Below are 57671 nucleotides of genomic sequence, written 5' to 3' on the forward strand. Positions count from 1 at the left end.
ATAGTCTGATGCAAAGATAACAAATTATATCCGTGATAATCGCCAATTAGACGATTTTTTTTTGTATTTTTGCAAGCAATAATCAATAAACGTGTATTTATTATGTTTTTCACCGGCTTGATAATCGCTTTCGGCACTTTTCTTATTATCGGAGTATTCCATCCGATAGTAATCAAGACCGAATATTATTTTGGTACCGGCCCATGGTGGGTATTCCTGGTGTTGGGGATTGGCGCCATAATAGCCTCGCTTTGCATAGCCCAGGTTATCCTCTCCAGTCTTCTGGGAGTGATTGGGGCGAGTTGCCTATGGTCAATAGGCGAACTGTTTGAACAGAAAAAACGTGTAGACAAAGGTTGGTTTCCTAAAAACAAGAATCGCCAATGAAGTCAATATTAATTCTGGTTGGCAAAACCACGAACAAGCATTTTGCGGCAGGCATCAAGGACTATACCGAGCGCATCGGCCACTACATGCCCTTTGAGATAATCACCATACCAGAAATCAAGAACACCAAGAGCCTCTCTGAAGAGCAGCAGAAAGAGCGTGAAGGCGAGCTGATACTAAAACAGCTGCAAGCCTCAGATACGCTGGTGCTCCTGGACGAACATGGAGCAGAGTTGCGAAGCATAGAACTGGCCCAATGGCTCGAAAAGCGACAGCAGACATCACGCCGTTTGGTGTTTGTGATAGGTGGCCCCTACGGTTTCTCTCCCGATGTCTATCAACGAGCCAACGACAAGTTGAGCCTCTCGCGGCTTACCTTCTCGCACCAGATGGTGCGTCTGGTATTTACCGAACAGCTCTATCGTGCTTGCACTATAATAAAAGGTGAGCCATACCACCATGAATAATAGACAACAAGAATAATAACTAATATCAGTAATATAATCATGAAGAAGAAAGTACTGCTTTTATCAGCTATCACAATGATGGCCATGTGTGCATTAGCCCAAGCGCAGCAACGCACAAGGTCGAGTTATGTTAACCCGATGATTGGTACAGCCGGTATGGGCCATACCTTTCCAGGTGCCTGTTCACCATTCGGTATCGTGCAGCTTAGTCCCGAGACCGACACCATTCCACAGAATGTGGATGGCAAGTATCAAACGGAGGTTTATTCCTATTGCGCCGGATACCAATATGACGACCCGACAATCGTAGGTTTCAGCCACACCCATCTGAGCGGCACTGGCCACAGTGACCTGGGCGACATTCTCATCATGCCACAGACTGGCAAATTGCAGCTCAACCCCGGTACTGCAAAGGACCCCGACTCGGGCTACCGTTCACGCTATTCACATGAGACAGAAAAGGCATCGGTAGGCTATTACGAGGTGACTCTTGCCGACAACAATGTACGTGCGCAGTTTACCACCACTCCCCGCGTGGGCGTACATAAATATACATTCCCCGATGTAAGCGAGGCCCGCCTGATAATTGACCTCATGCACGGCATCTACAATTACGACGGCAAGGTGCTGTGGAGCACGCTGCGCGTGGAGAATGACACGCTGCTCACTGGTTATCGCATCACCAATGGATGGTCAAGAGCCAACTATACCTATTTTGCCATCAGTCTGAGCAAGCCTATCAAGACCTATGGCTATCGCGACATGAAGCAACTGAAGTACCGTGGCTTCTGGCGCAAGTTTGACATATACAACAATTTCCCCGAGATTGCCGGCCAGGGCGTTGTCACCTATTTCAACTTTGACAATACCGACCGCAAACCTATCACCGTAAAGGTTGCGCTTTCTGCTGTCAGCACCGAGGGCGCACTCAAGAACCTCAAAGCCGAAGCTGAAGGTTTGACATTCGAACAGGCCCGTGCCAAGAATGAGGCTCTGTGGGAAAAGGAACTTGCATGTATTGATGTAGAAGGAAGCGAAGACCAAAAGGCTATGATATATACATCTTTATATCATACGCTGATTAACCCTTCCATCTACATGGACGTGGATAGAAAATACCGTGGCGTAGATGGCAACATCCATGAAGCCAAGGACTTTGACAATTACACTATCTTCTCGGTTTGGGATACTTATCGTGCAGAACATCCATTCCTCCAGTTGGTAAAGCCAAAGCACAACCTGAACATGGTAAAGTCTATGATAGCCCACCAGCAGCAGAATCGCCTGCACATGCTGCCGGTTTGGAGCCTCATGGGCAATGAAGGCTGGTGCATGACGGGATACCATGCTGTTACGGTTGTAGCCGACGCTCTCGTCAAGGGCGCCGCTCTCAATGCCGACGAAGCTCTCCGCGCTATGGACGAGACCGCAAACTGCTCTTACTTCCCAAGCGTTGACAAATACAAGGAATTGGGATATGCTCCATACGACAAAGACAAGACAGCAGCATCCAACACACTCGAGTACTCATACGATGACTGGACCATCTATGCCGCCGCTCTCAAAATGGGACGCAAAGACATTGCGGACAAATATGCCAAGCGTGCCTTGTTCTATCGCAATACTTTTGACAAGAAGATAGGCTTTGCCTCTCCACGTTATGCCAACGGCGAGTTCAAGAAAGACCTGGATCCATACCAGACTTATGACGAGGGATTCATTGAGGGCAACTCGTGGAACTTCTCCTTCCAAGCTCCTCAGGATGTCAATGGTCTCATGAAATTGTATGGAGGCGACAAGGCTTTCCAAAAACGTATTGACGAATTGTTCCAGATGCACTTGCCAGAGAAGTACTATGTGGACAACGAAGACATTACCGAAGAGGGACTGGTTGGCGGCTATGTACATGGCAATGAGCCCAGCCACCACATTCCCTATCTCTACGCCTGGACTTCAGCTCCATGGAAATCTCAAGAGCGTCTGCGTACCATTATGGATCAGATGTATAAGAACAATATCCGTGGTTTGAGCGGTAATGATGACTGCGGCCAGATGTCGGCATGGTATCTGTTCTCTGCCATGGGTTTCTATCCCGTCTGCCCTGGTAGCGACCAGTATGTCATTGGCGCTCCTTTCCTGCCTTATATGCAGATTAATCTTCCCAATGGAAAGACCGTCACTATCAAGGCTCCTGGAGTAAGCGATCGCAATCGCTATATCCGCAACGTCCGCATAAATGGCCGTCCTTACACCAAACTCTATTTTACACATGACCAGCTGGTCAATGGAGCTACTATCGAGTTTGACATGACCTCCAAGCCCAACAAGAGCAGAGGATTGAAGGCTACGGACAAGCCATATTCTATGACCAAATAATAATAACAAGAGGGGGCACGGTCATCGTGTCCCCTCATTTTTAATATACAAAAGATGAATTTATTACTATCAACCATTATCAGTATCCTTACCTTTGGCGCCGTGGCAGACAATGCTAAAACCAACAACGCGCAGGCAATCAATAAGGCAATAGAAGCTGCGGCCGAAAAGGGAGGCGGAAAGGTCGTGGTTCCTGCAGGTACATTTGTGACTGGCACCATTTACCTCAAAAGCAATGTCATGCTTGTTCTGGAACAGGGGGCAGTATTGAAAGGCTCCCCACGCCTTGAAGACTATCAATCGCTAAAGACAACACTTGATTTGTCTAAATATGAAAGCGGTGAAGGAACGGTAAACTATAACAGCGCTACAGACCCGGAATGGTCGCGCTCGCTTATATTTGCCATAGGTGTACATAATGCAGGAATATGTGGCGAAGGAACCATAGACGGCGACAATGTACGCAATCCAAAAGGTGAAGAACACATGCGTGGTCCTCACACTGTCCTATTGGCGGGCTGTAAGGACATGAGTTTCTGCGATTTCACAGTTAATCATTCGGCCAATTATGCATTCTTGGCCTATCAGATAGAAAGCACCCGCTACGAACGAATCAAAATCAATGGCGGATGGGATGGAATCCATGTGCGCGGAGCCAAGCGTCTCCATATTAGCAACTGTAACATTCATTCCGGCGACGATGCTTTGGCTGGTGGCTATTGGGAAAAAGCACAGATAACCAATTGCACGCTCAACTCATCTTGCAATGGTATACGCATGATAATGCCATCGACCAATGTACATGTATCTCATTGCCGATTTGAAGGTCCAGGTGTCTATCCACACATTACATCGGGCCGCACAGCGACAGAGTCTGCAATCAACATTCAACCCGGAGGATGGGGTAAAGCTCCCGGACGATTGGATGGTATATATATAAAGCATTGTATTATAAATAATGTACTGACTCCTATCTCTGTCACTTTAAGTGAAGACAACACAGCTGGTACAATCGTCATTGATGACGTCAAGGCCACCAATGTCAACCATATGGCATTATCAGTAAAAAGTTGGGGAAGCGCTCTCACTGATTTAGTCTGCATGCGCAATGTGCATATGGAGTTCGTGGGAAAAGATGACCCTACCCTTCCCTCATGGTTTGACGGGAAAGATTTCAGCGAATGGCCAGTATTCCCCTGTTGGGGCATGTATTTTAGAAATATTGGGCAAGTAAAACTAAAGAACGTTACCCTCCAGCTGAAAGGAAAGGATTATCGCACACCCATCATCTATGACAACGTACATAAAAAGCCATCAACATCAGCTTGCAACATCATCACAAAAACCGCCAAGTAAATGATTGGCAATGTATATGGTATTAAAATAAAAAAAGCGGTCAGCTTCACAGCGACCACTTTCACTCTTCAATAGGTATTAGCTATTCTAAGGTAAAAAGATTGTTTTCAGGATAACATTTGCAAAGATACGCCTTTTTTTTTAACTGCCAAATAATTCTTTTAACTTTTTCAAAAAAAAGTTGCGAAAGAACAAAATCTTTCAAAAAAACAGCTCAAAATTGCAAACAACTGTAAATAAAGAGCATACGAAAGACACTAAAAAAATGTTGAAATAATTAATAATATTTATTTGGTATATCGGTCAATTATCCGTAACTTTGCAAATAATGATTGAACTCGAAAGACATATTGAAATCCTACTTTTGAGCAACGACTGTGTGATAGTCCCTGGTTTTGGGGGCTTCATGGCTCATCATGTAGATGCACGTTACGACGAACAGGAAAATCTCTTCTTGCCACCGCAGCGCACTATTGGCTTCAACCCTCAGTTGACGCTGAATGATTCTTTGTTGGCTCAATCATACATCGAAGCATACGACATCAGTTATCCAGAAGCCTTGCGCCGTATAGAGGACGAGGTAAGAGAACTGCGTCAGCATATTGAGTGTAATGGCAGTTACGAGCTATATGATTTAGGTATTATTCGCCTGAACGAGTATGGAAAATATGAATTTGAGCCATGTGAAGCAGGAATTCTTACTCCTGAATTGTATGGGTTAAGTTCATTCATAATGAAGCCGACAGCATCTTCATCTGTCCAAACCATTCCGGCAGCTATTGACAAACCCGATAAAGAGGTAAGCCCATTTGACATTTTGATGGATAGCGACGAAAAAGAAGAGGAACAGGAGCGTACCATCAAATTGAGCACCTTGCGCAATATTGCCGTAGCATGCATAACCATCATCGCATTTTTCTTTATCTCATCACCTATAAATAATTCTGATTTGAATTCTAACGAAGCACGTATCAATACTGATATGCTCCTAAGAATTATGCCACGATGCGAGAATATAGAAAAGGCTCAACTAAAGTTAGACGTCGAGAATAAAGATTCCGTTGAGGCCGTTAAGAACAACATGGCAGAATCATCAGACACAATTAGCCACAGTCCTTATTATACTATTGTATTATGTAGCCGTGTAACAGTTAAAAATGCGAACACATATGTTGAGCAGCTACACAGGCAAGGACTCATGGAGGCTCGAGTGACAACGCAAGGAAACTATACCAAAGTGGTTTTAGGTCGCTTTTTATCTGAAAGAGAAGCCTCTTTAGAGGCAATTCGCATCCAGAAGAATACTGGCATCTCTGATTGTTGGGTAACTAAAATGAAAGACTGATGAAAAGAGTAAGATGCCCAAAATGCGATCAATATATACTATTTGACGAAACCAAATATACAGAAGGTCAATCACTTGTTTTTGTATGTGACAGGTGTGGAAAACAGTTTGGAATACGTATGGGAGTTTCCAAATTACGACGACTTCAACGTGATGAGAATCCCGAAGAAGAGGTAGAGGATACCACCTTCGGTTCGATTGTGGTAATCGAGAATATTTTCCATTATAAGCAGATTATCCCTCTCCATATGGGAGAAAACATAATAGGCAGATACATGAAAGGGTCTGGCATAAACTGTCCTATTGAAACTGTCGACCCGAGCATAGATATGCACCATTGTATTATTACTGTACAACGTGACAAAAATGGAGCATTAAAATATATACTCCGTGATGGACCAAGTTATACGGGCACATTTGTTGACAACGTAATCCTTGGCGACCGCGAACGTCGAGTCATACAGAACGGTACACTTTTCACCATTGGAGCCACAAGTATCATTCTCAAGACTCCTGATGGCGATGATGCGTAAAAAATATAACTAAACCTCCCATATTTCAAAAGAAAATTGTATCTTTGCACTTGCAGAAATTGCTAAAGTGTAACGATATTGAAAATTGCGATAGTTAAATATAACGCCGGCAACATATTCTCTGTAGAAAACGCACTGAAACGATTAGGTGTTAACCCTATACTCACAGATGACGTTGAAGAATTAGCATCTGCCGACAAAGTTCTTTTCCCAGGACAGGGAAAAGCAAGTGTTACGATGTCCTATCTCCGAGCACATCGCCTGGACGAAGTTCTTGTCCATCTTACCCAGCCAGTTTTGGGGATATGTATAGGCCAGCAGCTTATGTGTCGCCGTTCGGCTGAAGGTGACGTAGATTGCTTGGGCATATTTCCTATTGATGTAGAGAGGTTCCACCCTGAAAATAAAGAAGACAAAGTTCCTGCAATGGGTTGGAATCAACTTAATATTGTTAGCGACAACCCTCTGCTCAAAGGTCTCGGCGAACAATCTTATGCATATTTCGTACATAGCTATTACGTGCCAACATGTAAATGGACTACGGCAGAGGCATATCATATACTTCCATTTAGCGCATGCCTTTGCAAAGACAATTTCTATGCCACTCAATTCCACCCGGAAAAGAGTGGGAAAACAGGTGAAATCATTCTTAATAATTTCTTGAACCTATGATAGAACTTATACCTGCCATAGACATTATCAATGGTCAATGCGTAAGACTCACTTGTGGTGATTACGATGCTCAAACCGTATATAGCAAAAATCCAACTGATGTGGCGAAACATATTGAAAGTCTCGGATTTAAGCGTCTTCATGTCGTAGACCTGGATGGAGCGAAGTCACACCACATTGTCAATGAACACGTGCTCAAAGATATCACAAGCCAGACTCGATTAAAAGTAGATTTTGGCGGAGGGATAAAAACGCAGGAGGATATAGAAAAGGCTTTTGCAGCTGGTGCTTCTATGGTAACCATTGGCAGTGTAGCCGTTACCCAGCCTGAGCTTTTTGTTGAGTGGCTCAACCATTACGGAGCACATAGAATAATCCTCGGCGCAGACGTACGTTATGGAAAAATATCTGTCAACGGTTGGAAACAAGACTCAGAGATAGACCTCTTTGCTTTCTTGGAACAATACATCAACCAAGGTGTAACACAAGTGTTGTGTACGGATATCAGCAAAGATGGAACCCTTTCCGGACCTGCCATCGAGCTATATGCAGATATCATGAAACGCCATCCCACCCTGCACCTTATAGCCAGCGGTGGTGTTTCGTCGACTGCAGACATCCATAACCTTGCCAAAGCGGGCATTCCTTCCGTGGTATTCGGAAAAGCTTTTTATGAAGGGCGTATAGACACTCATAGTCTGTTTATTCCAAAGGGTATCACAAAGCGTATCATACCATGCCTTGATGTAAAAGATGGCAAGACTGTCAAAGGTACAAATTTCGTTAACCTGCGCGATGCTGGCGATCCAGTTGAACTGGGCAAGTCTTATAGCCTGGCGGGGGCGGACGAATTGGTATTTTTGGACATAACCGCCAGTGCAGAAGGACGTAACACTTTCACAGAAATGGTAACTCGGGTAGCATCAGAAATCAATATTCCTTTCACTGTAGGAGGAGGCATCAATACCATTGATGATGTTGAACGCTTGCTCTATGCCGGTGCTGATAAGGTGAGTGTTAATTCTGCAGCAATTAAAAATCCCCAACTCATCAATGACATTACTGGAAAGTTCGGTTCTCAAGTATGCGTTTGTGCAATCGACGCAAAATATGAAGAAGGCCAATGGAATTGTTATATCAAAGGAGGTAGAGAACGTACATCTATTACCCTGTATGACTGGGCACGTGAAGTAGAATATAGAGGGGCAGGAGAAATACTTTTCACCAGCATGAACCATGATGGGGTTAAAGATGGTTTTGCCATTAATGCACTTTCACATCTCTCTGAGATACTTTCGATTCCAATAATTGCCAGTGGTGGCGCTGGAAGACCAGAGCATTTTAGTGATGTGTTTAAGAGAGGAAAAGCTGATGCTGCTCTGGCTGCAAGTGTTTTTCATTTTGGAGAAATATGCATACCTGAACTTAAACAATATCTTAATGGTCAACATATAAACGTGAGATTGTAAACAATGACAAATATTGACTTCGACAAGATGGGCGGACTGGTTCCTGCCATAATACAAGATGCAACGACTCGTAAAGTGCTTATGCTTGGCTTTATGAACAACGAAGCATATGAGAAGACCATCAACACCGGGAAGGTAACATTTTGGAGCCGTTCCCGCCAATGCTTGTGGACAAAAGGAGAGACTTCTGGCAACTTCCTTGAGCTGGTAAGCATGCAACTCGATTGCGATTGCGACACACTGTTAGTCAAAGCCAACCCATTGGGACCTACATGCCACAAAGGTACTGACACATGTTGGGGCGAAGACAATATAGCCGACCCAATCTTGTTTCTCTCCGAGTTGCAAGATTTTATTACAAACAGGTTTAAGCAGATGCCTGAAGGGAGCTATACCACAAGCCTTTTCAAGAAAGGCATAAACAAGATGGCGCAAAAGGTCGGCGAAGAGGCATGCGAAACCATAATTGAAGCAACCAACGGGACTAACGAGCATCTTGTTTATGAATCTGCAGACTTGCTATATCACCTTATAGTACTTCTCACCAGCAAAGGGTTAAGTTTGAATGATGTGGCCATAGAACTGAAGAAACGACATGACCCCGAATGGGACCGGCAACGTCGCATAGACAAGGCTAACAAATAAAACATATTAAGATATCATGCTAATAGAATATAATCACGTAAACATCTACCAACAAGATACTGTCATTCTTAAAGATGTCAATTTTGGCATCGACAAAGGTGAATTTGCCTATATCATCGGTAAGGTAGGTTCGGGCAAAAGTTCTTTGCTCAAGTCTCTCTATTGCGAACTCGACCTCTACAGTGAAGATTGCGAAAAAGCAGAAATACTTGGCCGCAACCTGTTAACATTACGCCGCAAGGATGTTCCGGAACTACGACGCCATTTGGGCATTATCTTCCAGGATTTCCAATTGCTTCATGACCGCTCTGTATATCAGAACCTTTTATTCGTTCTGAAAGCAACTGGTTGGAAAGACAAGGCGAAAGTAGAAGCACGTATAGATGAAGTTCTGGAAACTGTTGGTTTATCTGACAAAAAGAACAGCATGCCACACGAACTGTCTGGAGGAGAACAACAGCGCATCGTTGTTGCACGTGCGATGCTCAATCATCCCGACATCATCATCGCAGATGAACCGACGGGCAATCTGGATCCCGAGACAGCAGAATACATAGTACGTTTACTCAAGGATATCACCTTAACCGGAACGGCAGTGATTATGTCAACTCACAATATACAAATGCTCGACAAATTCCCCGGCATAGTATATCGTTGCCACGATGGAAGCGTCAAGGACGTAACAAGCGAATATAATAGTATGGATCTCAGTGAAGATGCCCAGACAACAGATTAAGTAATAGAAGTATAAACATATTTTTCAATTCAATACACAGTATTATGAAAGTAATGAAATTTGGAGGCACATCAGTAGGCTCTCCTGAAAGAATGAAGAATGTTGCACAACTTGTCACAAAGTCAAATGATCAGACATTTGTAGTTCTCTCAGCAATGAGTGGGACCACCAATAGCTTAGTCGAAATCAGCGACTACCTCTATAAGAAAAATCCTGAAGGGGCCAACGAGCATATTAATGCTCTCGAAAATACATATATGCGCCATGTGGAAACCCTTTATTCTACAGAAGAGTATAAAGAGAAAACACGTTCATTCCTTCGTGAAGAGTTTAACTATCTGCGTTCTTTCACCAAAGACCTGTTTACTTCATTTGAAGAGAAGTCCATCGTCGCTCAAGGTGAAATCATCAGCACCAATATGGTTGCCAACTATATGCAGGAGCAAGGATTCAACGTATGCCTGCTTAACGCCTTGGACTTTATGCGTACCGACAAAAATGTGGAGCCAGACCCACATTATATCAAGGAGAAGCTAACGGATATCATGAATGACCATCAAGGTCATCAAGTATATATCACACAGGGTTTTATCTGCCGTAACGCATACGGAGAAATAGATAATCTCCAAAGAGGAGGTAGTGATTACACTGCTTCACTGATAGGTGTATCACTTAACGCAGAAGAGATTCAGATATGGACCGACATTGATGGCATGCATAATAATGATCCACGTATCGTTGAGCACACGGAAGCCATCCCTCAGCTCAACTTTGAAGAAGCCGCAGAGTTGGCTTATTTCGGCGCAAAGATACTCCACCCTACCTGTGTGCAACCAGCCAAATACGCAAGTATTCCTGTTCGTCTGAAGAACACATTGGATCCAGATGCTCCCGGAACCATCATTGACAATGTAATCATGCATGGCAAGATAAAGGCGGTGGCAGCAAAAGATAACATTACAGCCATAAAAATCAAATCATCGAGAATGTTACTTGCTACAGGTTTCCTCCGCAAAGTGTTCGAAATATTTGAAAGCTACCAGACTCCTATTGACATGATTGCCACCAGTGAGGTAGGCGTGTCAATGAGCATTGATAATGCCGCGCATCTTATGGAAATTGTAGATGAGCTTAAGAAATACGGTACCGTAACCGTTGATTCAGACATGTGTATCATATGTGTCGTTGGTGATTTGGACTGGAACAACTTGGGATTCGAGTCGTTAGCAACTCATGCAATGAAGGATATTCCTGTACGCATGATTTCATATGGCGGTAGCAATTACAACATTTCATTCCTCATCAAGGAAGCTGACAAGAAGAGAGCTCTGCAGAACCTTAGCAAAGAACTCTTCAAACAAGCATAAGTAGTTAAAGGACATATTGAAAAAAATCAGGATAAGTGAAAGGAACATTTCCAATAGACAAGTTTCAAAGCATTGAGACACCATTCTATTATTATGATACAGAACTGCTCTGGCGCACCTTGAATGTAATACACAAAGAGGTTGAACGTTATGAGCGGTTTGAAGTACACTATGCGATAAAAGCCAATGCCAATCCCAAGTTGCTCAACATCATTTGTCAGGCAGGATTAGGAGCAGACTGTGTAAGCGGCGGTGAAATAGAGGCAGCAAGTAAAGCGGGCTTTCCTGCAAACAAGATTGTTTATGCGGGAGTCGGCAAGAGCGATTGGGAAATTCGTTTGGGCTTGGAGAAAGGCATATTTTGCTTTAATGTTGAGAGCTTGGCCGAACTTGAAATTATCCAGCAGCTTGCTGCGGAGATGAACACGAAGGCAAATATTTGTCTTCGCATCAACCCCGATGTAGGCGCACATACCCACGCCAACATCACCACAGGACTTGCTGAAAACAAATTTGGTATTGCCTTAGGCGATATGATGGACGTGATTGAGAAGGCGCATCTTATGTCCCATATACATATAATGGGATTACATTTCCATATCGGCTCCCAGATACTTGACATGGGCGATTTTGAAGCCTTGTGTAATCGCATCAACGACATCCAGAAGCAAATGGAGCAGCATAATATACGCATAGACGTAATTAACGTTGGAGGTGGATTGGGCATTGACTATGCCCACCCCAACCGCGTATCTATCCCTGATTTCAAGGCCTATTTTGAATGTTACGCCCGACATCTCAAGCTACGGCCATATCAGCATCTTCATTTTGAATTGGGACGTGCGGTCGTGGGGCAATGTGGAACTCTCATAGCTCGAACCCTTTATGTGAAGCAAGGGACACACAAACAGTTTGCAATAGTAGACGCAGGAATGACCGATTTAATCCGCCCTGCGCTCTATCAGGCTTATCACAAGATAGAAAACATCAGTAGCGAAGCTCCTCTTGCCACCTATGATGTTGTTGGCCCCATCTGCGAATCAAGCGACGTTTTTGCGAAATCCATTGATATCAATAGTGCTCATCGTGGTGACTTCATCGCCATCCGTAGCGCGGGAGCTTATGGGGAAGCTATGGCAAGCCATTATAATTGCCGACAACTACCTAAAGGATATATCTCTGAAGAATTATGATATTCGACACATTTTCTATAGTATGTAGTTTGGTCGCGTTGTTCATTCTGCTTCTCGCATGGCTTTTCAACCCATTCCGCCGAAGAATTTTCAATGCGGAAGCTAATGAAGACGCTACTGACAATCCCCCATTGTCGCTTGTCATCATAACTCAAGGCAATGCCCAAGCATTGGAGGAAAATCTCCCATTATGGTTAACTCAACGGTATAACGCAGATTTGCAAATAATCGTTGTTACCGACGAGGGTGACCATTATGCTGACGATGTATTAAAACGCATTGCTACAACGCATGATATTCACAGAACCTTCGTACCCCAAACGTCACGTTACATGAGCAGAACCAAACTGGCTGTAACTTTAGGTGTAAAAGCAGCACATCATCAAATGGTAATGCTTGTCAATGCAGATTGTAGTCCTGCTTCGGATTTAACCCTGGCACTATTGGTACAGGCCAACAACCCATCTTCCTGCACCATGGTCATGCCTCTATCCCATTACCAAGAGCCATGCAAAGGCTTTTATCAGTTTGAGCATCTACATCGTTCACTTTACTATATGCATTCTGCCGTAAGTGGTGCCGCTTATGGTTCCAATTCTAACAGCCTGCTATTCTGTAAAGACATGTTCATGCAAGGTCAAGGCTTCTTAGGAAGCCTACACCTTATAGGTGGAGAATATGAGATTCTCACGAATCGATATGCCACAAGAGAAGAGACAAGCGTATTTGTTAATCCTAAAGCGCAGCTCATCCAGCAAACGCCATCGCGCCATATTTGGCGTAACCGTGCAGTTGCTGCATGGGAAATTCGCCGTCATCTTAAGCATGGTTTTATTACTCGCTTGACCTATATCACTGATCAGATTGTACTCCATCTTTCCTATATCGCCCTCATAGGTTTGGCAGTTGCAAGCGGAATTACACAGCATTGGATTTCATTAGGAGTTGCAGCCTTTCTGTTTTTGTGTTTACTCTTTACACGCATTATCCAGGCCCGAAAAGTTATTAGGCAATTGGATATCAAGATAAATACTTTTCTTATTCCCATCTATGAACTTCGTATCATCTGGCACAATGCGATGACTGCCCTTTTGCACAAGTTTACTGATAAAATTGAATTTACTTGTCACAAATTATGAAGATTGGTCTTTATATTTCCTCCAGCTGTGCAAAGGATCCTTTGGCCTATGCATTTGCCAACCTGTTGAGTGAAGGTTTGGGCAACAGAGTCCAGACACTGACCCGTCATGACAAGTTGGACCCCACCTTAGACCTTGTTCATATTTTGGGAGGAAATGACCTTTATTCTTGTAGACTCATTTCTACGACAGCCAGCAAACACATTCCATCTCTATATTCCCCTTTGGGCGAAATCCTTCCTTGGACCAACACTCAATCATCTATGCGGTTTGTATTACAAAAAAGCATGATGAAATCATCTCAAGCCATCCATGCTTGGAGCAGAACAGAGCAGAATTACTTGGAACGTATCCTTCAATGCGTTGACTTGGTATTTATTCCCAATGCAGTTGTAACACGAACCATTAGCAAAGAAGACATGTGTGACAAGTTTATTAAACTTTACCAGAAGATAATAGACACACATGTTGAAATGGCTATAGACCGCGGTTTGCGCCAAGACGTCTATTCATTGCTTCAGATTGGCCTTGACTATAATTTACTACAAGACAAACCATTCATTGGAGGTGTCACTTCAAGAATACAGACATTTTCAGAAGAGCAATGGCGCCATATTATGCTTTATTCCTATGACCAAGGTATAATAGATTACATACACAACGCCTTGGAGAGGCTACAGATACGCATACCCCTAATGGACATCAGACAGATAAAAACATTTGACAATAGCATTAGGCAGGCAGATTGCAATGAGGAAACAATCCAAACTGGAAATGCTACTGACATTGTCTATGCCACAATATCTAAAATTATAGAAGACAAGAAAAGGGGCTGCCCTCTCCTATCCCGTTATGCTTCATGTTATAAATTATTACATAACGCAGATTATGATGAGGACAAATTGGTAGAGATGCTTAAACGCAATCACCTCTTTCAAAAGGCCAAAAAACTTATGACCGATATGCAAGAGATAACCGGTCTTAGCGAAGGTTTTATCCCTGCGCTTCTCTACTCTGTACCCAATAACTAATTACTTGTTGTGCTGTGGCACTATGGCCAAATACACCAAATCGTGATCGGTTAGGTTCTCCATATAGTGCGAATGTCCCTCTGGACAATAATGACATTGCCCTACTCTTACCACCTCCGTTGTATCATCATAGTGGAAAGTAGCCTCACCACTTAAAATATAGATTACCTCGCTGTTGCCATTGTGGGTATGCAAACCAGTAGACGAGCCAGGACGAAGAGTAGAATACATTATTTTTACATTATCATCTGAAAAACTTCGAGAATCCAAAGGCCCCTTACCGCCCTTGAAATTCATCGTACGACATTCTTTAATGTCATCAAAGTCAATTACCATACTGCAACTATTAATAAGATTTTGATGCAAAGTTATAAAAATGTATGTAGTCAACACAATGGTTGACCATATTTTTTGGAATTGCACCGAAGAAATAGCATAAATCATTTTCGGTTTTCAGAATAAATAAGTATTTTTGTAATGAAAGTTTACTTATTACCGAAACCAACATCATTTGTATGAGCACCAATACTGCCAAAAGACAGATTCGCGTTTTCTTGTCATCCACCTTTGCAGATATGCAGGACGAACGCAACTACCTTGTAAAAAAAGTATTCCCCATGATAAAGGCCGAATGTCATCGCCGTAACGTCAATTTCTCTGTTATTGATTTGAGATGGGGCGTTACTGAAGAAGATTCAAAAAGCGGCAAAGTAATAGAAATATGTATTGATGAGATAGAGCATACACGCCCATTCTTTATCGGAATGATTGGCGGAAGATATGGATGGATTCCAGGTGCCAACGGATATGGAGACAACAACCGTCTCTTGCAGAAATACCCATGGATAGAGAAGTATCTCAATAGCAATATGTCGATTACCGAAATAGAGATGCAATATGGGGCTCTGAAGAGCAAGACGCCCGTCAATGCAATGTTCTTCATCAGACAAGACAACTATATACCAGAGCAAAAACGAGAAACCGATAAAGTAAAGATCGAGAAGCTCAAAAGACTAAAGACCTGCATTGCAGAAGCCGAAAGTAAAGGACTCTGCAGTGCTACATCATATACTACTCCAAAGGATTTGGGGCGCAGAATATACAATCAGCTAATGGCCAAAATCAATGACCTCTACCCTGACGAGAATCTGGATTTCTATTCGATTGCCGATAAGCTACAGCGAGCTAAGGAAAATGAGTTAAGACAGGTCTATATTAATGGGCGTATTCCTGCTTTGTTTACAACTGCAGCTGATTTCGACACACATCGTCTTGTTATCGGTAAAAACGGAATGGGAAAAAGTGCATTTGTTGCGAATTATTATGCGGATACTACCAACGAGGGTGGAGTTGAAGGAATTTATTTGGCAGAAGATGAATATGGCTTTGGTTATGTAAATGACGAAAGAACACACGAAGAAGGATACACCGAACGATTTGTACCCATTATTCGCACCTATATAGATAACGACATCAACACCGTTGATAAGTGCTATCGCATGTTCTTGAAGAAACTTGGGCAGACTTGTCCAACTTTTGCCGACATTGACTTGTATGATGAGACACCCATTTCGCTTAAAGACATCTTTGAAAATGCACACTATAACGAGCGTATCCTTTGGATGCTTGATGGAGTTGACCGTCTTATTGGAGATGACGACCTCTCTATGGCATGGGTTAACCAACTGCCCAACCAAATCAGTCTTGTGGTCACGGCTACTGACGAAAAAATAAAACAAGCCTGTCGTTCAATGCAGCACTATGAACTATGCGATTTATCTTCTACGGATATCATAGAGATAACCAAACGTTATCTTGCCATCAAAGCCAAACATCTCGTAGACAATCAGTATCTGCACATTGCCCGATGCAACATACTAAGAAATCCCTCATTACTGATAATGTTTCTAAATGAACTTCAAGAATTTGGCATTTACGAAAGAGTTGACGAATACATTGACCATTACCTGTCTGCACGTGATGAAAACGACTTTTATAACCTTATTATTGAAGGAGTTGAAGAAGAGCACGGACGCGATTTGACTGCGCAAATTTTATGTCTTCTTGCCGTTACCCAAACTGGTCTGGCCGAAAATCTGTTGGCCAGCCATTTGTCATTGCCTCCTATAGAATGGGCAAGTCTTTATGGCGCGCTGCGGTTGCTTACCATTGACATCGACGGGCATATTATGCTCGCCAATCAATCTTTGCAGAAAGCTGTCATTCAACGTTACATCGACGATAGAGCTAAGAAAGAATCATTTATGCGCCAAGCCATAAAACTATTGGAGAAAGAAACCAACAACTTGGATAGGCAAAGTCGCCAACTGACAAAACGCCACAATGGCTTCTTGGGATTCATTCTCATCAATCTGTTGTTTGCCAACACTATCGAAGAACATTTCCAGAACTCCATTCGCCGCAATAACACTGAACTGGTAAAGCTCTACGCTGAGACCCAGGAATGGGGGAAATTATATCAACGCATCCGTTCGATAACCGCTTTATCTGATTTGAACATTCCTCCTACCGAACTCTATGGCCTTTATCCTGAATTGTACAAAGCTGGCTATCATGTCATATCCAGCCAGCTTTCGTGTTGGTCATTATACCGTCTGATACTTTTATCGTTTTTTGTTTCCCCAGAGAATTACCGATCTCAATTTATGACATTAATATCAGCTATCACGTTACCCTCAATGCTTCTGCCAGAAGACATACGCACCCGTGAAATCAACCGGATTGTTCGTAATGTCAATTGGGTACTTCTGCTCCCATGGGGAATGAAGAGAGAAATAAAGAATAACCTACGAAATTATGCTGTTGGACAACACTTCAACGACGATATTAATATTGAAGACACATGGAGTCCAGGACGCACAATAGATTATGTACAGACGCCGCTTCTGCTCAATAGTATAGAGACAATATTGGATACGAACCGCGTTGAGCATATACTACAACAGGCCAACATGATGTTAGACCATTATGAAGACGGCGATATGGAAAAAACTCTCTTTCAACTTATAGCAGCCCAATGCTATATACGATTGGAGAATAGAAAGGAAGCAGAAGACATGCTTGACACAGTGGCATATATTGATAAGTATGCCTTTATTATAACCAGAATTGAAATACTATTTGATTTGACCTTTAACGATTTGACAAATGCCCAAGAGATAGAGGATAAGATTATGAGTATGCGTGATGGCACCATCGAACAGTCAACACAAAAAGTAGATAGTGAGCGCTATATGTTCATCCTTCAAGTCAAATTAGGCAAGAGCCCAGATGTCCATCAATGTATGGAGCGGATGTGGAATCTTTTATCATCATGCACCTACGCCAACGAAATCGGCACACTCCAGCAATTGGCAGAACAGTTATTGATATTCAGGGAATATTACCTTGCGGCTACAGCTTACCTTGAACTTAACAATTACATCTCCCCCTCTTCTCCAGAGCTGAATGCATATTTCTATTCGCAGGCTGCAGATTGTTTCGATTCCGACAAAGAATATTACGAGGCATATAAGTCTTATACAAATGCTGCTGACGCATATAAGGCAGTTCATAATAACTCCAAATACCACCATTGCTCCTATCAGGCAGTCAGGCAATTATATCTTGGAGCCCATTATGTAGATTGTATCAATCTCTGTGAACAATCACTGGAAGCCAAGACAGTGAATGCATCTCACTACGCTGAAGACTTTTATAATATTATTGGCCTCTGCTCTTATAACATGATAAACAAGGTGAGTGGTGATAAGTCCAAAGCATATTACGACAAGGCCTTTGAAGCTTTTCTTAAAAGTTACGAATTGGCTGCTCTTGATGATGAGGCTGCAAAAACCATTGCTTTCAATCTGGTCAATTGCCTGATAGAATATCCCGATTATGCTACTGCTTCCCAACTTGACACATTGGAAGCATACAATGAGAAGATAAAAGATAAAGACGCAGAGAGTTACTATACAAACAAGTGCCAACTATTGACATTGAAGGGAAATAATCAGGAAGCCATCTTGACAGGAACCAAGGCAATGCAGGAAGGAGCATTTGATGAAACCAGATTGGCCCAGCTCAAAACCAAGAGTACAGACAAGAGAGTCAAGAAGGAGGGCATTGAGTATCTTTTGGATAGATTTATCCACTTGGTTAACAACAACTATACCAAGCCAGTTGATACAAAACTGTTAGAACACTACACCCGCCACTATTTTCAATTCATCACCAAAGAAGATTTCTATACAGCCTTACCTCTCATCGAAGACAATGATATCTCTTTGGCAGGTCTGCTTTATATGCAGTGTGTTGACCACTATATTCTTAGCGACCCTGAACCTACAGAGACATACGATGAAGTTTGGGTAAAATATCTGTCCTCCGTTCAAGCGTTTGATGAAAGACAGACTACCGACTATATAAAGCTGCATATCAAGATTAGATGCATAATACTAAATGGCAGGTACAATATAGACGAATGTGTTACTCAATACTTGTCTGAGATAAGGCAGATTCTGCCTGATTATCCCATAAGCAAGGCTATATTCCGTTTGTGTAGATACGAAGAATGGACTGAGACCATTGTCCGTGCCGTCATCGAAGCCATTACCCAATCTCCTCATTGTGAGGAAGAACTTGCCAAAGTCATCAGGAAGATTGATGAAGTAAGGCACTCATCGTCAGCGGATATCTTCATACTATTTATTGAAAAGACGGCAAAACTAATTCGCCAATATTCCGACACAACAGTTAAAGACAAGCGAACCGTTGGTCAGGTCATCATGCAACTGATATACAATATGGATATCAATGACATGAAGATGTTGACCCACCTTTACAATCTATGCGGGCTGCCTATAGTGCTACCTATACGCGATGAGGACTATAATGACATAGACGCCGTTATAGGCAAATATAACCAGTTGAAAAAGTCTCATCTTGAATATTATGTGCAACGAGAAGTTGCCGAAAAGCTACGGAAAGAATTGATATATCGTGGGCACTATCAAGAAGCATTGTCGGTTTGTAATGATTATGGAGCCAACGAACATCATGCCGACTTCATTACCAGCTACATCACCGATGCCGAATATGACAAGGCACAATGCCTCTTCCAGCAGGCAAAATACCAAGAGGCATTAAACATCTATCAGTATATACACAAGATAGCAGAAGAAAATGATGGCGAAAATGACCTTAGTGATTGGGATCATACTATTCGAGACGAAGCATTATGCCTCATTTATTGCAATAAAGAGCAAGAGGCTATCAAATTAATAAACAATCCTACTACGTCATATCCCTCTGATGATGGTCTCGCATGTATAAAGATTGTTGAGGCCATCGCCTATGTACACCGCCATCTGATGGCTGATGCGCAATCACTCTTTGAACAGGCTGCCAAAGAAGCAAACATCGAAGACGGTAAGGAGAACAATGAATGTCAAGACGATGCCGTGCTTCAATACTGCGCTCTATATTATATTGAAACAGCCCTTGCGTTGATTGAAAACAACGAGCACAGACTTGCGAAACAAGCCAAAGCTAAGGCTCTTAAATTCATGAGCAATTGCAATAGTGGGATATGCCAGAACAGAATGAGACTCATTGATGGCATCTGATTACAGATTATGCGAAGCCAATTTTAGGCTTCGCATAATTGTTACCGATAGTCAATTCATTATAGGCGGCTTCAATGTCTTCTGAGGTAATGGTTACCAGATAGTCTTGAGTAAACAGGTGAGAAGCCAGGACTCTGTTTGCAGTGTGGCAGATGGCCTTATCGGCAAACTGCTCAACCCATCGCGCATTGGCAAATCCATTGGTTTTATCCCTCAGGGTTTTGCCAATAGCGTCAGCCAAGGTTTCATTGGCACTGAGAGACAGTTTCAATCCTCTTGAAGCAATTCTCATTTGAGCAATCTCCTGCAGTTCCTCTGAACAGTAATCCTCAAAATGCAGATAGTGGGTAAATCGTCCTCTCAGTCCAGGATTGCTATCAAGCATCTTGTCCATTTCGTTCTGATAGCCAGCCATAATAATTATCATATCAGGGTTGGGCTGTGCCAAGACTGTTAGCAGACACTCTATCACTCTATTGCCGAAATCCGCTTTATCGCCTGCTCCGGTATTCAGAGAATAGGCTTCATCTATAAACAAGACATTGCCCTTTGCTTGCGCAAACAGATTTTGCATGTTATTTTCGGTGTCCCCCAAATATCTTCCAACTATGGTTCCGCGTTCTGCTGTTATGACATCACCTTTGGACAGCACGCCAAGAGAGTGGAATAGTTGACCTATTTTCTTGGCCACAGTGGTTTTGCCAGTACCTGGATTACCCGTAAATATCATGTGGTGATTGGAAACACAGGAAATATTGATTCCTTGTTGTTGACAAAGACGGGCATAACGTTCGAGAGAGGCCATATCTGCGACAACCTTCTTGACAGAAGTCAATCCGACCATACTGGACAGAGAATGCATGACGTCATCAACACTCAGGCTGGCTGTCTCGAACATACTCCAGTCAATATCGCGGCTATCTATCATCTGCAGTTGCATAGCCGATTGTGGCTCAACAACGCTATCTGTATTTGCTACACGCTTGACAAAACGCTCCGCCAGTCCCTTTGTGACAAAGCGCGAAAGCATAGATAGCGACAACTTGGGTAGAGTGTTCTGTAATGACCGAAGCAGCAGCCCTATATTCAATTCATTCAATGCATCTGAAGACAAACGCAAGTCCATTTTCCTCAGTTCGCATTGCACTCCCGACAGGAATTCTTTAACGTTCATGGGCTGCAATTCCAAGTGGTTTTGCTCATCGATTTTGGCAATCAACGTAGGATACTTTTCACCAAGCAGGGTAATTTCTGCCTTCGTTCCAACGAAGATAAAGCCAATGTCGCCATTCACTTTCATACGCGACTCTATCATTTTGGCTAAAGACGCTCCTGCTCCCCAGAGCAGACTGCCGATGTGGTGCAGAATATAGAAAGTCTGATTAGATTCAAAATACTTATCAGCGGTTTGAAATAAATTGGAGCCATTGCCCTCTTCAATGACAGAAGACAAATCGACATCGCTTACATTCCATGTCATGTCTACAATCTTAGCAAAGTTCTGCAAAGGATTTGTCAGATACTGAGCATCATCGCTGCTCACTGTAAAGTTAAGGCAAGGGCGCACATCCTTCAGATTCATGATATAACGACGCTCATTGAACATTTTCCATCGAAACAGTTCTATGGCACGCTGCTTGATTGGAGTTATCCCAGGATAATCTCCAAGTTTATCCCATTCCAACTGGTAAAACTCTTTGCGCGAGAGCTGCTCTACGACTATACTTTCCATCATGGCATGGGTAAGCGTAGTGGTCGTAAGATTGCTTACGCTGTCATCGGCAGACAGGTTGTAGGATATTTTGGCCACAGCCCGGTCATTGCATGTCAAGATTGCAAAATAATCGTTTGATAGCATGGCATATCGCGACTCACATCGGATGAGCAGACGGTTACGCTTTATACCAATGCGCTGAGGCTGGAAGTCGTTGACATAACACATAAGTGTATGGTCATAATTAGAGATTGAATACTTGTCGCCTCTATTGAGATGAGAGGCAAACGTAATGTCATAATAAACATGGAAGGAGTCGGATAATACGACTCTAACAGATACAATATCAGTCATAATAACAAATGATTAAATGAATAAAGTGAAATTTATAAAATATGAAACGGCCTTCCGTTTCATGGTGTATCAATAAACCAATGAACGCGTACAACAATCCCTTTCAGTTATCTGGACCTATATGAATTTTACTTCATATTCATGGCCACGAGAAACCGAATAGAATGTTTGCTTGCATTGATTTATCTTTAATCTTTGTTATTGTGTTTTTTGACTTTACCGTCAATATTCGTTGCAAAGGTAATGATTTTTGTTTAACTGCCAAATATTTTCAGTATATTTTTGCACAGAACACAGGATGAGCCCCCTAATAATAAATAATGTGGGTGTGCCCAAACAATGGACATGCCCACATTATGTATGATAATCTATAAACCTACAATTAGGCACCTATGACCTGAAGTAGGCAAAATAGATATAAGCCAGAATGCCTACGATTATTGCCAGAATGGCTGTCTTGATTAGGCAACCTGTTATCTTTTTGATTACTATCACGCCCACGACTACAGCAATGAGAATGAAGATAAAATAGGTGAAATTAATATCCATATCGTTTATTTGAAGAGTTTTCTAAATTGTGTGGGTATCATTGTTTCAAACTCCATCCGCTCGTGTGTCACGGGATGATAGAAGCACAGTACGTAAGCGTGAAGACACAATCGGCCGAGCGGGTCGTCGCCATTACCGTATTTGACATCACCACATACCGGATGTCCCATGTCTGCAGAGTGAACACGTATCTGATTCTTGCGCCCTGTCTCCAATTGGTACTCTACCAAAGAATGTTCAGTAGTACGGTTCAATACATAGAAATGGGTAACAGCATATTTGCCACCATTGTCGGTAGGCGATGAATAGGTCACGTAGTTCTTGTTGTCCTTCAGCCAATTGGCAATAGTACCCTCGTTGTCTTCCATCTCACCAGAAACAACGGCAACATAGCGACGGTCATATACGATATTATGCCAATCATGTTCCAGTATCTGCTCCGTCTGCATATCTTTGGCATAAATCATCAGACCAGATGTTTCACGGTCCAGTCGATGGACGACATGAGCAGTGCAGCGTTGGCGTGTACGACGGAAATAATCATCCAATATTGTTTTGACATTGAGCGAAGAATGACCAGCTGCCATACTCAGTATGCCCACGTTTTTCTCTATCACGACAAGGTACTTGTCTTCATAGACGATACTGAGATAGCGGCTTTTGAACTGGTCGTTCTTTTTTGAACGGCTGATTGAAATCTTATCTCCTTTATGGATGGGGAAGTCAAATTGGGTTACTTGCTTGCCATTGACTTTTATGCCACGCCCCTGCAGAGTCGCCTTGACTTTAGAGCGGCTCTCTTTAAGGTTGGCAAGGAGCCATGAGAGCAACGTATCATCTTCTTGCGCCACATATTGGGCATAATCGTTCTTCTTGTTATAATTGTTTATCATCTGTTTGCTTTTGAACAGTTAATGTCTCAATATTCGGTGCGCTTATGATGGCTGCGCGGTATCTGCATTGTTTTCGGTTTCGACCGTAAACGAGAGCTCATCTTTATCCGTAATCTTGTCTATGACTATCGTCTGACCGGGGGTGAACTCTTCTGAAATCAACGCTTCCGACAGTTTGTCCTCTATATAGGTCTGTATGGCTCGTCTCAATGGGCGTGCGCCAAACTGCACATCATATCCATGGTTGGCGACAAACGACTTGGCTGCATCGGTTATGCTAAGACGATAGCCCATTGACAGGAGGCGTTCAGACAAGTCGGCAAGCTGAATGTCAACGATTTTCTCGAGAGCTTCAATGCTTAACTGGTCGAAGGTGATGACATCATCAAGACGATTGAGGAACTCGGGGGCAAACTGCTTGCTCAAGCTCTTCATGATGATATCGCGCGCATACCTCTTATCATCCTCGTCAAGGTCAGCGCCCAAGATATTACGCTTGGAGAAGCCAATGCCACGACCAAAGTCTTTCAGTTGGCGCGTTCCGGCATTTGAGGTCATAATAATAATGGTATTGCGAAAATCTACGAGACGACCATTGCCATCGGTAAGACGACCCTCGTCGAGCACCTGTAACAACATGTTGAAAACATTGGAATGGGCCTTTTCAATCTCATCGAGCAAAACGACTGAATAGGGATGACGACGCACTTTCTCGGACAACTGGCCGCCCTCATTATAACCTACATATCCGGGAGGAGCTCCAACCAGTCTGGAAGTGGTGAAGCTCTCGGCATATTCGCTCATATCTATGCGTATGAGAGAGTCGGTAGAACCAAACAAGTGCTCAGCTATCTTCTTGGCCAAATGGGTCTTGCCGACACCGGTTGGACCGAGGAACATAAAGACGCCAATAGGCTGGTTGGGCGACTTCAGCCCCACCCTATTGCGCATGATGGCTTTGGAAACCTTTTCCACAGCTTCATCCTGCGCTATTACGGTCTGCTTGAGTGTGGCAGCCAGCGTCTTCAACTGTGCGGTCTCGCCTTCAGAGATGCGCCGAACGGGCACACCGGTCATCGTGGCGACAACCTCTGCGATGTCTGCTTCGCTTACCTTTTCCCTTTGTTCGCTTTCTCCAGACATCCACTTGCTGCGCATATCCGCCAATTCCTTTTCCAAGACCAATTCCCGGTCACGATAGCTTATTGCCAACTCAAAGTTCTGCTTCTTAGCAGCACTCTGCTTCTTGTCCTTAATCTCGGCCAGCTCCTTTTGAGCCTGTCGGATTTCGGCAGGGATGGTGGCATGAGACAAATGCACATGGGAGCCGGCCTCGTCCAAGACATCGATTGCCTTGTCGGGGAAACTACGGTCACTTATATATCTATCGGCAAGACGGACACACGCTTTGAGGGCCTCGTCGGTATATTCGACATGGTGATGCTCCTCGTAGCGAGACTTGATATTCTGCAGGATACACAGGGTGTCTTCTGCAGATGTCGGCTCGACCAGAACCTTTTGGAACCTGCGCTCCAAGGCTCCGTCCTTCTCTATGGAGTTGCGATATTCGTCAAAGGTGGTGGCGCCGATACACTGTATGGTGCCGCGCGCCAAAGCCGGCTTCATGATGTTGGCGGCATCCATGCTACCCGGTGTGCTGCCCGCGCCAATCATCGTGTGTATCTCATCGATGAAGACGATTATGTCTGGATTGTTCTCCAGTTCCTTCAGCAATGCACGGATGCGTTCTTCAAACTGACCTCTGTATTTGGTTCCGGCTACGATTGCAGTCAAGTCAAGATTAATCAGACGCTTGTTGAACAACAGCGGCGAAGTCTTCTGCTCGACTATCATCTGTGCCAAGCCTTCTACGATGGCACTTTTACCTACGCCTGGCTCTCCGATGAGTATGGGATTGTTCTTTTTACGCCGACAGAGAATTTCGGTGACGCGCAGAATTTGCTCATCGCGCCCTACCACGGGGTCAAGTTTGCCCTCGGCTGCAGCGCGGGTCAGGTCTACAGAGAAGTTGTCTATGACGGGAGTGCCTCCCATAGCGTCCTTGCCCTTGGTGGCAGCAGCCGTGTCACGGTCAGAACGATTGTCGTATTCAGGAGTTTCTCCTTCATCGTCATCAGACATGAAAAGTCCGTCTACAGGACCACTATTGGTTTTTTGAGCCAAATAGTTCTGCATATCTTCGTATTTTATATTGTTGTCATTGAGAATTTCCTTAGCAGCGGTGTGAGCCTTGTCATGCAGGATAGCAAGCAGCACATGGTGGACATCCACCATCTGGCTATGCTGCAAACGGGCTTCCAAGACAGCCAACCTCAATATATTACTGGCCTGCTCGGTGAGCGATATCTCGCTGTCTGAGGCTGACTCGTAGCGATACTCGTCAATGATGCGATGCTCAACAGTCTCTTTCAAAGATGTATAGTTTATATTGAGATGTTTCAGAAATTCTGCAGCTTTACCACTATCGTCATGCAAAACGCCCAACAGTATATGCTCCGGACAGATGGCCTGGCTGGAAAGCCTGTCAGCCTCCTTGCGAGCAAATACCAATAAATCAGATACTTTTTGTGAAAACAGATTATTCATATATGCGTTTCGATTCCCTTTTTATTAATTGTTATGCAAAATTACACATTCATTATTGAATATGCAAAAAGCGTACCAAAAAAAAGAGATAATCTTTGTCAGATTATCTCTTTTGTACACCCTTAGGGGTTCGAACCCTAGACCCACTGATTAAGAGTCAGTTGCTCTACCAACTGAGCTAAGGGTGCAAGTGGAAAGTGCAAAATGATTTGTCTTGTGGTACACCCTTAGGGATTCGAACCCTAGACCCACTGATTAAGAGTCAGTTGCTCTACCAACTGAGCTAAGGGTGCTCATGTTTTGACTTTCCTTATTTGCGAGTGCAAAGGTACGACTTATTTTGGTAACCACAAAATTTTTCAGAACATATTTTTGAAAAAATATCAGTATTCGTGAGGCTTGGGCATCATTATACCATTGTGCGTTTGGCATACATGGATGCCATTATCATGCGAACATATTAATAATTAATTTGTTAGACACCACCAAACCTCATCTGCAGGCACAATGCTTACCATAGGCTGCATAAAAGTCACATTCGGCACTGCTAAGAAGACATAGACAATATCCTGGCCATACCCCCCGGCTCCCCTATCCTACGACATCTCTCCCAAATGCATGTTTTTCTTGGTTTCAAAGTTTGAAACTAACAAATCAAGGTGCGAAATGATAAAATCGAACTTTGATTTTATGGTTTCATACCTCGAACATGGAGATTATATCATCACGGCACTTTTCCAACCGTTCCGGCACAAGTCGCTACCGACCGGCAGAGACATACTATGGAACAAGGGCGAAGGAGAAACCAGGCGCAAGCAGTCCTTTTACCGCGACGCGACGGTGGAATTGCTCGGCGTTGCAATCATCAAAACTGATGTGACGAATCACGATGACAACGGTCGGCCTGACAATAACCCAGAAAACGACCTTGCCCGATATAAAATTATCAACTATATATTCAGGCATACTGATGTATGGCCTAAAATATATAGTTGATAGTCACGATGCCGATGAAATCGGCGAAACAGCTGCCAGCCGTATTATAATAAGGTAACCTTGCCATCCTTTACAGCCTCAAAGTACGGAGGCTCTTCGCGGAGGGTAATGTCATCGTAGATGAAGTCGGCATAAATGGTATCTTTACGGTCTGGAAGCACCAAACCCATCTTGCCGTCTTTCTGGGCTATAATAGGCATTGTGCGCAAATCATCTACATAGACGTAAGGAGTACGCAAGAAATCATATTGAGCCTTCAATATCACCTTACCCGTATGGTCAAGAATGCCATATTTGCCATTCTCTTCATATATCTGATGATACTGGATATATTTGCTTTTGATACGGGCGAGATAGAAGTTCACCCTTTGTTTGTCGTTGATAAATTCGAGCATATAGCTGAACGTGTCGCAATAGTTGGCAATGGCTCTTGCCAGCACGACCTTGAGATCGAGGCCGTCAAGCACCTTGCGGTTCAGGTCTATATATCGGGCTATAGCCTGTTCGCGTTGTTCGGTATTGAGGTGGGCCAGCTGCTCTTCAAAGCGATGCATCATGGCAAGCGTGCCAGACATACCTTTGATGTAACGGTGTATCTGGCGTCCCATCTCGACACAGACGAACTTGTCTATCTGCTGCTGCTCAATGGGGTCGCTATATTGCTTTTCAAAATTCTCTTGAGTTATCATATTCTATACACTAAGTTTCATCAAAATTACCAATAATTCTTGTAAGGAGCAAACTATCTCCGCTTTATTTTAAGTTCGGGAATCTTAATCATCTGTCCTTCCTTGACTTCACGCGTGCCATTTATCGCCTCTACATAACACTCCATGCCCGGACCAAGATAATACTTGCTAATCGATGCGAGGGTCTGCCCGGCACGAACTTTTACGGTCGTTTTTACACCTATTATATTATAGGCTCCAGTGCGCACTCGGGCATCATTGTTATACTCGGTCATGGGCTGAGACTCGGCTGCAGGCTTGTCTTCTTTTTTTGCTGCCACATGCTTGGTGCTGTCCTTATGCTGCTGCTCGACCGCTGGCTGCTGCTCGTCAACCTTGACGGGAACCGTATCTTTGGCAGTGGATTGTGGATTGGCTACAACGGCAACCTGAGGCGTCGTGGCCGTATTGGCGAGACGAGCAAAAGAACTGAAGTTGGTAAATATATAATAACCACCGCCAATGACCAAAATCAATACAACCACGACGGCGATGCCTATCAGAAGCATAAGGTGATGGGAACGCTCCAACTGTTCACGCAGGAGGTCGTTAGCTTCAGACAGTTGTTCGTTCTGCTTGCGCAAGACTTCGCTAAGCATTTTGGCACTGTCATCAACCACAGTGACGGGCATGGGCGTAGGCTCGACCGCTTCAACGGCGGGTACCTCTACAGGTTCGGGAACAGTTTCTATATTTTCTGCCTTGGCATCTTCCTTTTCCGGTTGACAAGCAGGGGCTGCCTCCTGGGACTCAGAGGTATCTTCTCCCACTTCCTCTGCCTCTTCCACCGCTTGCGCGGCGCCTTCTATCGCTTCGTCAATCTGCGGCGTTTGCGGTTCTGCGACGGTCTTTGGTTCTTCGACCTCGGGATTTACCTGTGATTGAGTCTCAACAGGCAAAGGTTCAACGCTATGTGCAGCAGTTTCAGGCTCTTCCACATCAGTCTCGCTTTGTGACAGATTAGCGGCTTCGTCTATAGCGGTAAAGTCAACTCCTTCATTGACCATCACGGTTTCAAACTGCGCAAATGGGCGGTTAACCAAATCTCGAAGGGTTGTATCTGGGGTAAAGGAAATCTTGTCACGGCCGGAAATCTCGATAGATTCGCCAGTATTGACATCAACGCTCTTGCGGGCACTGACTGACACCACCTTGAATGTGCCAAGCCCTTTGACCTTTACCATCTTTTCATCACGGAGGCTGTCGCAGAGGACGTCAAAGAAACTCTCGACAAACGCAAGAGCTGCCTCGGAATCAAGTTTGCGCTTCTTGGCAAGAATGGTTGCCAGCTCCTTTATGCCAACTTTACTCATCGCTTCCTCCTCCGTATTTTAATTGTTCCTTAACCGATGCTGCGGGCTTGAATCCCAAAACAAGTTTAGGGGGAACCAGCATGCGCACACCCGACGAAGGGTTGACAACAACGCGCTCCAAACGTTTCTTTACCTCAAACGACCCGAAAGACGGAATGGAAACGACTTCACCTTCGCCAAAACAGTTGGCCATCTCGTCAATAAGCGAATTAACCAACCGCTGTGTATCGGTCTGGGTATATCCGCTGCGTTGTGACAGAGCTGCAATAAATTCCTTGTTGTTCATACTACTTCACCATACAAATCAAACTCGTCGGAGTCTGTAATCCTTACTTGATAGAAACGGCCTACACGCAATGGGCGTAACGCACGAATGAGAACTTCGGGGTCAACTTCGGGCGAACAGAACTCTGTGCGGCCTATATAATAGCCACCCTCCTTGCGGTCAATAATCACTTGCATGACACGTCCAACCTTGGCGGCCTCAATCTCTTCACTTATATCCTGCTGCACGGCCATAAGCTGGGCAAGTCGCTGCTCCTTGACCTCGGGTGCAACATCGTCGGCATAGTGCTGGGCACTATATGTCCCCTCTTCTTCTGAATAAGCAAAGGCGCCCATCCTTTCAAAGCGTGCCAAACGCACAAACTCGACAAGTTCATTGAAATCTTCATCGGTTTCACCTGGAAATCCGACCATGAGCGTGGTACGCAAATGAATACCAGGCACGCGCTGGCGGATGGCCTTTACGAGGTCGATGGTTTCCTGCTTGGAGACATTGCGGTGCATGCGCTCAAGCATGTGGTCGGATATATGCTGTAGGGCGATATCGAGATATTTGCAGACGTTGTCGTGTCGGGCCATCACATCAAGCAGCTCCATTGGGAACTGATTGGGATAGGCATAATGGAGACGAATCCATTTGACGCCATTGATATTGGCAATGTCCTCTATCAAATCTGCAATATGACGCTTGCCATCGATATCTACGCCATAGTAAGTCAATTCCTGCTCAATAATCTGAAACTCGCAGGTGCCACCGGCAACAAGCGAACGTATCTCATCCAAGATTTCCTGCTTAGGACGCGAATGATGCTTGCCGGTAATAAGCGGGATAGCACAATAGGCACAACGACGGTCGCATCCTTCAGCTATTTTGACATAAGCATAATGGTGAGGGGTGGTAAGATGGCGAACCGGAAGCGAATCGGGACCAGCCAGAACGGAACCCTCAGCCGGACCTAAGTCGGCAATCAACTGATTGAAATTGAATTTGCCATAATACTTGTCCACTTCAGGAATTTCGGCCTCAAGGTCATCCAGATATCGCTGCGAAAGGCAGCCCATAACATAGAGGCGTGACAACTTGCCCTGCTGCTTACGCTGGGCATATTCCAATATCATATTGACGCTCTCTTCCTTGGCATCGCCAATAAAGCCGCAAGTATTGATTACGGCAATCTCGCCCGAAGGATGCTTAGGGTCGTGCGTACAATGATAGCCGTTGGACTCCAGCCGACGCATCAGGCTCTCTGAATCCACCAGATTCTTGGAGCATCCCATGGTGATGAAGTCGATATGATTCTTTTTCATGTTACTCCTGACTGTTTTACTTAAACAAAGAATCAACGAAATCCTTACGGTCAAAAAGTTGCAGGTCTTCCATCTTCTCACCAAGTCCGATGAACTTCACAGGCACTTTGAGCTGGTCTGAGATTCCTATAACAACGCCACCTTTGGCTGTGCCGTCAAGTTTGGTAATGGCAAGGCTGGTAATCTGGGTGACCGCACTGAACTGCTTAGCCTGCTCAAAGGCATTCTGACCGGTACTTCCGTCAAGGACAAGCATTACCTCGTCGGGTGCCTGGGGAAGAATCTTTTTCATTACGTCCTTGATTTTCTTGAGTTCGTTCATCAAGCCCACCTTATTGTGAAGGCGGCCTGCCGTATCAATAAGCACCACATCGGCATCGTTGGCCTTGGCACTCTGAAGAGTGTCGAAAGCAACGGAAGCGGGGTCTGCACCCATCTGCTGCTTGATAACAGGAACTCCTACCCGGTCGCCCCATATCTGCAACTGCTCAACAGCAGCGGCACGGAACGTATCGGCAGCACCGAGATAAACTTTCTTGCCAGCATGCTTGAATTGGTAGGCCAACTTGCCTATGGTAGTGGTCTTGCCCACACCATTGACTCCGACAACCAAAATAACATAGGGCTTATGGTCGCCAGGAAGATCCCAATTTGCAAAACTATCCTTATCATTCTCAGCAAGCAGAGTTGCGATTTCGTCACGAAGGATGGCATTCAGTTCGGAGGTAGAGACATACTTGTCGCGTGCTACACGCTGCTGGATGCGGTCAATAATCTTAATGGTCGTATCGACACCCACATCAGAGGTTATCAGCACTTCCTCCAAATCATCGAGAACCTCGTCGTCAACTTTGGATTTTCCGGCAACGGCGCGCGAAATCTTCTCAAAGACACTCTGCTTGGTTTTCTCTAATCCCTGATCCAGTGTTTCCTTCTTCTTCTTGCTAAAAAAATCAAAAATACCCATGAGTAACTTGTTTATTATTATATATTTGCAAAGTTACGGTATTTTTTCCAATTAGGCGAAGCAATGTTTTCATTTCTTTAACAGCTGATAAAAAAATAAACATGGAAGAAATGAATATGAACATAATGAAATAAAAAACCTTGCAATCTGTAACAATTGCAAGGTTATATGATTTTTTTATCAGACTACTCTGGAGACTGGAACTTCGTCCCTGTAGTCTTGACAAACTGGCGGGCAAACTGTTCAGGATAACCCTCTCGCTTTACACGGGCTCCCAATCCTGTCTTGGTACGCAGGAAAGTACGTCCTTCGGTGGGCTTGACAACCATATCATTGTATTTAACAATGAGGAAAGTAGCAAGTTCACGCCATGTAGCAAGCATGTTCTGAGCCTGAGTGTTGCTATAATCGTTGAGATATTTGAGAGCAGCAGCCTTATCCTTATTATATAAGGTGAGGGCTTCGTCTTCAACACTCTTTTGCTGAGCAAAATAACTATTCTCCAAACTGTCACGCACCTCACGCAAAGTGGGGAACATCTGGCTATAACGGGGATAAACCATATTGCTTACCCAGTTGCAAACCCAATAAGCATTGCGGTCTGAGAATGTAACAGCATCAGCTCCAGGCGTATTATAACACTCGGGCTGCACGGTATTGCCACAATATATGGGAGTATAGGCTATCATATTGCCATCATCGTTACCCCACCATATAACGCCTCCAATCTCACGAGGCAACCACGAGCGCATCTGGCTGACATAACTGAAAGCAGACTGCTGGGTACTGGTCGGGCGCTCATTGAAATACTTGACGCCATCAACCGTATATGACAACGGAGTGGGACGATAAGGCATCTGCCAGATACCGCCACCCATATCAAGAGTATCGGTGGCAAGAGGAGTGCCTTCGTAATGGTCTCGCATACATGCCTGCACCTCCTGGACAGAGACCTTGTGGTCGGGAACAATCCACAAAGGCATATCTTCGGCATCTTTATCTTTACCCAATGCCCATGGGAGATAACGGTCGAAGCCCTTGTCAAAATGACGGAAGAAACTCCAAACGCGTGCGTCGCAGAATCGGCGCCCGCCGAAATCGGGAGCTGCATATACCCACTTCCAAGAGAAATCGGCGTCCTTGCCAGTAAACCATCCCTTAGAACGAGCAAAGCTGATTACATCCTTGGAATAAAGGACATTCTTCTTGTCCTTCATATTGAATTTGCCTATGCGGCTCTGGTTGGCATGGGCACAAATGGCATTGTCGGGAATACGCATAGCCACCCAAACCACGCTCTTGGAACCAGGTCCCTTGCCCATCATCTCCATAATCCAGGCCTCGTTGGGGTCACAGATGGTAAATGTCTCGCCACTACTATTGAAGCCGTAAGTCTCTGCCAGCGTGGTCATCACCTCAATGGCTTCGCGGGCCGTACGGCTACGCTGAAGCGCGATGTATATAAGGCTACCATAATCAAGAATACCGGTAGGGTCTATCATCTCTTCACGTCCACCATAGGTGGTTTCGCCAATAGTAACCTGATATTCGTTGATATTGCCAATCACATTATATGTAACAGGTGCCTCGGGGATGGCTCCATGATATTCACCATTATCCCAATCATAAATCTGGCGCATAGTTCCCTTGGGATGAATTCCCGCAGGATAGTGGGCAAGATTGATGAACATGCCATAATCATCGGCATTATAAGTGCAGATGACCGAACCATCGGTAGAAGCCTGTTTTCCCACAATAAAATTGGTACAGGCCATACTGCTTGCACTCACCAATGAGAAGATAAATGCTATGATATAACGATACATAGGCGAAAGATTAACAGGCTTTGAAACTCATATCAAGGCCCTTTACAGAATGAGTAAGAGCACCGACAGAAACATAATCTACACCTTGCTCGGCATAGCTGCGAATGGTATCAAGGGTTATATTGCCACTCGACTCAACCTCATAACGATGATTGATGAGATCTACAGCCTTCTTGGTATCTGCCACAGTAAAGTTGTCAAGCATGATACGATTTACACCGCCACATTCAAGAACCTGATTGAGCTCATCGAAATTACGAACCTCAATCTCAATCTTCAGGTCAAGGTTGCGTTCCTTAAGATAAGCATGACAACGGTTGATAGCGTTGGATATACCACCAGCGAAATCAATATGATTGTCTTTGAGTAATATCATATCAAAAAGACCGATACGATGGTTTACGCCACCGCCAATCTTGACTGCCATCTTTTCAAGCATTCGCATACCAGGAGTGGTTTTACGTGTGTCGAGAACATGTGCACCAGTACCTTCTATACGCTCTACATAACGATGGGTCATTGTGGCAATACCGCTCATACGCTGCATGATATTGAGCATAAGACGCTCGGTCTGCAGCAAAGACCTTACCTTGCCAGTTACAACCATTGCGATATCGCCACGATGAACCTTGGCTCCATCATTAATGAGTACCTCTACAACCATAGTTGGGTCGAAGCGGGCAAAAACTTCCTTGGCAATTTCTACACCGGCAAGGATTCCATCTTCCTTGATGAGGAGATGAGACTTACCCATAGCATCTTCAGGGATGCAACATAGTGTGGTGTGGTCACCATCACCAATATCTTCTGCAAAAGACAAATCAATCAGTCTGTCTATTAATTCGTTAACACTCTGCATGACTTGAATAATTTTATTTGACACTAAATTAATGAGTTATTTCAACTTTGTGGGCTCTACCTTCAACGTCCTATCAATTTGCTGCACTTGCCCAGAAGCGCTTTGTGGGAGGGACAAAGGTTTGCGGGGGATTGGGGGCACATTAACCGGACGTATTTCCGATGTGTCTGCATCATTCGGTAATGTAGCCGGCTGTGGCTTGGAGTGCATTCTTACCAATTGTATGTTATTGATAAACATAAGCTGCAAAGTAGTAGCCGACTCCAGTTGGCTTTGGCTCTTGCTCAAAATAAAGTAGCCACGAATCTCCTTAATGCCTACCCGCCCATAATCAGACAAGTTTACCGTCTGATGACATGGTATAGAAACTTGAGTGAAAGAAGAAACGATGCTGTCATTTGCCAATGTGATAGCAAGAAGCACACAAGCATTGCGCATTCCGTCTTGATAGATGAAATTACAATTAAATGCCAATGCAAAGGCATCGCCAGCATGATATGAGGTATCACACTTTATAACAAAGCTCTTCTGATTGAATGGAGCTTGGGGAATAAGTGTAAGAGAACGCGTTTCGCTCCATACATTGGCAGTATCTCCTGTCGCACCCAATGTGCCAAGACTGCCCAACTCTGATGTCGACACTCCCAAAGAGCCTGCCTCAGCGCGCAGGCGGTCCTCAAGTTTGTCATATATCTTAGAAAGCTCGTCGGTATGACGCATATAATAGGTCAGCGAACGGTCAAACTGCTCCTGTGTAATCCCATGTTTGCGAAGAACCGCATCCTCATAAATACGCTCCCATTCTCCAGGATTCCCCTGCTGAGAAGCCAAACTCTTAGAAAGATGATAGTCGTACATAACATCCTCCATTTCTCCACGTGACAGAATGTCTGAAGGCAAGGATGGCTTACATCCTTGCATAAATATAAGCAGAAATGAAACGGATATAAAGGAGAGTACCTCACCTAACATCCTTTTATTTTTGTTCTGAATTATCAACATCCTTCTTGTTAGATTGGGAAAAAAGAGATAAGGTCTCAAGCTCTTTGCGACAAACTAAGAGCAACATAACCACACCTACGCTAATGCAAGCATCAGCAAAGTTGAATACGGGTGAGAAGAAAATGAATTCAGAGCCACCAACCATTGGAACCCATGAAGGCCACGTCGTTACGATGATTGGGAAATAGAACATGTCTACCACCTTTCCCATCAGGAATGGAGCATAGCCAGTGCCAAAGGGAACAACAGAGGAAACGTCAAATGGGGTTGAAGCATCAAAGACAAGCCCATAGAACATAGAGTCAAATATATTTCCTGCAGCCCCGGCAAATACCATAGACAACAAAATGATATAACAATAGCGGGCACGTACTTTTATCTGGCGATGAATATACCAACCTATAATGCAGATAGCAGCTATACGCAATAGGCTAAGCAGGAACTTGTTGATAAACGTCATGCCATACGCCATACCATTGTTTTCCACGAAATCGATATAAAACCAATCAGTTATATGGATGGCATCACCCAAGCACATATTAGTCTTGACCAGAATCTTGATAATCTGGTCAATAACCAATAGCACCACAATAAGCAGAACCGAGAGACGTCCTCGGGTCACAACATTTCTAATATCCTTCATTTTATTGCTTGCGAGCATTTTTTGACGCCACGCTCAGAGTGGCATGGGGCACCGCGCGTAAACGCTCCTTTGGTATAAGCTCACCTGTCATACGGTCTATACCATAGGTTTTGTTGTCTATACGAATCAATGCCGCCTCCAAACCTTGGATAAACTTCTGATGCCGTGCCGCCATCTCCACCAACTGTTCCTTGGATTGGGTAAGACTACCCTCCTCCAATGCTTTATATGTAGGAGATGTATCATCAACATCATTGGTATCCTGATTCATCAGCCTACGCATTACCTTGCTATAACTCTCACGTGCAACTGCCAGTTTGTCATTAATAATAGCGCGGAACTCCTGGAGTTCTTCATCGCTGTAACGTACCTTAGTTTCCATGCATCGGTGATTTAGGTTAACCATGACGCAGACATCGCTTGACAACTGCGCCATGGTTGGATTATTATTATTAAATTTTAGTTACTTGTATGCGAACGACAAAATTATCGAACTCTACATCTGTCCCAGCATTGTCCTCCACAGAGATACTATCGGCCAAAACTTGAGTTTTCACATAATCCTCGTAGTTGGCAATAGCCTTGGCAATACTGTCATTAGGACTGACCTTTATTGCTATGCGGTCAGTAATTTCAAGACCAGCGTCCTTTCGCATGTTCTGAATGCGATTAATGAGTTCACGTGCCATACCTTCATTGAGCAAATCTTCGGTCAGTTCAACCTCCAATGCCACAGTGAGATTTCCATCATTGGAAACGAGCCATCCAGGGATATCCTCGCTGATGATTTCGACATCTGCTACATCAACGGTGACAGGAGCACCATCGATATCAAACGAAATGCTACCATTCTGTTCCAACAATGCTATCGCGTCTTGATCCAAGCCATCCATATGGGCAGCAACACTCTTCATCAGCTTGCCGAACTTTTTGCCCATCACGCGGAAGTTGCACTTTACCTTCTTCACGAGGAATCCAGAATTCTCTACAAAGTTGACCTCCTTGACATTCACCTCATTCTTAATAAGGTCTTTGACAGCGCAGATACGCTGCTTCTGCTTGTCGTCGATGGCGGGAATCATCAGTTGGGCCAAAGGCTGACGAACCTTGATGTTAACTTTACGACGGAGAGCCAAAGTCATGGATGTTATCTTCTGAGCGATATCCATGCGGGCTTCAAGTTCGGCATCAATGGCCTCGGTATCAGCCACAGGATAACTCTCCAGATGCACACTCTCCATCTTTCCACCAAGGTCGTGATAGAGACGATCAGCATAGAACGGAGCAAACGGTGCAACGAGCTTGGCTACAGTCATCAGACATGAATAAAGTGTCTGATAGGCATTGAGCTTATCGCTGTCCATTTCTTTGCCCCAGAAGCGTTTACGGTTGAGGCGTACATACCAGTTGCTCAAATCATCGTTGACGAAATTGTCTATCAAACGGCCTGCTCTTGTTGGATCATAATCATTCAACTGCTTGCAGACATTAATAATCAAAGAATTGGCCTTGGAAATAATCCAACGGTCAATCTCTGGGCGTTCTGCCAGATTGCCTTGATTAAGCATGGTCTCTGGGTCAAAACCATCAACGTTGGCATAAAGAGCCAAGAAGCTATATGTATTATATAATGTACCGAAGAACTTGCGACGAACTTCATCCACGCCTTCAGGATCAAACTTGAGATTATCCCATGGCTCACTGTTGGTCATCATATAGAAGCGTACAGGGTCAGCACCATACTTCTCCATCATTTCAAATGGATTGGTCACATTGCCCACATGCTTACTCATCTTATTGCCTTTGGCATCAAGAACCAAGCCGGTAGAAATAACATTCTTGAATGCTACACTATCGAATATCATTGTAGCAATAGCATGAAGCGTGAAGAACCATCCTCGAGTCTGGTCGACTCCTTCGTTGATAAAGTCGGCTGGGAAATAGGCTGGAGGTATTGGCGTTCCATCGTAATCAGAGTGTATCATAGCCTGACGATCGGCTTCTGTACCGCGTGCCATCTCTCCCTCGAATGGATAGTGCAGCTGTGCATAGGGCATAGAGCCACTATCAAACCAAACATCTATCAGGTCGGTTTCACGATACATTGGTTTACCTGCGGCATTGACAAGCACGATATTGTCCACATAAGGGCGGTGGAGGTCTATACGGTCATAATTCTCCTGAGAATAATCTCCAGGAACGAATCCATTGTCTTTCAGAGGATTGCTCTTCATCACGCCAGCCTCTACCGAGCGCTCAATTTCATTGTAGAGTTCTTCGACACTACCGATACACTTCTCGTTACGATTGGAATCGCGCCAAATAGGGAGCGGCGTACCCCAGAAACGAGAACGCGAAAGGTTCCAGACGTTGAGGTTCTCCAGCCAGTTGCCAAAGCGTCCACTTCCTGTTGACTCGGGCTGCCAATTGATGGTCTTGTTGAGTTCCACCATTCTCTCTTTAGCAGCGGTATCTTTGATAAACCAAGAATCAAGAGGATAGTACAAAATTGGCTTGTCCGTACGCCAGCAGTGAGGATAATTGTGCACATGCTTCTCTGTACGGAGAGCCTTACCCTCCATCTTGAGTTCCATACACAATACCACGTTCAAGTCTTCGGCCTTGTCGGATGCAGCCTTGTCCCATACTCCGTTCTCGTTGAAGCGTGGATCATAAGCATTCTTGACATAATCACCCGCATGGTTAGCATACAAATCTTTGTCCACACAAGCATTGACAAAGTTAGTATCCAGGTCTTCAATGAGATAGAACTTACCCTGCAAATCTACCATCGGACGAGTCTCGCCCTTTTTATTAATAAGGTATAGAGCCGGAATATTGGCATCTTTGGCTACCTTGGCGTCGTCGGCACCGAACGTAGGAGCAATGTGAACAATGCCAGTACCGTCGTCTGTAGTCACATAATCGCCCAAGATTACGCGGAAAGCCTGGTCATTCATTTCAACAAAACAATCACGACCATCCTCGCTGGCAAAAACCTTTTCCGGATGAGCCTCGGCATAATCGCTTACAAAGGCGGGTGACAGATCATTAAGTTTCTCGCAAGGCTTGACCCACGGCATGAGCTGGCGATAGTGGTATCCTTCAAGTTCAGTACCCTTCATGCGGTCCACGATGCGCCAAGGGCATATCTTCTTGTCTTTGTCAAATGCAGGCAGATCTCCCTCTTTGGCTTCATGATCGGCCTTGAGGTATGAAGTCACGAGGTTTTCGGCCATAATCATGGTCATTGGCTCGCCCGAATAGGGATTATATGTCTCCACAGCCACATAGTCAATCTTGGGGCCTACGCAGAGCGCCACATTGGAGGGCAATGTCCATGGAGTGGTAGTCCATGCCACAAAGTATGGAGTTCCCCACTTGGTCCACTCCTCTTTGGGATTGACGATTTCAAACTGAGCTGTTACGGTAAGGTCCTTGACATCGCGGTAGCATCCCGGCTGATTGAGCTCATGACTCGAAAGACCGGTTCCGGCACCGGGGCTGTAAGGCTGGATAGTATAACCCTTATAGAGCAGTCCCTTATTATAAAGCTGCTTGAGAAGCCACCAAAGGGTCTCAATGTATTTGTTGTCGTAAGTGATGTAGGGATGGTCAAGATCTACGAAATATCCCATCTCCTCGGTAAGTTGACGCCACTCAGCGGTAAACTTCATTACGTTTTCACGACACTTATGGTTGTACTCTTCCGTTGAGATATACTTGTCAGAAGCCTTGTTATCAATATCTTTTTTGGTAATGCCAAGTTCTTTCTCCACGCCCAATTCTACAGGAAGTCCATGAGTGTCCCATCCTGCCTTGCGGTGTACCTGCATTCCCTGCATGGTCTTATAGCGATTGAATGTATCCTTGATGGCACGTGCCAGAACATGATGGATACCAGGGTGACCATTGGCTGAAGGAGGACCTTCAAAAAATATAAATTGGGGATTTCCATCACGCTCATCAATACTTTTGTGGAAGATATCATTCTTCTTCCACTCTTCCAATACGCTCTTGTTAACCTCAACAAGATTCAAGCCATTGTGTTCGGCAAATTTCTTAGCCATATTACCTATGTTTGCGTTTAATACCTATTATACCTGTTTTTTTTAATTTGGCAAAGTTACACAAAAAAATCGATGATATGCACAATTTAAGAGGTTTTTTATGTATGGCGCTATCACAAACAAGCATTTAGTGCAGGTTCGGCAATAGGGAACGGCACCAATTGTCTATCAATAGTCCTTTGTACAATAAGCGTAAGTTGTATTAGACGGAAAAAGACAATCTGCCAAAGTTCCAAGTATATTTACAAAGAATTTGTTTTAAGGTTTCCTTCATTCTGAATGATAGCAAGCAGAATGGCAGTGATTCTCAGAAACCGCGCGAAACGTTTGAAAGCTACCTCATAGGGACACAAAGACCGAAACAGGACCCACGAATAATCCTGATACTGTTTCTTTTAGCAATTAAATCACGAATTGAAAAAATACATATTGGCAACCACTATTTCAGACTTGGATATTTTCGATTCACGATGCTATTTGCATTTGAAAATGTCCTTAACGATGATTCCTCCATTTGGACGTCATAAACAATGCGTCAAATTCGAGTTTTCTGCAAAAGGCAATTGGGCAAAATGCATGTCTCAATGCACTTTGCCCAATACTAATTTCTGCCGACCACAGTTCGGCAATTCCATACTTTTCAGCAGGCCTATACAGACTTATAGCCCTTTGTGCTAATGGTTTCAATTACTTCCTTGATACCCATCTCCTTGCCGTCTGGGCTACGGTGAGCTGCCTCATGATGGGCGGCTTCGATTTCTTCTTCAGACACGGTGTATCCAAAGAACTTGCCCTTAAACTCGGCTACAGCCCAACCAATGAGGGCCACAACGAACAATGCTAATACGCAAAAAAATACATTCATATTTGTCTATCTGTTTTTAATAGGTGCAAAATTAACAAATAATACTGAAACTAAAGGCGTTTTGACCTTAATTTTTATCATCACTCAAACATTTGCCATTTATAGGTCGAATACGTAGCCTATCGTAGAGCAAAGCAGCACGATGAGCACGTAGAAAACAAAAAGATGTCCACCACTTCTAAATCCTGCTACCAGCGAATTGTAGGCGCCCGCCAGTCCATCTATTTTTCCCGCCCCTACTCCAAATGTGAGCCCTGATATAATCAATGTCACGCAAGTGACCGGCACGAGACAATGAAGGAAACTACTATGATTGACAGTACCCGTAGCCGTAAGCAGCAAGGGCTGAGGCAAAAGGGTAAGAAGGGCCATTATCACTACGACAATGGTCAATTCGAGCATTACCACGCGCAGGGCAAACCGTTCTTTTACTCCAAGCGGACGGCGGAGCCTGAACAGTTGGCTCTCTGTCAAAGGGCCATATGCCATAACACCCAACACGAGCCAGATAAGCAAAGGCGACGAGAGGGTGTATACAAACCTGCCGAACAACCAGCGTATGCCTTCTGCGCTCAGGAGCGAGCGTAGGTCTGCCGTGGGATTTAGTGCTGTAAGTATCCATGAGAGCAGCACAAGCATTATCCAAGCCACCAACAAAGTCAACGCCGTCTGAGGGAGTCTATTCTTCATCGGGATGCAGGTTATCAATGTCAAGTATGCGCAGCTCGAGAGCCCTTACCACCAGTCTCGTGGCATTTACTCCCATACGGTTTCCGTCGGGGAAGAGTTTTTGTACCAGCTCATTCTGACGCTTTTCCAAACTCTTCACGCCAAAAGGCATACCGCGCAGATTGGTAATTTGCTCTTTGGTATACCCCAGGGCAAGATGTCGCAGAAAACGCTCATCGTACTCATCAATCTCATAGTCAATCAGCGACTCGGTACGCATAAGGCTACTCCCGACACTATGTTTGAATCGCTCTACTATCTTCTCGAGTATGGGCTGATTGAAAACCAGACGTTTACCGCTCATACAGCTGGCAACATCACCTCGGGTGAGCAATTCGCCACTCTTCAGAATAATTCCGTCGCAACCAGCATCGAGCACATCCACCCAGAGTTTCTCATTAAGTATCTCTCCTGTAAAGATAAGGACCTTAACCCCTGGATAATTCTCTTTGGTATATCTGCACAACTCAACGCCCACAGTGGTAGAGCCACCAAGGCCCAGGTCGAGCAACACCAAATCGGGCTGATGCTGCTTCATGAGCTTAAAATAGTTCTGCTCATTGTCTGCTGTTCCAATAATTACGGCTTCGGGAATCTCATTTTTGAAGATACCTTCGGTTCCTTTGAGTTCGAGAGGAACATCCTCTACTATGACTACTTGAAATTTTTCCATATCTGTAAGTTGTTACGTTTCTGGTTGAGATTGTACGCCTTGCTGTTTGGCAAAGAATGAGGTGTTTCGCGGAATCACAAGCATCACCACAATGCCTGTCTCTGCGGGGCTTGCCTTGATACCACACGCGCGAGCCTGGCTTACTTCGCCGAGCTCCCTTATTATCTGTCGACACATCAAATATCTCACATCTTTGGTAGATGGTGTAAAGAGCTGCCGACACTCTTGCTCTGTCAGCTTGACGTTAGGCATGGGTATCCGCACTGTCTGATATTGTCCGTCACTTGTATGGGCAGTCCATGTTACGCGAGCCTGATTAATGCTGGACAATATATCCAACAACATTTCCCACATTTCACCATCTATGCGCATAGGCGTCTCTGTCTGTCGCAATGCTTGCTGGCTCAATATGTCATAAAGCGACTTATAGTATCCGGTCACCTCATCGAGAGCATCACAGTCTATAGGACTGGTATCCACTATTTGCCTGATACGCGAGGGATAGTACATCGTCTCATGCTTAAGAGTGGAAAGGCAGTTGTCGAGCACACTGTTGCTTACGTGCAGACGCGCCACTTCATATTGGCGTCGATTGAGCTCATCCGTTTCCATTTCAATGGCATCCCGCTGCTTTTCATTATAGACCACCTGCTGCCGAAGGTCATTGCAAATCTGTGCCACAAGACGGTCAAGCTGTCGGACATCATTATCAAATGAAACTTTAGGCATCACCCAGATTTTACTGATTTTTAGCAACTTATTCTCCGGCCGATCATCTTCCATCAGCAGGTTGTTTATGAGTTTCAGTCTATCCAGACAAAGCCTATACATCAGCCTATAACGATAATAGAATATGTAGTATGCTGGAAAAAGGACAAGCAGCAAGAGTATCAGAATGATAATAGCAACATTCTTGTTTGTTTCTGCCTTCTGCATAACCTGCACATAATTGCTCAGCGACTGGTCGGCACTGCGCAGGCGGAACAGCTGGGTATATGCCTGGTTATTGTATTCATAGAGCTTCCATCTGTGCAGCGCCAAGGCAGCTACCGCTATCTCATTGCGCATATTTAGAATAGTAGTATAGTCGGCCTCCACCCCACTCCGGAACCACTTTAATTCAGCCGCCTCTTTGCCAGTACTGTCATAAATAGCCATCAAATCGACAGAAGTCCGGTGCTTATGTGTATAACCCCGTCTGCCGTTAAGTGCTTGCATACAGCTATCGGCCATAACGAGTGCTTGGTGGTAGCGTCCGTCAACATTGCATTGATAGATGGAGTCAGCATATTTACGAACTTTATCAGACATATCGTACCCGAATGTGGTAGATACTGTCAAAGACATAAAGAGTCCTATAAACAATCTCACAACACCCACCGGAAGTCTGAACCAGAATCTGCTACCCGTGCCGGTATTCTCAGCTCCGATTGCACATTGGGCGAAGATAGGACTTACCTTCTTGTATTTTTCAATAATTCCCTTGCAATTCATCAGTCCAAACCCATGCCCTTTTCCGTCTTGCACCGCGCCGGAGGTATCTACTATCGGCTTATGGTCAAAGAGATGCTTCAACTGAGTATCACTCATCCCGGGCCCGGTGTCGCAAATACTGATTTCGGCACAAGTGTCATGGCGTATTGCATAGATTTCCACATGCCCATCTTCGGGAGTGAATTTACGTGCATTGTCCGCCATCGTATTTATCATAAAAAGCGTGAGGGTCTTGTCTGCCTTGACCGTCAGGTCGGTCTTTTGTATATCGAGAGAGATTCCTTTAAGCTGAAATCCCATCTTGCTTTTGGCCACGATATCAAACAATGATTGTAGAGCAAAACTTTCGATATGTAGATTGAGTTGACCTTGGCGTAGTCTTATCCAATCGGTCAACACTTCGTTATACTTGTTGATTTGGTCTGTGAGTTCAGCGATATACTCTATTCGTTCGTTGTTGGTATCACCTACCTTGCGTAGCATTCTTACTTCATGAAGCATGCGGTCGATAAAGGGTGTTATGCTGGTTACCAAAGATAACTTGGCCCTCTGCTCGAGGTTGCGGCGGCGGTTCTGCGTCAGGTGCAGCTTTTCTATCTCTATCATTTCGCATATCTCGTCGCTCTTCTCCATCTGCCGACTCATTTGTCGGTCATTGAGTTCTTTCCACTTACGCAGAGACATGAGCAACGATTCAATATCACTGCTTCGGTCGGTTTTTTTTCTCTTCAGGTAAAGGACTATGAGCAGGGTTACCAATACTACAAGCACTACAAGTATAGCTGCTATCATCGAGTTGAGCAGTTTGGCCGACTTGTCCAACTGCTCGGCACGCGCCTCAAGCTGCCGGTCTTGTCGCGTTTTCTCCTGCATGTCGAGATAGATATTGCGGTTATAATCACTGTTGGGTTTGTCATCGATGGCAGAATAAGCCAGTGACAGTTGTTCCCGAATAGAGGCTACCAGGTCAGGGGCACGCTCTATAACTGTGTCTTCCTCAAGAGCGTTATGCAGACAAATGAGTGACGAGCGGTAATCATTGAGTGCCCAATAACATTTTGCAAGAGTACGATAAGCACCAGCTGTCTGATAGACGTCACCATAATGCTGGAAAATATGCAGCGCACGCTGTGCGAGATTTCCAGCAAAGAGCGAATCGGGCATATCATCATTGTTGATATAACTCATCGCAGGCTGGTTATTATCTAAAAGTCTGGAGAGTGCACGGGTATCTACGAGGTGCTCACTCATGCCCTGCAGAGCCTGAGCTTCAAAGAATGGGATGCCCTCTTGGCGGGCAAGGACATAACACTTGATAAGGCTTTCGAATTCAAGTTGTTCGACTTTCTCCTGAGTCCGCGCACGAATGATACCTCCCGAACCTACATTATATAAATAATTGAGAAGTTGTAGGGTGTCTTCTTTAAGATAGTCGCTCTGGGAAAGGTGGGCCAGTTCGTCGTGCGACTGGTTGGGCAATCCCATGTAATAAAAATAGACCGAAGCAACGATGTAAAACTCTGAACAGGCATAAGCAAAACGATGTTGCTGGTGTAAGTTAAGCAGACGGCTTTCCTCCTCTATCCGGTGCAGCCGACCAAGAGCCCTCTCCCTATAAACATAGAAATCCTTGTTATAGGATTTACGTTGGCAGAGGCGCATCATCTGCACGTCAGCAACGAGCAATTCCACCTGATTGTTAGTTATCCTGTCGAGGTTTCCAATGAGCGTTTTCACACTGTCATAGTCCATCTTTGCCATACTGACAAAGGCAAGATGATTAAGGGCTTCCGCTTTTCCGTCCGGGTAGTCAGACGACAGCTGCAGGGCCTGGCGTGCATAGTAGGCCGTGCTGTCCAGGTTACGGTAATGGTAGGCATAGGCTTGCGAGTTGAGACCGTCTATGCGTTCCGCCGTAGGGTTTGTGCACGACATAAGCCATGAAAGGCTCCATATACCGACAAGCGATATAATAAAGCCTTTCAGGAAACGAGCATACTTTGGGTTTGCCTTTATGTCGTCATTGCTATTCATTGCGTAAGCCTATAGTGGCTGAATATTTGGTTATTGGCGCGCCTTGGCGACATAACCTAATGCCTCAACACATTTGTCTGTAATAGCCTGCCAATTGCCTTGGGCTATCACATCCTTTGGAAAGAGCTTGCTGCCCATGCCGACACAGAGCACCCCACTCTTAATCCATGCGGTGAGGTTGTCTTCTTCGGGACTTACGGCTCCTGTCACCATGATATTACTCCAGCGCAAAGGCGCCATGACATTCTTAACGAACGACGGTCCGCCCACATTTCCTGCGGGGAAGACCTTAGTCACATCACAGCCAGCAGCCTGGGCGTTGCTGATTTCACTTACCGATCCGCACCCGGGGCTGTAAGGGACAAGGCGACGGTTGCAGACAGTAGCTATCTCAGCGTTGAAATTGGGGCCGACAATGAAATTGGCGCCAAGTTGCATATACAGGGCTGCAGTGGGGGCATCTATTACAGTGCCAGCTCCCAAAATCATTTCCGGGCAGGCTGCAGCAGCCCATTTTGCGAGTTCTCCAAATATCTCATGGGCAAAATCACCACGATTGGTAAACTCGAATACTCTTACACCTCCCTTGTAGCAGGCACTGATTACCTGCTTACATATCTCTGGGTCGCTATTGTAAAAAACAGGCACCATACCGGTATCATGCATGGCCTGTATCACTTGAACTTTATTAAATCTTGCCATAATTGTATGTCTTTTGTTTTTATCGCTGCACTCTTCCAGAAGCGTCGCCACCAGCAAGGTTCTCCACCTCTTCTCGGCTTACCATATTAAAATCGCCTGGTATCGTGTGCTTCAGGGCTGATGCAGCTACAGCGAACTCCAAAGCACGCGCTTGGTCTCCGTCATATGCAATGAGGCCATGTATCAATCCACCAGAGAACGAGTCTCCTCCACCCACGCGGTCAATTATGGGAAGTATGTCATAGTGCTTGCTTTCATAGAACTGCTGCCCATCATAACTCAGCGCCTTCCATCCATTGTGCGATGCCGATTTGCTTTCCCTCAATGTACTCACTACGTACTTGAATCCGAATTCTTGCATCATTCCCTTGAATATGCCATAATATCCATGAGCATCAGTCTGACCCTTTTCCACATCTGCTTCGGGAGTAAAGCCCAAACAGAGCTTTGCATCTTCCTCATTACCTATACACACATCTACATACTGCATGAGTGGACGCATCACTTGCTGTGCCTTGGCAGATGTCCACAGCTTCTTGCGGAAATTGAGGTCGCAACTTACGGTCACACCATGACGCTTGGCAGCCTGACATGCCATAAGGGTAAGCGTGGCAGCCTTGTCGCTGATGGCGGGCGTAATGCCACTCCAGTGAAACCAGTCGGCGTCTTTCATAATCGCATCAAAATCGAAGTCCTCGGCAGTAGCTTCGGCCATTGAGCTTCCGGCACGGTCATAGATTACCTTGGAGGGACGCATCGATGCACCGCTTTCCAGATAGTAGATGCCCAATCTATTACCGCCACGGGCTATATAATCGCAGTGTACCCCATAGCGTCGGAGGGCGTTAAGGGCACACTGTCCAATTTCATGTTCGGGAAGTTTGCTAACGAAATAAGCCTCATGTCCATAGTTGGCGCAACTTACTGCCACATTGGCCTCGCCGCCTCCATATACTACATCAAAGGAATCACTCTGAACAAAACGTTTCTGTCCTGGTGACGAGAGACGAAGCATGATTTCGCCCATTGTTACGATTTTTGCCATTTTTCTTATTTTAGATTATCTGTTTATTGTCATCAAGCAAAAGTACACATAATTTATATAATAAGGAAAGAATTGAAGAAAAAAAAACTAATGATGCCATTTTTTAGAGCTGTGTGTTTACACAATTCGGTTATTATTGTTATTTTTGCAATGATTAATCGTTATAACATGTCAGAGAAGATTAGAATCAAGGATATTGCCGAGCGTGCCGGTGTGTCGGTTGGTACGGTTGACAGGGTGTTGCACGGTCGTCCCAACGTGTCGCCATCTGCAAAAGCCAAAGTTGACGCAGTACTCAAGGAGTTGGACTACAAAGCCAATGTCTATGCCAGTGCTCTGGCGCGCAACCGCTCCTATCGTTTTATCCTGCTCATGCCAGAGTATGAGTCCGAGGCTTATTGGGAAGAAATTGAGCTGGGAGCCGTGAAGGCCAATGATGCCCGTCGCGATTTTCACATAAGTCTCGAGATAGTTTATTTTGACCGTTTCTCCAGTGAGTCTTATGTCAAGCAGTGCCGCTATTGCCTCTCTGCCCGCCCCGATGGACTCATCATCGTCCCAATGGACGAGGAAACAACACGAGCGTTTACCGATAGTCTTCATTCGATGGACATCCCATTTGTTTTGCTCGACTCTTTCATTCCCGACCTCAAACCCCTCGCCTTCTTTGGCCAGGATTCTTTCTGCAGTGGCTATTTTGCCGCCAAGATGCTTATGCTTATAGCGCGTGAAGAGAAGGAGGTGATGCTTATGCGACTGCTGAAAGACGGGCGCGCAGTAAGCCGTCAGCAGGAAAACCGCGCCGTAGGATTTATGAGCTATATGCAAAAACGGTTTCCCAATGTGCGCGTGAGTTACCTCGACCTTCCCATTGAGCACCGCAACGACCATGAGCTCTATACGGCCATGATAGATTCATTCTTTGCCCTGCATCCAGACATCCATCACTGCATCACATTCAACTCCAAGGCATATATAGTAGCCGATTACCTATTGGCGACGCATCGCAAGGATGTCCAGATTATGGGATACGACATGGTCAACCGCAATGCGATGTGCCTGAGGGAAGGCACTATCTCTTTCCTTATCGCCCAACATGCCTTTATGCAAGGCAGTCTCTGCGTAGAAACGCTGTTCCAATCGGTAGTGCTCCACAAGGAGGTAACAACTGTCAACTATATGCCGATAGAGTTGATTACACGCGAGAATATGGATTTTTACCGACGCAGCCTTTAGTATCATGACAAGTAATAAAAAAGGCCTGCTGGCACTTTCGCCTCTTGTAGTGTTTATCACGTTCTACCTCTCGCTATCTCTTCTGGCGGGCGATTTTAACCGCGTGCCTGTTACGGTGGCGTTTATGGTGGCGAGCGTCTATGCCGTATGTATTTCGGGCGGCCATACGCTACAGAGACGCATTGACATCTATAGCCGTGGAGCAGGTTCCGGACGTTTGCTGCTCATGCTATGGATATATGTATTAGCCGGTGCTTTTGCCTCGTCTGCCAAGGCCATGGGCAGCATCGATGCCACTGTGGCTATGGCGCTCCATGTACTTCCTTCCGACTTGCTGCTTCCGGGACTATTTGTTGCGGCATGTTTCATCTCACTCTCTATTGGCACGAGTGTTGGTACTGTCGTGGCACTTGTACCAGTGGCGGCGGGAATAGCTCTCGATACGGGGGCTTCCGTACCGCTTATGGTGGCAGTCATCGTTGGAGGTTCTTATTTCGGCGACAATCTCTCGTTCATTTCTGACACTACAGTTGTAGCCACACAGACCCAAGGCTGTAGGATGAGCGACAAGTTCAGAGTCAACCTGCGTATTGTGGCGCCTGCGGCAATTGTACTGCTGGCCGTCTATGGTTTTATGGGACGTGGCATAGCGTCTCCATCAGCCATTGAACCCATCGATTGGATACGCATAGTACCCTATGTAGCCGTATTGGTTATGGCCTTGCTTGGAATGAATGTTATGGCTGTACTAAGCCTGGGCATAGCCCTTTGTGCTATCATCGGAATCGCAGTGGGAGCCTACGACTTCTTCGGACTCCTTGATGCTATGGGCAGCGGTATCACATCTATGGGCGAACTGGTCATTATTGCTATGATGGCGGGTGGATTGCTCGAAATCATAAGTGAAATGGGCGGAGTCTCCTATCTTATAGACCGACTTACTGCCAAGGTGCACACCAAGCGTGGCGCCGAACTGTCAATTGCGGCCATGGTGAGCATGGTCAATCTCTGTACCGCCAACAATACTATAGCCATACTCACCGTAGGTGATATCTCCCGTCGTATAGGTGACAGATTTGGAGTGGACAATCGCAAGGCAGCATCCATACTCGACACGTTCTCGTGTATGGTACAGGGCATGCTTCCTTATGGCGTGCAGATGCTGCTCGCAGCAGGACTGGCTCATATCAGCCCGATGTCCATTATACCTTATTTATATTATCCCATGGCTATAGGAGTGGTAGCTCTCGGAGCCATCATCTTCCGATATCCTCGAAAATACAGTTGATATGGATATAGTAAAACGAAATCTCTTTGCGCTCATACGCTCTGGTGCATTAGGTGAATATACCAGACTTGAACCAATGACTCCTTGCAAGTGGAGGAAGTTGGGCGATATGGCACTTAGCCGTGGTGTGGCTTCTACCGTCTCCCTCGGACTGAGACACCACCAGTATGATCAGGGGTTGGGAATTCCTTCACTACAATTGGGCGATGGCGAAGTGACTTCGGCGCAGACTGCCATTCCCATGCGACAAGCCTCCATGGCAAACCTATGGCTTAACCACCAACTTAAAAGAATACGCAACACAGAGCGACATGCTATAGACACATCAGTAGATACCTTGCAGATACTTGATATTCTACTCTCATCCATTACAGCAATGATGGGACAGGATGCGTCACTCAGACATCTCGTGCAACTTGCCGTCTATCTTCGTACAAGGGGAGACAAGGTCGATTTTGTCAAACTTGACCGCTGGTTGCAGAAACTTCATGTGACAAGGGCAGCAGCATTACAAGGCAGTTTTCTTATCACGGCAATGGGCTTTGAGCCCGATGAGCTGCCATTTGTTCACTCTTCGGAGCCCCGGGCAGAATTCTTGCTTGACTACGCCCTATCCCATGGACAGCACGAGTACGAAGCCTGGCATCTCAGCGACACCAAACCTCTCTTCATACGCAACAACCCCAAAGCACTTTGGCGCAGGGTGCGTCGGTGTGCAAGATATATGAGTTATGCGCCATTAGAGACCATTAGCTATCTATTTCTATCAATGGCGCGTTCTATTGCCGAAGTTGAGGAGTAGAACAAGTTCGTAAATAGCACCCCATATTAAAGGACAATCTTAACAAATGGGCAAACATCACGCTCAACCGCAATGTTTGTTGGCACATATAGCGCAACAGAAATCGAAGCCGATGACAAATACAGATTGTTAGGCGGTAATGACGGTACTGTGATTGCAAATGTCAGTGAAGCCGGCACACTCAAAGGTACCCGCTGCTACTTTTTGTTCCCATCTGGTTCGCAGCAGGTTAACAAAAGCATAGGCTTGGACTTACCTACAGCCATCCACCCCAACACCTATACCGAGAAACAAGCCAATGGAGTGTATACATTGCAAGGCATAAAGATAAACGATACCACCAACCTACCTTCTGGCATCTACGTAAGAAACGGCAAAAAGTTCATTATCAAATAAATTCACATCTATGAAAAAAGAATATATACATCCGGAGATAATTCGCATTACATTGCCATCCGATTTATTGGGCCAAAATTTTGCCACTTCGTCTGGAGTAAGCGCAAGCCCAGGAAATGCACGCGCTCCACTCCATCACCATTCGGAAGACAACAATGACCCAGAGTGGGATTGACAAGTTAACAATAAGCACTACCTTCAAGCACGCCTCGCATACCAAGGCGTGCTTTCTTGTTATTGCCACGCAATAGGATTGGACGTTTCAGCTCTGTTTGACCATATATATTAACAACAATAGTTATGAATTGTGTAAAAAAAATGGACCGAAGTTAGCATATTGTCTATTTTTATCTTTACCTTTGCATAGATATCGCAACTATCACACGATAGCAATAATTTGCGATGAAAGAAAAAAGAACAATAAGCAACAAACAGACTATGGAATATATAGAAACCGAAATTCAAGGTGTATATATTATTAAGCCCAAGGTGTTTTTTGACGCTCGAGGATATTTCTACGAGGCTTGGAAGCAAGATGAATTTGAGCAGAATGTCGGAAAAATCAATTTTGTACAGGACAATGAGTCCAAATCGGGATACGGCATTCTCCGTGGTTTACATTACCAGGAGGGCGAGTATTCGCAAGCCAAGCTGGTAAGAGTAATTAAGGGCAAAGTGATAGATGTTGCCGTTGACTTGCGTAAGAATTCACCGACATTCGGCCATCATGTGATGGTGGAACTAAGCGAAGAAAACAAACAACAGCTCTTTATTCCCCGCGGATTTGCACATGGTTTCCTTGTGCTTAGCGAAGAGGCAATCTTTACCTATAAGGTGGACAACATCTATGCCCCCCAACACGAGGCGAGCATAAGATGGAATGATGAAACATTAGGAATAGAATGGCCCATTGACCCTGACAAGGTGATAACAAGCGCCAAGGACTTGGCGGGCAAATCATTTAAGGAAGCTAAATTATTTGAATAATGAATATAGCAATAGTTGGAACAGGTTATGTAGGTCTTGTGTCAGGCACATGCTTTGCAGACACGGGCGCTACAGTTACATGTGTCGATGTAGATGCCAAGAAGATTGAACGCCTGAAGAGCGGACAGATTCCTATCTACGAACCCGGATTGGATGAACTGGTAACAAAGAATATCAAAGCAGGCAGATTGAAGTTTTCGACATCATTGGCAGATATTATCAATGACCAGCAGATTATTTTTTCTGCTGTAGGCACCCCACCCGACGAGGACGGCAGCGCCGATTTGAAGTACGTGCTTCAAGTGGCCAAGACCATTGGCGAAAACCTCAATAAATATATGGTAGTGGTGACCAAGAGCACAGTGCCCGTGGGCACTGCCAAGAAAGTCAGAGCCACCATCCAGCAAGAACTTGACCGCCGAGGCGTAGACATTACCTTTGATGTGGCCAGCAACCCTGAGTTTCTCAAGGAGGGCAATGCCATCAAAGACTTCATGAGCCCCGACCGTGTAGTGGTAGGCGTAGAAAGCGACCGGGCCAAGGAACTCCTGACAAGATTGTACAAGCCCTTCCTGCTCAACAATTTCCGCGTCATATTTATGGATATTCCCAGCGCCGAAATGACCAAGTATGCCGCCAATTCGATGCTTGCTACACGTATTTCTTTTATGAATGACATCGCCAATCTCTGCGAGAAAGTTGGAGCCGATGTCAATATGGTCAGAGCGGGCATAGGAAGCGACACGCGTATCGGTCGTAAATTCCTCTACGCAGGCTGCGGATACGGCGGAAGCTGTTTCCCAAAAGATGTCAAAGCCCTTATCAAGACCGCCGACGACAACGGATATTCCATGGAAGTACTCAAAGCCGTAGAACGTGTCAACGAGCAACAGAAGCGTGTCTTGTTTGACAAGCTCACATCTGTCTTTTCCGGCGAATCCCTCAAGGGCATAACTGTTGCCCTGTGGGGCCTTTCGTTCAAGCCCGAGACCGATGATATGCGAGAGTCTACCTCACTGGTAATCATCAAGAAACTGCAGGAAGCCGGCTGCCGCATCAAGGTGTATGACCCTGTGGCTATGGATGAATGTCAGCGAAGAATTGGCGACAGCGTTGAATACGCTACAGATATGTATGACGCCGCCAATGGTGCTGACGCGTTACTGTTACTTACCGAATGGAAGGAATTCCGTCTGCCTAATTGGGACGTTATAGGCAAGATTATGAACCGCCGCATACTGCTTGATGGTCGTAACATCTTCGAACCCAGCGAACTTGAAGCAGCTGGCTTTGTTTATCACTGCATTGGACGATGAAGAAGTTTACAATCTTTGCAGCTACCTTGCTGCTAATCTTGTCGTGCAGCCAACAGCCGCACACCAAAAAGATTATACAGGAAGACAGGGCTGCCAAAAGGATGCTACAGGGAATCTGGATAAACGAAGACGGAGAAGACGTTGCCTTCCGGGTTAAGGGTGATACCATTTTCTACCCCGACACAACAAGTCTGCCTGTCTATTTCCAGATTATCGACGACACGCTGGTACTGCATGGCGCCAAGGAGGCCAAATATCACATCCAGAAACAAGCGGAGCATCTGTTTGTCTTCGAGAACCAGTCTGGAGAGCACATCACCCTGACCAAGAGCGAGGATGCCTCGGACATCTACTATTTCGGCAGCCGCAAAACCATTGCGCTCAACCAGCGACAGCTTATCAAGCGCGACAGTGTCATCAAGGCTGGCGAACTCCAGTACCATTACTATGTGCAGGTAAACCCTACAACGTATAAAGTGGTCAAGACTACTTATAATGACGAAGGTGTAGGTGTCGACAATGTGTATTACGACAACATTGTCCACCTGAGCATTTACCAAGGAGCCAAGCGCATCTATTCAAGCAACTTTGCTAAGGGTGATTTCACCGATTTGGTTCCCAAGGAGTATCTTTCGCAGAGTATTCTGAGCGACATCACATTCTACAAGTCCACCGCGGACAGTATGATATTCATCGCTTCGCTGGCCATCCCCGACGCTTCGACGTCGTTCCAAATAAAAGTGATTATATACAATAATGGAAAAAGAAAAATGCAGGTTTTCGATTGAAACCTGCATTTTTCTTTTTGCTATCTATCAGAGACCTCCACAACAGAACAGCACGATAATCTGGGCTGTGAAAATTCTCAAGAACATACTTAACGGATAAACGGTCGAATAGCCTACCGAGGGTTCCTCCTTCGAACACACCGAGTTGGCATAAGCCAATGCAGGTGGGTCAGTATACGTACCAGCCAGCATACCCATAATGGTAAAGTAGTTGAACTTATACTTCAGGCGTGCTATAGTACCTATAATAAGAATAGGGATGATAGTAATCAGGAAGCCGGTATAAACATATTTGAGACCGTCGCCCTGGACTACAGTATCCCAGAAGTGGGCACCAGCCTTGACGCCAACGGCTGCAAGGAACAATGCCAATCCTATCTCTCTCAACATCATATTTGCCGATGTCGTGGTATATGTAACCAGTCGCATGCGATAACCGAAACGACCGATAAGAATAGCTATGATAAGAGGTCCGCCGGCAATACCCAGCTTGAGAGGCACGGGCATACCTGGTATGGCGAATGGGAGGCTACCGAAGACGATACCTACAATGATACCGATAAAGATGGTCGCAATATTTGGTGCATCAAGACGCTTGATAGAGTTACCCATCAGCTCAGCCACACGATTGACATTGTCCTCGGGACCGACAACCATGATGCGGTCGCCTACATGGAAGTGGTGACGACGACTGGCAAAGAGGTCGATACCCTGGCGGGTGATACGGGTAACGTTGACGCCATGTACACTGGAGAAGTGCATCTTGCCCAGGGTCTTACCGTTCATCGAGGGATTGGTAATTACAATACGCTTAGACACCAGAGGCTGCTTCTCATTATCCTCAGGGAACGGATTGTCGATAGCAGGGCCGATAAACGCGCGGATAGCTTCAGCGTCGTGCTCGGCACACACGATATTCATCTCATCATCCAAATCGAGAATAGTATTCTTGTTAGGAATCACGACCTCGCCATTGTGAAGCAGACGCGAGCACACGATATCACGATTGAGGAACTCGGAAATCTGCTGCAGTTTCTTGCCAGCAAGATAAGAGTTGCTCACCTTCAGGTGCATAGAAAACGGCTTCTCGTGAGGGTTCTCATTTTCCAACGCCTGCAGCTGCTCATTCTCATCCTCCAGACGTATCTTGCAGATGTAGCGGATGGCAATGGTAGCACCGATAATGCCAAGTACACCCAAGGGGTAAGCACAGGCATATCCCGAAGCGATGGAAGGCACCTTGTCTGCAGGGAAGACCGAAGTAAGGGCCTCATTGGCTGCACCCAAACCAGGTGTATTGGTTACCGCGCCATACAACGTTCCGACCATCATCGGCAGATTGTTGACATCCGTAGTATCGAAAAAGAGATAATAGCAGGCAAACATCACGCCAATATTAAGCAGGACAGCTGCCGTGGACAAGAGGTTGAGAGTAACGCCGCCCTTCTTGAAACTCTCAAAAAAGCCAGGGCCAACCTGCAGACCAATCATAAACACAAAGAGGATGAGACCGAAGTCCTGAATAAACGTCAAGATATCGACGGGAGCCGTAAAGCCGACATGTCCAGCAATGATACCTGCGAACAAAACAAAGGTTACACCCAAAGAAATGCCGCAAATCTTGATTTTACCCAACAACACGCCTACTGCAATCACTATCGAAAACAGAAGGACTATGTGGGCAACCGAATTTTGCTGTGTAAAAAGGTTAATGAGCCAATCCATAAATTATATCATTTGTTATTTTCCTACAAAGTTACTGCATTTTTTTCATTTTCATTGTATCATAATTGTTTTTTTTTAACTTTCACTGCTCCGCAGATCCATTCCAGACTGTTGTTTCCTGCATTTATATTCACTTTAATCAAATATATCCCAAAAGCGAAGCGCGAATTGATAAAATCATGGTTTGATATTATCAATTCATGTTTTGAATAGTTTATTTCAGACTTTGAAACTATCGCCAGCGCCATCGCAACTGGTTTTGCCTTGCCGCCACTCTTGATGGAGACATCGCCTCTATACATCAGAAAGGCCGTAACACTCACACTGGAATGTTACGGCCCTCCCCTATCTTCTACCGCCGCGGTCATCTACACAGCGACAAACGTGCTGCTACTTATTAGGCGCAAACAACAGCATCGGAATGTTGGTAGTAGAAAGATATTTTTCCTTATAGGTTCCATCCTCGTAGATACCACCACCGACGAGGTGTATCTCCATCCTTTGGGTTGGCACATCATATACTCCGCACGAATTGGCATTACCATAAAACGCCAGTTGAACCTTGTGACTTTGGCCGCCATAGGTGATATTGTATGCAGGCGCATCAACACCGACGTAGAAAAGGACTGGTGACAAGCCAACGAAATGGATTTTGCACTTCACATCCTGGTAAGGCTGCTGCAACAGGGCTTCCTTGAGTTCGTTGTCGGTAATAAACTCGGCAAATGGCTCCACGGCAAAGTTATGTATGGTCAGCGTGCTGTCGGTATCAATCGTCCAGCTGATATCTACAGTATCGGTTTTGGTCTGATAGTTTCCGATATTCTTCAGATATACCATCTTGCCTGTATGATATCCTCTCACGGTCAAGAAAGCACTTTGGATTTCCTGCTTTGTAAGTTCACGGTACGAGTTGCTTTCATTGCATGATACCATCATCAAGGCCATCATGATAAAACCCGCCAAGACGGCGGCTGTCTTTCTGTTTCTTTTCATTTTCTTGTTATGTTGATAATTATAAATATAGCTTTTTCGCTTTGTAAATGCGACTTTAGGGAAATCTTGCACGGCAAACAGTTAAACAACGTTAACCGCGCCATTCCTCGCACTATCGGCGGATTACGAAATAGC

General features: G+C 45.0%; 49 protein-coding genes, 2 tRNA genes and 1 pseudogene (1 of these 52 cut by a window edge). 23 read left to right on the top strand and 29 right to left on the bottom strand.

Translation table 11 applies throughout. The features are described 5' to 3' along the window. Positions 1–102 precede the first annotated feature (102 nt). The 15 genes and pseudogenes from CIK95_RS09130 (at position 103) to CIK95_RS09195 (ending at position 14716) form a co-directional block, all read left to right on the top strand. Positions 103–387 (top strand): DUF4491 family protein, encoded by a 285-nt coding sequence (locus CIK95_RS09130; protein WP_094388936.1) that lies wholly within the window; start codon positions 103–105, stop codon positions 385–387. Further along, complete coding sequence (gene rlmH / locus CIK95_RS09135; RefSeq protein ID WP_022311437.1) at positions 384–854, top strand: 23S rRNA (pseudouridine(1915)-N(3))-methyltransferase RlmH; 471 nt, start codon at positions 384–386, stop codon at positions 852–854. The genes CIK95_RS09130 and rlmH overlap by 4 nt, the downstream gene beginning before the upstream one ends. Positions 855–893: 39 nt before the next feature. Then, positions 894–3230: a GH92 family glycosyl hydrolase gene (locus CIK95_RS09140; protein ID WP_094466842.1), complete on the top strand. Its 2337-nt coding sequence runs from the start codon at positions 894–896 to the stop codon at positions 3228–3230. A 54-nt stretch (positions 3231–3284) separates the two neighbouring features. Next, positions 3285–4586, top strand: coding sequence for a glycoside hydrolase family 28 protein (locus CIK95_RS09145; RefSeq protein ID WP_094421338.1), 1302 nt, complete (start codon positions 3285–3287; stop codon positions 4584–4586). A gap of 328 nt (positions 4587–4914) precedes the next feature. Further along, positions 4915–5931 (top strand): SPOR domain-containing protein, encoded by a 1017-nt coding sequence (locus CIK95_RS09150; protein ID WP_022311440.1) that lies wholly within the window; start codon positions 4915–4917, stop codon positions 5929–5931. Further along, complete coding sequence (locus CIK95_RS09155) at positions 5931–6464, top strand: FHA domain-containing protein (protein WP_022311441.1); 534 nt, start codon at positions 5931–5933, stop codon at positions 6462–6464. Before CIK95_RS09150 ends, CIK95_RS09155 begins: the two co-directional genes overlap by 1 nt. A gap of 78 nt (positions 6465–6542) precedes the next feature. Further along, on the top strand, positions 6543–7136 hold the full coding sequence (hisH, locus tag CIK95_RS09160; protein WP_094386880.1) for an imidazole glycerol phosphate synthase subunit HisH: 594 nt from the start codon (positions 6543–6545) through the stop codon (positions 7134–7136). Continuing rightward, positions 7133–7819: pseudogene (gene hisA, locus CIK95_RS13480) on the top strand (1-(5-phosphoribosyl)-5-[(5-phosphoribosylamino)methylideneamino]imidazole-4-carboxamide isomerase); the annotation flags it as partial. The gene hisH and the pseudogene hisA, both read left to right, overlap by 4 nt. 21 nt (positions 7820–7840) lie before the next feature. Beyond that, positions 7841–8605, top strand: a complete 765-nt coding sequence (hisF, locus tag CIK95_RS13310) for an imidazole glycerol phosphate synthase subunit HisF (RefSeq protein ID WP_254046451.1) — start codon at positions 7841–7843, stop codon at positions 8603–8605. Positions 8606–8608: 3 nt separating this feature from the next. Further along, a complete protein-coding gene (gene hisIE / locus CIK95_RS09170) occupies positions 8609–9250 on the top strand; it encodes a bifunctional phosphoribosyl-AMP cyclohydrolase/phosphoribosyl-ATP diphosphatase HisIE (protein ID WP_022311444.1) in 642 nt (213 codons plus the stop codon). 16 nt (positions 9251–9266) lie between these two features. Further along, a complete protein-coding gene (locus CIK95_RS09175) occupies positions 9267–9986 on the top strand; it encodes a cell division ATP-binding protein FtsE (RefSeq protein ID WP_022311445.1) in 720 nt (239 codons plus the stop codon). Positions 9987–10030: 44 nt separating this feature from the next. Further along, positions 10031–11353, top strand: coding sequence for an aspartate kinase (locus CIK95_RS09180; RefSeq protein ID WP_094466843.1), 1323 nt, complete (start codon positions 10031–10033; stop codon positions 11351–11353). Positions 11354–11388: 35 nt separating this feature from the next. Continuing rightward, positions 11389–12546 (top strand): diaminopimelate decarboxylase, encoded by a 1158-nt coding sequence (gene lysA / locus CIK95_RS09185; RefSeq protein WP_022311447.1) that lies wholly within the window; start codon positions 11389–11391, stop codon positions 12544–12546. After that, positions 12543–13685: a glycosyltransferase gene (locus CIK95_RS09190; protein WP_022311448.1), complete on the top strand. Its 1143-nt coding sequence runs from the start codon at positions 12543–12545 to the stop codon at positions 13683–13685. The genes lysA and CIK95_RS09190 overlap by 4 nt, the downstream gene beginning before the upstream one ends. Further along, complete coding sequence (locus CIK95_RS09195; RefSeq protein ID WP_022311449.1) at positions 13682–14716, top strand: hypothetical protein; 1035 nt, start codon at positions 13682–13684, stop codon at positions 14714–14716. Before CIK95_RS09190 ends, CIK95_RS09195 begins: the two co-directional genes overlap by 4 nt. Here CIK95_RS09195 and CIK95_RS09200 read toward each other — a convergent pair whose 3' ends face one another. Further along, complete coding sequence (locus CIK95_RS09200; protein WP_094386873.1) at positions 14717–15052, bottom strand: cupin domain-containing protein; 336 nt, start codon at positions 15050–15052, stop codon at positions 14717–14719. A 179-nt stretch (positions 15053–15231) separates the two neighbouring features. Here CIK95_RS09200 and CIK95_RS09205 point away from each other — a divergent pair, with 179 nt between their 5' ends. Continuing rightward, on the top strand, positions 15232–20346 hold the full coding sequence (locus CIK95_RS09205; protein WP_094466844.1) for a DUF4062 domain-containing protein: 5115 nt from the start codon (positions 15232–15234) through the stop codon (positions 20344–20346). A 7-nt stretch (positions 20347–20353) separates the two neighbouring features. Here the strand turns inward: CIK95_RS09205 and CIK95_RS09210 are convergent, their stop codons facing one another. The 24 genes from CIK95_RS09210 to CIK95_RS09320 all read right to left on the bottom strand — a co-directional run bounded on the left by CIK95_RS09210 (position 20354) and on the right by CIK95_RS09320 (position 48002). Then, positions 20354–22414 (bottom strand): AAA family ATPase, encoded by a 2061-nt coding sequence (locus tag CIK95_RS09210; protein WP_022311452.1) that lies wholly within the window; start codon positions 22412–22414, stop codon positions 20354–20356. 390 nt (positions 22415–22804) lie between these two features. After that, positions 22805–22963 (bottom strand): hypothetical protein, encoded by a 159-nt coding sequence (locus CIK95_RS13315; protein WP_173823497.1) that lies wholly within the window; start codon positions 22961–22963, stop codon positions 22805–22807. 5 nt (positions 22964–22968) lie between these two features. Continuing rightward, positions 22969–23856: an RluA family pseudouridine synthase gene (locus CIK95_RS09215; RefSeq protein WP_094466845.1), complete on the bottom strand. Its 888-nt coding sequence runs from the start codon at positions 23854–23856 to the stop codon at positions 22969–22971. A gap of 42 nt (positions 23857–23898) precedes the next feature. Beyond that, on the bottom strand, positions 23899–26463 hold the full coding sequence (locus CIK95_RS09220) for an ATP-dependent Clp protease ATP-binding subunit (protein WP_094421360.1): 2565 nt from the start codon (positions 26461–26463) through the stop codon (positions 23899–23901). Between the two features lie 115 nt (positions 26464–26578). Beyond that, a tRNA-Lys gene (locus tag CIK95_RS09225) sits at positions 26579–26651 on the bottom strand. Between the two features lie 29 nt (positions 26652–26680). Beyond that, a tRNA-Lys gene (locus tag CIK95_RS09230) sits at positions 26681–26756 on the bottom strand. Positions 26757–27243: 487 nt separating this feature from the next. After that, a complete protein-coding gene (locus CIK95_RS12885; RefSeq protein ID WP_144007793.1) occupies positions 27244–27429 on the bottom strand; it encodes a hypothetical protein in 186 nt (61 codons plus the stop codon). Positions 27430–27503: 74 nt separating this feature from the next. Next, positions 27504–28148, bottom strand: a complete 645-nt coding sequence (locus CIK95_RS09240; RefSeq protein ID WP_022311459.1) for a WG repeat-containing protein — start codon at positions 28146–28148, stop codon at positions 27504–27506. 53 nt (positions 28149–28201) lie between these two features. Continuing rightward, complete coding sequence (locus CIK95_RS09245) at positions 28202–29500, bottom strand: HU family DNA-binding protein (protein ID WP_094466846.1); 1299 nt, start codon at positions 29498–29500, stop codon at positions 28202–28204. Then, positions 29493–29786 carry an HU family DNA-binding protein gene (locus CIK95_RS09250; protein ID WP_094387136.1) on the bottom strand — a complete coding sequence of 98 codons (294 nt, stop codon included), beginning with the start codon at positions 29784–29786 and terminating at the stop codon, positions 29493–29495. Before CIK95_RS09250 ends, CIK95_RS09245 begins: the two co-directional genes overlap by 8 nt. Beyond that, positions 29783–31093, bottom strand: a complete 1311-nt coding sequence (gene rimO, locus CIK95_RS09255; protein ID WP_094466847.1) for a 30S ribosomal protein S12 methylthiotransferase RimO — start codon at positions 31091–31093, stop codon at positions 29783–29785. Before rimO ends, CIK95_RS09250 begins: the two co-directional genes overlap by 4 nt. A 16-nt stretch (positions 31094–31109) precedes the next feature. Continuing rightward, positions 31110–32060, bottom strand: coding sequence for a signal recognition particle-docking protein FtsY (gene ftsY / locus CIK95_RS09260; RefSeq protein WP_094466848.1), 951 nt, complete (start codon positions 32058–32060; stop codon positions 31110–31112). A 185-nt stretch (positions 32061–32245) separates the two neighbouring features. After that, positions 32246–33835: a dipeptidase gene (locus tag CIK95_RS09265; RefSeq protein WP_371591407.1), complete on the bottom strand. Its 1590-nt coding sequence runs from the start codon at positions 33833–33835 to the stop codon at positions 32246–32248. 61 nt (positions 33836–33896) lie between these two features. Further along, complete coding sequence (gene nadC, locus CIK95_RS09270; protein ID WP_022311465.1) at positions 33897–34745, bottom strand: carboxylating nicotinate-nucleotide diphosphorylase; 849 nt, start codon at positions 34743–34745, stop codon at positions 33897–33899. Between the two features lie 36 nt (positions 34746–34781). Then, positions 34782–35747, bottom strand: coding sequence for a DUF4296 domain-containing protein (locus tag CIK95_RS09275; RefSeq protein ID WP_094466849.1), 966 nt, complete (start codon positions 35745–35747; stop codon positions 34782–34784). Further along, positions 35722–36390 (bottom strand): lipoprotein signal peptidase, encoded by a 669-nt coding sequence (locus tag CIK95_RS09280; protein ID WP_022311467.1) that lies wholly within the window; start codon positions 36388–36390, stop codon positions 35722–35724. The genes CIK95_RS09275 and CIK95_RS09280 overlap by 26 nt, the downstream gene beginning before the upstream one ends. Before the next feature lies 1 nt (position 36391). Next, complete coding sequence (locus CIK95_RS09285) at positions 36392–36772, bottom strand: molecular chaperone DnaK (protein ID WP_094421370.1); 381 nt, start codon at positions 36770–36772, stop codon at positions 36392–36394. 70 nt (positions 36773–36842) lie between these two features. Further along, a complete protein-coding gene (gene ileS, locus CIK95_RS09290; protein ID WP_094466850.1) occupies positions 36843–40460 on the bottom strand; it encodes an isoleucine--tRNA ligase in 3618 nt (1205 codons plus the stop codon). A 649-nt stretch (positions 40461–41109) separates the two neighbouring features. Further along, complete coding sequence (locus tag CIK95_RS09295; RefSeq protein WP_022311470.1) at positions 41110–41325, bottom strand: hypothetical protein; 216 nt, start codon at positions 41323–41325, stop codon at positions 41110–41112. A 99-nt stretch (positions 41326–41424) separates the two neighbouring features. Continuing rightward, positions 41425–42015, bottom strand: coding sequence for an AbgT family transporter (locus tag CIK95_RS09300; RefSeq protein ID WP_094387127.1), 591 nt, complete (start codon positions 42013–42015; stop codon positions 41425–41427). Then, entirely contained in the window at positions 42005–42727 is a 723-nt protein-coding gene (locus CIK95_RS09305; protein ID WP_094387126.1) for a DUF5932 domain-containing protein, read from the bottom strand. Before CIK95_RS09305 ends, CIK95_RS09300 begins: the two co-directional genes overlap by 11 nt. Positions 42728–42739: 12 nt before the next feature. Beyond that, positions 42740–46255 (bottom strand): DUF5112 domain-containing protein, encoded by a 3516-nt coding sequence (locus CIK95_RS09310; protein WP_254046447.1) that lies wholly within the window; start codon positions 46253–46255, stop codon positions 42740–42742. Positions 46256–46285: 30 nt separating this feature from the next. After that, positions 46286–46957, bottom strand: coding sequence for a bifunctional 4-hydroxy-2-oxoglutarate aldolase/2-dehydro-3-deoxy-phosphogluconate aldolase (locus tag CIK95_RS09315; RefSeq protein WP_094466872.1), 672 nt, complete (start codon positions 46955–46957; stop codon positions 46286–46288). 19 nt (positions 46958–46976) lie between these two features. After that, positions 46977–48002, bottom strand: a complete 1026-nt coding sequence (locus CIK95_RS09320) for a sugar kinase (RefSeq protein ID WP_094421378.1) — start codon at positions 48000–48002, stop codon at positions 46977–46979. A 168-nt stretch (positions 48003–48170) separates the two neighbouring features. On the opposite strand from CIK95_RS09320, the gene CIK95_RS09325 reads away from it, so the two are divergent. The 7 genes from CIK95_RS09325 to CIK95_RS09355 all read left to right on the top strand — a co-directional run bounded on the left by CIK95_RS09325 (position 48171) and on the right by CIK95_RS09355 (position 54815). Further along, positions 48171–49238 (top strand): LacI family DNA-binding transcriptional regulator, encoded by a 1068-nt coding sequence (locus tag CIK95_RS09325; RefSeq protein WP_094466851.1) that lies wholly within the window; start codon positions 48171–48173, stop codon positions 49236–49238. Positions 49239–49242: 4 nt separating this feature from the next. Beyond that, positions 49243–50526, top strand: a complete 1284-nt coding sequence (locus CIK95_RS09330) for a Na+/H+ antiporter NhaC family protein (protein ID WP_094466852.1) — start codon at positions 49243–49245, stop codon at positions 50524–50526. A gap of 1 nt (position 50527) precedes the next feature. Further along, complete coding sequence (locus tag CIK95_RS09335; RefSeq protein ID WP_094466853.1) at positions 50528–51328, top strand: hypothetical protein; 801 nt, start codon at positions 50528–50530, stop codon at positions 51326–51328. Positions 51329–51400: 72 nt separating this feature from the next. Continuing rightward, positions 51401–51724, top strand: a complete 324-nt coding sequence (locus CIK95_RS09340) for a hypothetical protein (protein ID WP_094466854.1) — start codon at positions 51401–51403, stop codon at positions 51722–51724. 438 nt (positions 51725–52162) lie between these two features. After that, positions 52163–52711 carry a dTDP-4-dehydrorhamnose 3,5-epimerase gene (gene rfbC, locus CIK95_RS09345; protein WP_022311482.1) on the top strand — a complete coding sequence of 183 codons (549 nt, stop codon included), beginning with the start codon at positions 52163–52165 and terminating at the stop codon, positions 52709–52711. Then, positions 52711–54027 (top strand): UDP-glucose/GDP-mannose dehydrogenase family protein, encoded by a 1317-nt coding sequence (locus tag CIK95_RS09350; protein WP_094466855.1) that lies wholly within the window; start codon positions 52711–52713, stop codon positions 54025–54027. Before rfbC ends, CIK95_RS09350 begins: the two co-directional genes overlap by 1 nt. Further along, the gene (locus CIK95_RS09355) at positions 54024–54815 is read left to right on the top strand and encodes a DUF4738 domain-containing protein (RefSeq protein ID WP_094387475.1); all 792 of its coding nucleotides are present in this window, start codon (positions 54024–54026) and stop codon (positions 54813–54815) included. Before CIK95_RS09350 ends, CIK95_RS09355 begins: the two co-directional genes overlap by 4 nt. Positions 54816–54842: 27 nt before the next feature. On the opposite strand, the gene CIK95_RS09360 is transcribed toward CIK95_RS09355, so the two are convergent. The 4 genes from CIK95_RS09360 to CIK95_RS09375 all read right to left on the bottom strand — a co-directional run. Then, a complete protein-coding gene (locus CIK95_RS09360; RefSeq protein ID WP_094466856.1) occupies positions 54843–56540 on the bottom strand; it encodes a putative transporter in 1698 nt (565 codons plus the stop codon). A 59-nt stretch (positions 56541–56599) separates the two neighbouring features. Further along, the gene (locus CIK95_RS09365) at positions 56600–56863 is read right to left on the bottom strand and encodes a hypothetical protein (protein WP_144007794.1); all 264 of its coding nucleotides are present in this window, start codon (positions 56861–56863) and stop codon (positions 56600–56602) included. 67 nt (positions 56864–56930) lie between these two features. Beyond that, positions 56931–57536: a DUF4840 domain-containing protein gene (locus tag CIK95_RS09370; RefSeq protein WP_144007795.1), complete on the bottom strand. Its 606-nt coding sequence runs from the start codon at positions 57534–57536 to the stop codon at positions 56931–56933. Positions 57537–57648: 112 nt separating this feature from the next. Next, on the bottom strand, positions 57649–57671 hold the 3' end of the coding sequence (locus CIK95_RS09375) for a glycoside hydrolase family 10 protein (RefSeq protein WP_094466858.1). The gene runs 1624 nt beyond the window's last position; 23 of the gene's 1647 nt are visible here — the last part of the coding sequence; the start codon falls outside the window, past its right edge; it ends in the stop codon at positions 57649–57651.

It is taken from the genome of Prevotella sp. P5-108 (genome assembly GCF_002251385.1).
GTDB lineage: Bacteria > Bacteroidota > Bacteroidia > Bacteroidales > Bacteroidaceae > Prevotella.

Coding starts and splice junctions, on each gene's coding strand:
- CIK95_RS13315 (WP_173823497.1), bottom strand. CDS start 22,963: ATGGATATTAATTTCACCTATTTTATCTTCATTCTCATTGCTGTAGTC.
- ftsY (WP_094466848.1), bottom strand. CDS start 32,060: ATGGGTATTTTTGATTTTTTTAGCAAGAAGAAGAAGGAAACACTGGAT.
- CIK95_RS09220 (WP_094421360.1), bottom strand. CDS start 26,463: ATGAATAATCTGTTTTCACAAAAAGTATCTGATTTATTGGTATTTGCT.
- ileS (WP_094466850.1), bottom strand. CDS start 40,460: ATGGCTAAGAAATTTGCCGAACACAATGGCTTGAATCTTGTTGAGGTT.
- CIK95_RS09275 (WP_094466849.1), bottom strand. CDS start 35,747: ATGTTGATAATTCAGAACAAAAATAAAAGGATGTTAGGTGAGGTACTC.
- CIK95_RS09250 (WP_094387136.1), bottom strand. CDS start 29,786: ATGAACAACAAGGAATTTATTGCAGCTCTGTCACAACGCAGCGGATAT.
- CIK95_RS09315 (WP_094466872.1), bottom strand. CDS start 46,957: ATGGCAAGATTTAATAAAGTTCAAGTGATACAGGCCATGCATGATACC.
- CIK95_RS09325 (WP_094466851.1), top strand. CDS start 48,171: ATGTCAGAGAAGATTAGAATCAAGGATATTGCCGAGCGTGCCGGTGTG.
- CIK95_RS09140 (WP_094466842.1), top strand. CDS start 894: ATGAAGAAGAAAGTACTGCTTTTATCAGCTATCACAATGATGGCCATG.
- CIK95_RS09145 (WP_094421338.1), top strand. CDS start 3,285: ATGAATTTATTACTATCAACCATTATCAGTATCCTTACCTTTGGCGCC.
- CIK95_RS09175 (WP_022311445.1), top strand. CDS start 9,267: ATGCTAATAGAATATAATCACGTAAACATCTACCAACAAGATACTGTC.
- CIK95_RS09360 (WP_094466856.1), bottom strand. CDS start 56,540: ATGGATTGGCTCATTAACCTTTTTACACAGCAAAATTCGGTTGCCCAC.
- nadC (WP_022311465.1), bottom strand. CDS start 34,745: ATGCAGAGTGTTAACGAATTAATAGACAGACTGATTGATTTGTCTTTT.
- CIK95_RS09320 (WP_094421378.1), bottom strand. CDS start 48,002: ATGGCAAAAATCGTAACAATGGGCGAAATCATGCTTCGTCTCTCGTCA.
- CIK95_RS09335 (WP_094466853.1), top strand. CDS start 50,528: ATGGATATAGTAAAACGAAATCTCTTTGCGCTCATACGCTCTGGTGCA.
- hisIE (WP_022311444.1), top strand. CDS start 8,609: ATGACAAATATTGACTTCGACAAGATGGGCGGACTGGTTCCTGCCATA.
- CIK95_RS09355 (WP_094387475.1), top strand. CDS start 54,024: ATGAAGAAGTTTACAATCTTTGCAGCTACCTTGCTGCTAATCTTGTCG.
- CIK95_RS09280 (WP_022311467.1), bottom strand. CDS start 36,390: ATGAAGGATATTAGAAATGTTGTGACCCGAGGACGTCTCTCGGTTCTG.
- CIK95_RS09210 (WP_022311452.1), bottom strand. CDS start 22,414: ATGACTGATATTGTATCTGTTAGAGTCGTATTATCCGACTCCTTCCAT.
- CIK95_RS09310 (WP_254046447.1), bottom strand. CDS start 46,255: ATGAATAGCAATGACGACATAAAGGCAAACCCAAAGTATGCTCGTTTC.
- CIK95_RS09155 (WP_022311441.1), top strand. CDS start 5,931: ATGAAAAGAGTAAGATGCCCAAAATGCGATCAATATATACTATTTGAC.
- CIK95_RS09195 (WP_022311449.1), top strand. CDS start 13,682: ATGAAGATTGGTCTTTATATTTCCTCCAGCTGTGCAAAGGATCCTTTG.
- CIK95_RS09340 (WP_094466854.1), top strand. CDS start 51,401: ATGTTTGTTGGCACATATAGCGCAACAGAAATCGAAGCCGATGACAAA.
- rfbC (WP_022311482.1), top strand. CDS start 52,163: ATGGAATATATAGAAACCGAAATTCAAGGTGTATATATTATTAAGCCC.
- CIK95_RS09245 (WP_094466846.1), bottom strand. CDS start 29,500: ATGAGTAAAGTTGGCATAAAGGAGCTGGCAACCATTCTTGCCAAGAAG.
- CIK95_RS09295 (WP_022311470.1), bottom strand. CDS start 41,325: ATGAATGTATTTTTTTGCGTATTAGCATTGTTCGTTGTGGCCCTCATT.
- CIK95_RS09150 (WP_022311440.1), top strand. CDS start 4,915: ATGATTGAACTCGAAAGACATATTGAAATCCTACTTTTGAGCAACGAC.
- CIK95_RS09350 (WP_094466855.1), top strand. CDS start 52,711: ATGAATATAGCAATAGTTGGAACAGGTTATGTAGGTCTTGTGTCAGGC.
- rlmH (WP_022311437.1), top strand. CDS start 384: ATGAAGTCAATATTAATTCTGGTTGGCAAAACCACGAACAAGCATTTT.
- CIK95_RS09370 (WP_144007795.1), bottom strand. CDS start 57,536: ATGAAAAGAAACAGAAAGACAGCCGCCGTCTTGGCGGGTTTTATCATG.
- CIK95_RS09265 (WP_371591407.1), bottom strand. CDS start 33,835: ATGGCCTGTACCAATTTTATTGTGGGAAAACAGGCTTCTACCGATGGT.
- CIK95_RS09285 (WP_094421370.1), bottom strand. CDS start 36,772: ATGGAAACTAAGGTACGTTACAGCGATGAAGAACTCCAGGAGTTCCGC.
- CIK95_RS09240 (WP_022311459.1), bottom strand. CDS start 28,148: ATGATAACTCAAGAGAATTTTGAAAAGCAATATAGCGACCCCATTGAG.
- CIK95_RS12885 (WP_144007793.1), bottom strand. CDS start 27,429: ATGCCTGAATATATAGTTGATAATTTTATATCGGGCAAGGTCGTTTTC.
- CIK95_RS09180 (WP_094466843.1), top strand. CDS start 10,031: ATGAAAGTAATGAAATTTGGAGGCACATCAGTAGGCTCTCCTGAAAGA.
- CIK95_RS09200 (WP_094386873.1), bottom strand. CDS start 15,052: ATGGTAATTGACTTTGATGACATTAAAGAATGTCGTACGATGAATTTC.
- CIK95_RS09215 (WP_094466845.1), bottom strand. CDS start 23,856: ATGATAAACAATTATAACAAGAAGAACGATTATGCCCAATATGTGGCG.
- CIK95_RS09190 (WP_022311448.1), top strand. CDS start 12,543: ATGATATTCGACACATTTTCTATAGTATGTAGTTTGGTCGCGTTGTTC.
- CIK95_RS09130 (WP_094388936.1), top strand. CDS start 103: ATGTTTTTCACCGGCTTGATAATCGCTTTCGGCACTTTTCTTATTATC.
- CIK95_RS09300 (WP_094387127.1), bottom strand. CDS start 42,015: ATGAAGAATAGACTCCCTCAGACGGCGTTGACTTTGTTGGTGGCTTGG.
- CIK95_RS09205 (WP_094466844.1), top strand. CDS start 15,232: ATGAGCACCAATACTGCCAAAAGACAGATTCGCGTTTTCTTGTCATCC.
- CIK95_RS09305 (WP_094387126.1), bottom strand. CDS start 42,727: ATGGAAAAATTTCAAGTAGTCATAGTAGAGGATGTTCCTCTCGAACTC.
- rimO (WP_094466847.1), bottom strand. CDS start 31,093: ATGAAAAAGAATCATATCGACTTCATCACCATGGGATGCTCCAAGAAT.
- CIK95_RS09330 (WP_094466852.1), top strand. CDS start 49,243: ATGACAAGTAATAAAAAAGGCCTGCTGGCACTTTCGCCTCTTGTAGTG.